Genomic DNA, 57,671 nt, shown 5'->3' on the forward strand with positions numbered 1-57,671 from the left:
ACGATATCGACCGGCGTAAGGTCATGGCTGTCATCGACCATCCGCGCGACACAGTCCTTTGGCGCGCCGATCCCGGTAATATCGACGACGATGTCGGCGGGGCCGGTCTTGAAGGCGGCGATGAGCAGCGCGGTCTTGCCGTCGGCAGTCCGGCCGGCGAGGGCAGTGGCTTCGCGGCGGTCAGAGCTGGTTTTGAGGCGATCGCCGCAGAGGGCGATTTCGCCGAAAGCCTTCATGCCGTAGTACGACTTGGTAGGGATGGCGCTGCGGGTCTTGAAAAGCCCCCAGGCGCTAGCGGTGGCCGTGTAGTAGCAGCCGAGGTCCAGCGGGGTGTCCTGCCAAAGTGTCTGCACCGCACAAATGAACGCAGCCGAGTCAATACCCTTCATTTCCTCGTAAACGCGGTCCTTGTACTCCGGATCCGAGCGCAGGCGTTTCCATTCGCCGGGGAAATAATGCCATTCATTCAGGTGGATTTCAGCCTTGGTATAGCCGGCGTCATCCAGCGCCTGGCGCGCCTGCGCCGGCGACTCAACGATCCAGTGGAAAGGATCGGCCGAGTAGCAGTGATACGAGTAGAAGTCCAAGGGCGCCTGATGCGCAGCGCAGTGGCTAATGAAGTCCTTGCTGAGCTGGCCAAAGCCGCAGTGCGCCGGCCCGCCGATCATCAGATGCGGAAAACGCCGCTTCAGCTCAGTCGCCACCTTGACGTAGAAGTCATTGTACTCGGCGACCGTGCCGCCCCACATCAGGTGCAACCCATCGGAGTCCTGGCATTCCGGCTCATTCCAGATTTCCCAGTACTTGATGGCGAAATGGAAGCCATCGGCCCACCCCTCGGTATAATGGCGGATGATATTGCTGCAGATGTCTATCCATTTGTCCACATCAGACGGCGGGTCGATGAAGTACTTGTTGAAGCCGTGCTCAATACTTGGGCCGAGGCGGTAAACAATACCCGTACCGCCGTCAACGCAGGTCTTGATGTAGTCGTCGGTCTGCCGGAAGTAGTAGTTACGGGGATCGGCCGCATCGTCATGGAAGTTGGCAAAAATCAGCGGCACGTCCACCAGCCGCGTACCAGGATTTTCCAGCGGGCTGTCATGGAGCCGCGTCACCGGCATCTGCAAGGCCGCAAAGGCCGCGCGGATGTCCAAACCAGCCTTCGTATTGCTGATCGGCGGCGCCAGATTGCCGCCGTTGAGACGCTTGATAGACCCAATCAACGCGTCGCCGTCAAGGGTGATGTGAATGTCATTGGCCATGGCTACAATTCCTTCTTCTGATGGGGTGTTCAATGCTGGCTGCAAGTGGGCAAGGGACGAGAATAATGCCTTGTCGCGGTGCTGACAATACATACTTCGCGGGGTACTTTACTGGCCAATATCCGCAACGCCCCACGCATCAACTGGAAATTATTGCGATTCTATGAACATCGACCAGATATGCAGCGTCAGCGCCCACTGCGGCATTGGCCCGCGCATCGGCATCGCCGGCACTGCCGGCCTACTGCTGGCGCTCGTGCCCAGCTGGCTGTGGCCGGAGCGCTGCGCCATGCCATTGCCGGCGGCCTTGTCGCGTGTGCTGGGCCTGCTGCTACTCGTTCTTGGCAGCGGGCTCTACGCATGGAGCCTGGTGCTGCTGCGACGCGCCTGGTCGCAGAACCACCTGGCCACAACGGGCCCTTTCGCGACCATGCGCCACCCCGTTTACGCCGCGTGGATATGGGGCTTCTTCCCCGCCATCGCCTTGCTGGCGCATTCATGGCCGTACCTGCTGGCACCAGCACTCGCGCTGTGGGCCTTCGCACGTCACCGCGACCGCGAAGAGCGCGACACCCGCCAGCGCTTCGGCGCGGCCTACGACGACTACGCCCGCGCCGTTCCCGGCCGCATTCTGCCCCGCAGACACCACCCACCACCCCAGCCTCGCAAGCAGGAGATAAACCGTGAGTTCCCTACGAAAAATTGACCAGGCCGTCGACTTCCACTCCCGTGCGCAAGCAGATGTCATCCCCTCTGGAGCAACGCTTGCAGGACCTCGCGCAAGAATTCGTAGCCGATGCGTTCCTGTTCCAGGCGGAGCTGCTCGCCCCAGGTGTTATCGCGCAGCTGTGCGTAGAGGCGCGCTTCGTCAGGCGTAAGACGTTGCAGATCGCCCCGCTCGGGCAGTTCTTCGCGTCCCCACAGCGCCCGATGCGCCAAAAAAGTCTGGGTGTCCATCAGGAAGGACACCGCCGCCGGGAAGTGCTCCCGCAGCTGGTTGAGAATGGCGAAGCCATGCGTGTCGATGTCCCCCCAATAATAGAGTGCGCGCTGCCCCAGCCAGGCCGCCGGCGCCAGATTCTCAAAGCCGTAGCCCGCACCAAAAATGACCAACGACGACGGCAGCGCCGGAAAGGCCAGAAAGTTGACCTCGTTCTCGGTGATGAACACCCGCGTCGCCGACAACTGCAGACTCGCAAAGGCCTCCTGCGTCACTGTGATGTCCTGATCGCCAGCCGCCGCAAAAAGCCGCAGCTGCGGATCAAGCACGCGAAAGCGCACCCGCAAGGGCTTGTCCAAAAAGCCATAGCGCGGACAGAAGCCGCGGCCGCCGCGAAAACGGTCGTCAATGGCATCGGCAGGCAGCACGCTGTCCAGCAATTCCAACAGGACGCCGCGATGCCGTTCAATGAGTTTGCTGTGTACGCCGGGCAAGTCGATCTGCCGGAGGTAAATGCTCGGCCGCGGATGGCCTGCGAGCCAGTTGACGATGGCGAGCAGCCGTGGCCAGTCGTCTGCCAGCGCCAGTGCCGCCAGCGGCTTCCGGCGTAGCCACGGCAGCAACGCGGGCAGGCGTTCCCGCGTCAAACGGGACAGTTCCAGGAGCTGCTGCGCGTCCTTCTTTTTGCCGATGAGCGCCAGCGCCTGGTCGAGGCGATCGACCCAGATGGCGCTAAGCACGTCGTTCTCGCCCAGCTGCCGCAGCCGCACCCGCCGGAATTCCAGCCGGTAGTGCTGCGCTGACGCGCTCAGCCGCGCCAACCAGTCGCGCACATCGCCAAAGTGCTCGCTCAACTCGGCGCTGCTGGGGGCCTTGAGCGTCAGCCGCAGGGGAAATTGATAGCCAATCGCACCCGTGCCAGCCTCACCGGCACTGACGTCGGACTCCGCAACGCCCATCACGTCCTGCTTGCCACCTGCCCCCTCGCCGTCACCGTCGCCTTCCCTGAGCACGGCCTGCGGCAGCACGCCGCGTTCCCAGAGGCGAAGGAGCTGTCGGCGGATATCGTCAGGCGTCGTCCAATTCATTCCCGCGCCTCATGTTTTTCGGCCCGATATTGCTCAATGCTGAGATTGCGCAGCACCGAGGTCCGGCCGTCGGTGTTTTTCACAAAACCGAGGGCGGCCACGAAGGGCTCGATGATGTGGATCTTCTGCAGGGGCGTCACCACCAACACCTGCAGATTGAGCCGGGAAAACAGCTGCAGGCCGTACTGAGCAGATTCGTCAGAACCGCGCCCGAAGGCCTCGTCAATGACGACAAAGCGGAAAGAACGCGAGCGCGTGGCGCCCCATTCCAGACCGAACTGGTAGGCCAGGCTCGCCGCCAACACCGTGTAGGCCAGCTTCTCTTTTTGGCCGCCGGATTTGCCACCGGAATCCGCGTAATGCTCGAATTCGCGATCGTCTTCACGCCAGCGTTCGCTGGCCGCAAATTCGAACCAGTTGCGGACGTCAGTCACCTTCGCCGTCCACTTGCGGTCCAGTTCGGAAAAAGCCTCGCGACCGCGGAAGCGCTCGATGATGCTCTTGACCTGCATGAATTTGGCCTCGGAGTACTGCGTGTCATCCGACCCAGTGAGGGTGCCTTCCGTGCAAGTCCGCAGCTGCTTCTGGAAGTCGATGATCTCGCGGTCGTTGCTTTTGATGCGCACCAGCCGGATATAACGGCCGGGGCTGTAGTCGATCTGCGTCAACGAGTGGTTGATGTGGGCAATGCGCTCCTCAACGATGTCGCTCTCGCGGTTCAGTTGCGACTGAAAATTGACCACCTCGCGGATGATGTTTTCGTTGAGCAGCTCCTTGAAGCGCTGCTCAAAACGCGGCAGGTCGTCGGCCCGCAAGCGGTCATGCATGGCCTTGAATTCATCGGCGGCAGCCACATTGGCATCAACCTCGCGAGTCTCCAGGGGCCACTCGTGCTTGAAGTTGTTCATGGCCTCGGCAATTTTTTCCCGCAGGCGGCCGAGACGCTTGTCCTCATTGTCCAGCCGCCGTTGGATTTCATCACGCATATCGCGCTCGCGATTGTCGCAAGTCTCGACCGTAATGGCCTGCGCGCCGAGGATTTCCGCGCGCAATGTGGCCAGCGCCGGATAGCAGTCACTAACGCCCGCCGGCAACGCGGCCAGCAGCTCTTCGGTGGCGGCAAGCTGCTCACGGGCGGTGGCGAGCTTGTCGTCACCGATGGCGTGTTTCTTCTTGGCCTCATCGAGTTTTGCCTCGGTTTTGCGGAGCGCCTCTTGGAGTTCGACGAGCTGTTGCCGCAGGACCTTGAGTTTGTCCGACGCGGCTTCCAAGCTGCGCCGTTCGGCTTCCAGGCGGGCGATCTGCTCAACCAGCGGCCGCCAGTCGATTTCCCGGAAGTCGGCGAATTCGTCCAGCCGGGCGAGATTGTTCAGGCGGCTGTTGGCGCGTTCAAGGCCGGCAGCGAGTTCGGCGACGGCCTTTTCCTGGGTGGCCAACGCCGCCTTGCGCTCACGGGCTTCCCGTTCCAACGCGGCGATTTTCTCGGCGTTGCTCCAGCCGAGGACGGCGTAGCGCGGATCACCGAGCGGGAAGCTGTCGTCCTTCTCGTGGAACTCGCCGTTGAGCTTGAACTGGCCGGTCAAATTCAGCGCCTGGGCTTCCCGGCGGAACTGCTCGCGGTCCTGGCAACAGGCCACGTTGTAACGGCGGGCCAACTCGCGGTCCAGCCACGCATAAAAGGGCGACTCCGGCTTGATCTCCACTTTGTGCACTACGGATGTCGCCGGCGCAGCTGGCGACGACGTCGGCGCGCCGTCACGCACGCGGTAGTAAAGGAGCTGGCCGCGCAAAAAGTTACTGTCGGCCCATTCGGCCACCTGCTGGTAGTATCGATCCGGCACCAGCAAGGACAGCCCGAAGTCGTGGAGCAGACGCTCAATCGGCCCCGCCCAATCGCGCTCGGCCTCGCGCACCCGCAGCAGCTCGCCCGCAAAAGGCAACTCGCTCTCGGCAATGCCCAAGGCCGAGCAGAGCTTGTCCCGCAGGGCAATGTGTTTTTCGTCGATGTTGCTGACGCGGACCTTCAGGCCGGTAATTTCCTGACGCAGCTGTTCGTACTCACGCTGCTTGAGGGTCAGGTCCGCCCGAGCATCGGAGAGCTCATTCTGCAGACGCTGGCGTTCTTCTTCGCCGCGCTGCTTCCAGACGCTGATATCGGCGCGCTGCCGCTGGAAGTCCTCCAGGGTCGTGGCAGCGCCGCCACCACCAAGCAGGCCCAGCAGCTCTTCATAGCGACCGGCTTTGGCGCTGCGGCGCTGGCGCTCCTCGGCGCAACGCGCGATTTCCGCGGCGATTCGCTCCAGGCGATCGCCGCCATTTTCGGCGATATTGCGGCGGAGTTCGTGTTCGCTGAGTTGCTCGCCGCGCCGTTTTTCTTCGAGCCGGGCGATGGCCTCGGCGGCGCGGGCGAGGTCCTGCACCAGACTGGCGATGCGCTCCCTGAGCAGTTCGGCTTTGCGGGTGCTGAACCACGGCCGCAGGGCGTCGCGGCAGGCACGGAGTTGTTCGAGCTGCTGCGACAATTCGCGGTACAGCCCGCAGTCAGCCACCAACGGCGTCAAAATTTCCAGCTGCCGTTTTGCCTTGAGGATCGCGTTGTGGGCGGCGTTGAGATCCTCGAAATGATGGATCAGCTCGCCGCGGAGTTTTTCCACATCCAGCGGCCGCAGCATGTGCGTACGCACGAAGTCGGTCAGGTTACCGACGGATTTGAGGGACACCGCCTGATAGAACAGCTCCATCGCCTGGTCGTTGTTGATACCGAAACGACGCCGGAACCACGCGCCATACTGAGCATAGCCGTCAAATAGCTCCACGTTTTTGAGTCGCAGGCGCTTGCGCAGGGCATTGATATCCGACCCGAAATCACTGAAGTCGTGGGCGATAGACAGGTCGCGGTCGCAGGCCGCATAGATCCGCGCGGGCTGCGCCTGCTTGTCTTTCAGCCAGAAGACCTGCGCCAGCGTGGCTGTCTGCTGGTAGCCCTCGTTGTGAAACACCGCCAGCAGAACCGAGTAGCTGGACTGATCGCGCAGATACACCGGCTTGGTGCCGTCCTGCGTATCCTGCCGCTCCGACTTGTACTGGCCCAGCACGTAGGACGCCAAGGTGCGTTCGTTCCGGCTGGCCCCCGCCGCCTTGTTGTAGGTGATGTCGCGACTGGGAATCAGCAGCGTGGTCAAGGCGTCAACCAAGGTCGATTTGCCCGACCCGATATCGCCCGTCAGCAGGCAGTTGCGGCCGTCCAGCCGCAAGGTCCACACGTTCTCCGTGAAAGTGCCCCAGTTGAGGACCTCCAGACGCTGCAGGCGAAAACCCGCCAGGCGATCGTCGCTCATGAATTCGAGTTCGAGCATCTCAGGCATCGCGGTCCTCCGCTGCGGCTGGCGCCGCAGTCGCGTCAGCGGCATCTTCATTGTCGCCATTGTCGTCATCGCCGTCTGCATCGTCCTCATTGTCGCCACCGCCGCGGTATTCCTCCAGGCGCTGGTCGAAATCGGCAAGCCACTGCGCGTCAATGAAGGCCTTGATAATGCGCCGGACTTCAATCATCTCGCCATTGCCGCGCAGGCGCCGCACAAAGCCCATGTCGGCAATCTTGTTGATGGCGCTGTCCACCTGGTCAACCACGCGGGCCTCGTTCGACCCGCGCGCAAAAAATATCCGCAGCATCTCGACAATGTCTTCCCGTGCCAAGATCAGCCGCGTTTCGCTGCCGACGGCGTCGAATTCGGCCAGTTTCTTGCGCAGTAGCGCCAGCAGCAAGCTGACCGGGTAGGACAGCTGCCGGCGCGTGATCAGCCGCGGCATAGCCGCGTCGTCGTCGCCGCCGTCCACGTCAGCCCGCGAGCGCAGGAACGCATAGCCTTCGGCCTCGTCAAGCATAAGCTCCAAGCCGATCACGGACACGTAGTCCTGCACCGCCGCCTGCTGGCGCAACAGCGCCGTCCACTGCTCGGGATTTTCATCCCGGTAGATCACGTTCTTCATCAGCTGGACCAGCACCAGCGACAACTCGCGGGACGCCTGGCCTGGCGTGTTTATGCTCTGCTCAGTAAGACTCATCGTCAATTCCTCAGAATGATGACCCGGGGCATGGTCGCCCGATAGTCGACGCCGTCTTCGCCGCGCCAAGCGACTTTCTCCTGCACGTCGTCCGACACGTCCACCCGCTTCCAGCGCGATGTCACTTCGAAATAAGCGACCAATTCCGACAGGCCGTAACGCAGGGGATGCGCCGCGATCACCTCCGACAAGCTCACCTGCTCGCGACTCTGCAGCTCGCGGCGGATATGCCCAGCCAGCTCGTCGCGATTGATGGCGATCTGCGTGTACAGGGCCGTCATATCCACCTCGACATCGCCCTCGACCACTGCCCGCGCATTCAGGCGGACATCGCGCGCCCGCTGGTACAAGGGCCGCTCTACCGGCAGGTGGATGCTCACACCGATGTCGTCCACCGCCATGAAATCACCCTGCGGCGGCGGCGTCTCGACCACGGCTAGTGCCTGCTGCTCAATGCTGTGCAGGATGTCCATGATCCGGCGATTCTCCAGCCAGGCCTGGTCGTCCAAGAAGCGTCGCAGCTGCTGGGACAGCCGGGCAATCGTGCGCTGGGTATGGCCGCCAGCCTCCAGCCATTCGCGGTTGACGTACTTGATGCGGGCATCGGGATTCATGTCCACAATCGCCGGCAAAGCCAGGACCCGTTCCAGCGCCGCCTTCAGTTCGTCCTGTTTGCTCTGGGACATCAAAAAGTCCCAGAAGGCTCGGAAACTCTTGCCCTGATCCGAAGCGCTGATGGCATCGCGCTCGCCCATGACCTCTTCCAGCAGTCCGCCCTTACCGCCCTGCCAGGTCGCGATGCGTTCGCGGACACGACGGTCCAGCGCACGGAAATTGTCTTCCACTTCGCGGAAATCCGCCAAGAGTTCGCGGGCCATCTGCAAAAACTGCTGAAAGCGGTCCTTGATAGCCGTGTCGTCCAACAGGGGGAGGTGGCCGGCCTCGATGCGCGCGATTTCGGCGTCGATATCGTCCCGCTTCCGCCGCAGTTCGGCGATGCGTATCGCCGGGTCGGTCTGGCTACCCTCGTTCATCTGGCGCAGCAGCTCAAAGAGGGTCAGCAGCCGCGATTCGGTGCCCACGAAGCTCCGCTGCTGCAGGCTTTCCAGCCAACTCAGGGCCTTCTCGGTCGCCGGCGTCAAATCGTAGTAGGGCTCGTCTTCGCCCGTCTGGTAGAATTTGCGTAGCCAGCCCTTGTCGTTCTCCGCCCAGTCATTGAGGTAGCTCAAGGCAGTCCCAGGCAACGCGTCGGGCCCCAGGCGCTCCCGCAGCGCGTAGAGCTCGTCTTCCAGAGCCTCGACCATGTCCGCCTGCGGGATATTGCGCGCATTCGGCACCACGAACAAGCGATGCAGAAAACTCGCCACCAACGGCGCGTAATGCGCGCACAACAGGCGCCACGCCGGGTGGTTCTGACGCATCAGTTCGAGGGTATCAAAATCAAGTCCCATGTCGTTGTTCCGCTAGTCGTACCAAGACTGCCAAGCCAGCCAGAGCCTGACGGCACCCGCCGCCAGGCGCACCAACGCCCGCCATGACACGCCATTCGCAAACGTCAGGTCGCCATGCGCTCTTCATACGCGCATATCGCCCTCGTCGCATCAATCGCGCCGGCTGAGGACGTCCCGCTCGTACTGCCGGATAGGCTCGAGGACGGCGTCATCCGGCGGCACATTGCGGGTCGCGCAGTAGTAATTCCACACCGCACCCCAGGGGAGGCTGCGTTGCGCTTCCAGGCCCGCCAGACAGCTGGTGAAATCACCGGCGGTTTCGGCTTCGGCCAGGCCTGCGGCGGGCTCCAACAGCGAGACCAGCAGCGCTTTCTGCCAATTACGAGCGCCGACCACCCACGCGGCAATGCGGTTGATGCTGGCGTCAAAGAAGTCCAGCGTGAAATAGAGATTGTGGCCGTTGTCATTGCGAACCGCCTCGCGGCCGAGGTCGAGCAACGCGTCGTCAAGCAGCGGTACGTGATCGCTGTCCCAATGGACACCACGGCTGATGTGGAGCAGGATGCGGCCCTGCTGGCAGCAGATCGCCGAGAGTTTGTCGGCGATGGACTCCGTCGGGTGGAAATGGCCGGTGTCGTAGCAGATGAGTTTGTGGCGGGTGGCCGCGTAGGGCAGATAGAAGTCGTTGGACCCAACGGTGTAAGACTCTACACCAATGCCAAAGAGCTTGGACTCGACGGCGTCGAGCAGCTCGGTCTCGGGGAAATTCTCCGCGAAGGTCTCGTCCAACGCTTCCAGGAGGCGCTCGCGCGGCGCGCGGCGATCCACCGGCCGGTCCTTGTAGCCGTCGGGCACCCACACATTGCACACTGCCGGGCTGCCGAGACGACGACCAAATGCCGCGCCTATGCGGCGGATGGCCTTGCCGTGATCAATCCAAAAACGCCGGATGTCCGGGTCGGGATTGGACAACGACAGTCCGTTGACCAGCTTGGGATGGGAATAATACGCCGGCGCAATGTCCATGCCGAGACGGCGCTCCGCCGCCCAGTCCAGCCAGCCAGTGAAATTTTCCAGGGTGAAGGCGTCGCGGTCGCGGCCGGGCGTCATGCGGTCGACTTCGTGGCCCTGCAGGCAGACGCGGAAGGCCTTGCCGGGGAGGAGCGCGAGGGCCTTGTCCAGGTCCTGCCGGAGTTCATCGGCGTCTCGGGCGCGACCGGGGTAATTGCCGGTGACTTGGCAGCCGCCGGTAAGGGCATGGCCGGTGCTTTCGAAGCCGGTGACGTCATCGCCCTGCCAGGCATTGATGCTCAGCGGCATCTGGTCCAGCCGTTTCATCGCCACATCGACATTCACGCCGTGCTCAGCGTAGATTTCAGCAGCGACCCGGTAAAGCTTCTCGGTCAGATTCATGGTCCGGTCCTTTCTACTTGTCCCCCATTGGAACATCATACGCTACGACGCCCGTTGTCAGCGACGCGACAAGATAGCCGTCGCCGCGCTGGCTGCCTAGCGGCCAGGGGCTTTATGAGCGAAAATTGAGCACTTTGCCAATAGGCCAGTCGGTCATAAAGGCCACCGCATAGGACAGGGTCAGATGGAACAAGGACGTGTTCCACTTGCTTTCCTTACCCCAGCCCTCAAAGGTGGTCGTCGCACCCTCGCGCAACATGCGCAGCCACGCGTCGTCGTCAGTCAGCAAATCGTGCATGAGGGCCTCTTCGCCGTCCTGCAGCAACCCGGAAAAAAGCGGGAAAGTCACAAACAACATACTCTGCGACAAGCGCTTCTGCCGAATCATGGCGATGATCGCCTGCCGGCTCGCTTCGCATGGGTACAGCCCGAAAAACCACGCGTACACATTGCCGGCCATGCTGATATGCGTGGACTCGACACTGTCCCGGAAGAGTTTCGTCGCCGGATCATAAAAGGCCGCCACAAACGCGGCGCTCAGCGCGTCCTCGCCGGGGACCTCGGGCACTGCCAGGCGTCGTGCAGTCTGGTTGTAGCATTTGATGGCGCCGACATACCACGCGTTGATGGCGTTGTGCATGACCGTGCAGACTTTGCCCTCGGTGATGTCGGCGTCATAGCCGTCGCGCATAGTCTGCGGCCATTCGACCACGCACCACTTGTCGAGATTGGACAGCAGGCCATTGCCCTGCGCATACTGGTCGCGATAGAAATCCAGTATGCGCCGGAATGCCGGCAGACGCTCTTTCACGAAGTCGTCATTGTCCCCGCGATCCAGCAGCACCGGCAGCAGCAGGAACATCATTAGCGGATACTCGGCGATCTCTTGCATGAACGAGCAGTTCGCGCAGGTCATCAGGCCGCCATTGATGAACTCGGTGCGCAAGAAGTCGTCAATGAATTTGCGCATGGGCCGGAAATCGCCAGCGAGGAGGCACCAGCAGAGCATGGTGTAGCAGCCGTCACCGAGGTAGTAGCCTTTTTCCCGCTCCATGCAGTCCTGTATCTGCTCCTGCGCGCCGTACTGCAGCGTGCGCACGCAGAGGTCCCAGATGCGCCGCGCCTTGTCGTCCGCAAAACGACAGCGCGCTTGCAGCTCAAAGGGCATATGCCGCGCAATGAGCCGCACAGACGCAAGATCGACATCAGCGTCGCCATCTGCCGGCAGCAGCAGCTCGGCATAGCGGAATGACTTGTAGTCGTATTGCCGCAGACGATCGCCTGGACGGCCCGACAGTAGCATGAACTCGCTGTAGTTGCAGTTGGCGCGAAGCCGATAGCGCACGGTGCCGTCGCCATTAAGCTCCTGCCCATGGCGGACCTCAAGCGCATCGCCGCGACGCCCCGTCGCCCGAAACCCCAGCGTGCCCACGTACATCGCACCAAAATCAATGAAGAGCCGGCCATCCGCACGACGCTCAATGGTCTGCGGACGGATGTCCTCGTACACCAGCGGCGACAGCGAGTAGGGGAACAGCGCGTAATCCGGCTTGGGCACCGCGCGCGCCTGCCCCCACTGCGAGTCGTCGAAATCCACCTGCTCAAAATCGGCTTCGGCGGCCCCGGCGTCGTAGCGTTCGAGAAATTGCGTGTCGTAGCCGGCCGTGCCCACGTCGCTGTAGCCGCTGTGTGGCTGACAGCGGAACTGCTCGTCGCTGGCACAAAGCACCCGGCCGTCAATGACGACATCGCAGAGAAAGCCATGGCGGTTGTCGCCACTGACCCACACGCGATTAATTAGGCCCTGGTAGTAGCTGTGCACGGCCAGTACATTCCGCCCGGGCCGCACATACGGCGCGATGTCAATCGCGTGATACAAATAGTGACTCGGATAACCCGGCGCCGGCCCCTGCCCAACAAACTGGCCATTGACATACACTTTCGCATAGTCGTCCGCACTGAAAAACAACACCGCCGTGCTCGGCTGCCCCGCCAACGCAAAGTCGCGCCGAAAAAGGATGTGCCGGTTGCGAACGCGATTCTCAATACGCGCCCGCGCCGCGCGGTCCAACTGGCGGTGGTAGACGTCCTGCCGCGGCAAGGGCAGAAATTCACCGGCGGTGATCCACGTGCCCGTAAAACTATGTTCGGGAGCGCCTTGCATAAACGACGGCGGCGGACAATGCTGCTCTATCATGGCTGTCTTGCACATTCCTGGGAAAAAAATGACTATTAGTTGGCTGAAATTCGTCAAGGACGAAGCGAAAAGCTACCCCGGAGAGATGACTTTTGCAACCCTCACAGTTAAATTGCCTGCGAGAATGCCACGCGCTCCCTCTTTCGCAACTCTGCCCCTCCCCCGCCTCAGCGGTAAGGTCTACTGTTCGATGACGAGCCCCTGGTCGCGCAGGGGTATGATCATCTTGCCATGGCGGAAGACGACCCGTTCGGGATTGAACAGCGGCGCGGCGAAGCTGCGTTCGGGGATAAAACGCGCGTGCGCTTCGTCGCTGACATCGAACGTCTTGACCTCGCCGCTTTTGCGGTCGGCAAAGACGACCGTGTGGTCGCCATCGAAGGTCGGAATGCCGGTGACGGCCATGCCGTCACTGCGGCCGGTGCTGACCGTCAGGGTGACGGGATCGAAGAGCTGGTATTCGCAGTCCTGTTTGCCGACGGCGATGAAATGCTGCTTGAGGGCCTCGGCGCCGCCGAGCTGGTAAAGGAAGAGCTCGAAACCGCGGCGCACTTCCGGCGGTTCTTGGTTGAGGTCGAGCAAGCTCGCGCCCAGCCAGTAGCGATCGATGAGCATCATGCCGTTGAGATCGCGGTTCGGCAGGGAATCCGAGTAAAACAGCGGGCCCGCTGTCGTGTGGACTCGTCGCGGCGAGGTCGGTTCCGACACGTCATAGACATCCAAACAGCCGTGACCGCCCGACATGAACAACAGGCGACCATTGGCGACCACATGCAGGCATTTGACAATCCGCGGAAAGTCCGTCGTGATCGCCGCAACGGGCGTCAAGGCGCCGCCAGCGCCAATGCGATAGATGCGGCAGCAGTTATAGCGCTCAGCCGCATACAGCAGATCGCCATGCACGGCGACGTCGTAACAGCCAGGCCCCGGAAATCTGCGCGCAACCTTTGCGCCGCCATCAGCCGTGAATTCGATATAGGCGATGCCCTGGTCGTCAGCGGCGACAAAGGCGCCGTCGCCGCTAAGCGCCACGCGGAAAGCCTTGTCGATGTCCGCCGCCACGAAACCCGCCGGCGCGACTCGCGGCGCAGAAACACTGACCACGCGATGTCTTTCCGGCGTAGGCACATAACGCGCTTCCGGAATCGCCACGGTGTAAAGCCCCTGTTCGTTGGCAGCGATGTACACCAGGCCGTCGGCAAAAGCCAGCGCGGACACGCAGCCGGGAATGTCCCCCGTCGGCAGCGTCGGCAGCAGCAATTGCGCGACACAGCGCGGCTGGCGCTTGTCCGCCACATCGACGACGAAGAGCCCGTTGTGCGTATCCGCAGCGAAGACCGTGTCGCCAATGACGTACGGCGTCCAATAGTCGTCACGTAGCGTGGTGCAGCGCGGGAACTGTACTCGCGACAGCACGACCGGCTGCCGCGGGTCGCTGATGTCCAGGATTTCCAAGCCGTGGCCCCAGCCGCGATCGTCCTCTGGCGGCCGCAGCCACTCTTCACGCGGATCGCTGCCCAGGCGATGATGGCCCGTGGACGCATAGCAAGTCTGGCCAACCACCGCCACACCGTCGCCATAGCCACGCAAGAGCGTTTCCGACAGAAGCCGCGGCGTCAGCGGATCAGCAGTGTCCACCAGCGCGACGGAACCATAATACCAGTCGCCCACCGCAAGCAGTCGATCCCCAAACGCACAGCAGGACTGGGATTCCCGCGAGCGGAACAGCGAGAGATGCCGCGGATTGGCCGGGTCGCTGATGTCAATAAGCTGAACGCCATAGGTCCGCAGACTGACATACAGCAGGTCGCCATCGACGGCAATGCCCGTGGCCAGCTCAAGTGTGGTGTAGTTCTTAACCAATACCGGCTGCAACGGATCAGATACGTCGACTATGTATAGTCCGTAGTAGCGTGCGGTGATGAAGAGCACCTGGCGGTGCAGCAGCATCTGTCGGCCAAAATTGATGCCGCGCAACTGACAAAGCAGCCGGGGGCGGGCCGGCTCGCTGGCAATATCATACACGCTCAGGACATCGCGTCCGCAGGTGAACAGATGCGTCGCGCTGCGACAGATCGCCGTCGCCGGCGACGCGCCCGCCACCGCCTGCGGCTCAAGCACGCGCGGCCACGCCGCGCGATCGTCGCCGGACACGCATGGTGAAAAGGTCTGCAATTCTCCTGGTCCCTGCCCCGCTTGTCCTGGTAACATATGGTCAATCCTTACTCAAAAGCTATCAATACCCGCTACACCAGCAGCCTGCTGTTGGTCATGCGCGGCTGAATCAGGCGACAGGAAAAACGAATGGCGGCCGCCGGCGCCGGCAGCACAGCGCCAAACACCTATCGCGCTGCAGCGGTCTCGGCCGGCCAGGGCAGGCCCATGGCCATATTGCGCCAGGGCGACTGCCCACAGCGCAAACCAAGCTTATGCGGTATCCGCCGCGCATAGCGCGCGCAGACGTCGTCAGCAACACCGGCATCCCGCAGCAACGCCAGCATTTTCTCCCGATGCGGCCGCATCATGGCCAGCGTCGCCTCACGAATATCGGTCGCCGGCGGCGCCTGCGCGGCCCATTGCCGCACCGCCGCCGCCACGGCCGACGGTTCGGCGGCGACCTGCGCCACCGCGAAATCCGGCATGACCAGATCCCGCCCGCCGATGTTGGCCGTATTCACCACGGGCAGCCCGCACAGCAAATACTCCGCGCTGACGAACATTGCGCCCTCTTCCGCCGACAGGCACATGCCGCAGTGCGCCCGATTGATCGGCAGCATGATCAGCCGCGACGTGTACTTCCGCGACCACCGCGCGCGCGGCAAACCGCGCAGCGTCGCCTCGGCGTAGTCGTGCTCTTTTTCAGAATAATCGCCGATGAGGTACAAGCTCTCCACCTCACTCAGCAGCACATGGCGTTTAAACGGCGTGATGCGCGCGATATAAATAGCGTCGTAGCGTTTCCCCAAAAAGGGCAGAATCGGGTAGCGCCGTTCGTCCAAAAACGCGTTCTGATGGCAGAGCACGACCTCCATGCCATGCGCGGACAAGGCGGCGACTTCCTCTGGCTCGTTGGCCAAAATCAATACCCGACTGATCTGCGGCAGGCGTTCACGGGCCGCGCGAAATTCCTGCGCGAGCTTCGCAGCGGCAGCGGCCTTGCGGCGCTGCCACCCCAGCTGGATGAACAGCGTCACGGGTTGATCCCGTGGCAAGGCCCGCTCGTAGGCATCCACGTGGTTCAGAAAATCGCGCTCATACGCCGCCAGCACATAGGGCCGACGCGATAATATGGAACAGGGCAAAAAACGCCCCATGCCTAAGGCTGGCATGTTTGGCATCGTTGGTCTCCACTACAGCAGTTCGCCCCGCACGTCCCACCGCAGCGTTGCGGTGGCATTAGGATACTGCCGCCATGCCTGGTTACAAGCAACCCTTCCGACCGATCAGACCGATCAGACCGATCAGACCGATCAGACCGATCAAATCGACGATCCGTCCGATCCGTCCGATCCGTCCGATCCGTCCGATCCGTCCGATCCGTCCGATCCGTCCGCGATACAAGACCGTCGATCCGAGTGCGCTACAAAGTCTGGTCCCGTTCATTCGCGGTTCAGCGGGTGCTTTCGGTCCTCCAGGGGCAGCGCCACTGGGCGGCCGGCCAGATGGGCCGCGTAGACGCCGACGATCATTTCCAGCGACGTGAGTACATTGGCCGCGCTGGAGATGGGCTCGCTATCGTCGTCGATCGACTGCAGAAGGTCCCAGGCGGCGAGGCGGTTGTTGTCGGCGTAATACTGGTGGCTGTAGTTGCCGGCAGCCAGTCCCATGGCGGCGTAATCCAGGGGCACCGCGCCTGGAATATTACGCGTTTCGGTCAATGGCACGTCCTCAAAGACCGCCTGATCTTCGAAGGGCAAGGTCGCCGAGCGGTTGATGCGCAACGGCCGTTTGCCGTCGTAACGGACCGCAAGCGAGCCCTTGGTACCCACGACGACCAGCCCCATGCGCTGGCATGGGCCGCGCCCGACCAGCCCGCGGCGACTCTCGAAGATGCCGTTGACACCACCGGGGAAGCGATAGAACGCCAGCACTTCGTCGCCGACACAGGGCCCGATGGGCTCTTCCGTCTTGCAGCGGTCCTGCGCGGTGGTGGGCCGGCCGTCGAGCTGGCGGACGTCTGCCCAGACCTGCTCCGGCGCGCCGAACAGGTACACGCCGAGATCGAGGATGTGCGAGCCCAAGACCATCATGTCTTCGCCGCCACCGCGGGAGTCTTCCTTGCCGCGACCGTAGAAGGTCAGTACCCGGCCGATCTCACCGGCCTCAATCATCTGCTTCATAGTGCGGAAAACCAATGCGTAACGACCCAGATGGGCGACGACGATTTTCAGGCGCCGCTGCGCCGCCAGCGCAATCAGCTCGTCGGCTTCGTCCAGCTCGGCGACAAAGGGCTTCTCGCATATGACATGGCAACCGTGCTCGAGCGCGAACTTGATCTGCTCGTAATGCTCGTCCGGCGAACGCGAGCAGTCGGCGACGATATCGGGTTTTTCGACCTCGATCATCTCGCGGTAATTCGTGTAACGCCGTTTGGCGCCGGTCAGGCGCAAACGGTCGTCGATGCCCTCGTCATTGGCATCGCAGAGCGCCGCGATGTCGACGCCGGGTAGCCCCGTGAAAGACAAGTGGGTGTAGTGCCCGCCGAGGCGGCCACCGCCCGTATGATAGATGATGCAGACTTTTTTCATGGCGTGTGTCGTTGTCACTCTTGTTGTTGTTAGATTTTGCCGGCTTTGGGGCCGAGGGTGCGGCCACCATCAACGATGTAGTTGCTGCCGGTAATAAAGGACGCCTCCTCGGATGCCAAAAAGGCGACCATCGACGCCAGTTCGGAAGGCCGCCCCTGGCGCTTCACGTAGGTGCCCTCGCTCGTCGGCATCACCTCGGGCTCCTCGCCCACCGCATAGCGCGCCACCAGCCCCGGCGACACGCAATTGACATTGATGTTCTTCGGGCCCACTTCAATGGCCAGCGCCTTGGTAAAGCCGATAATACCCGCCTTCGCCGCCGAATAATCCGCACGCTGCTCAATACCGACTTCGGCGGCAATGGACGCGATGTTGATGATCTTGCCATACTCCCGGCTGAGCATACCCGGCAACACCGCCTGCGTGCAACGCATCGTGCCGCCGAGGTTAAGGTCGAGCACCCACTGCCAGATGTCCTCCTGCGCGTCCTTGAACTCGGTCAGGGCCTTGCGCAACGCGGCGCTGCCACCGGCGTTGTTGACCAGGATGTCAATCCGACCGAAGCGTTCCTCCACGGCGCTGGTCATCGCCCGCACTGACGCCGTCTCAAGCACGTCAGCCACAAACGCGGCCGCGCGACCGCCGGCCTTTTCGATAACCAGCACGGTCTTCTCCGCTTGTTCCAACGTGCGGTCCGTCACGGCGACGACCGCGCCTTCCTGCGCAAGGCGCAGGCAGATCGCCCCGCCGATCGCGCCACCACCGCCGGTGACGACGGCGACTTTGTCTTTGAGCTTCATTCTTGCGTCCTTAGGTTGTAGTGAAGGTGCGAGCCTACTTATCTGCGCTCGCGTCATATTTGCCGGTCCAGAAATAGCCATTGTAGCCCGCCAGAACTCGCGCTTTTACTGCACCTGTCTCAAAGCTATTGGTGACGACGATATTGGCAAGACTACTTCACAATAAAAAATTGAAAATATCACGGTAAAACTTGAGCCATTTACAAGAAAAACACGAAAACGTGCAAAAACAACGAATGAATAACGTCTCACCGCGCCAGCGATAGGCATGCCGTGCATCCATTATCAATGACTCCTCCTATGAAACACGCTGCCGCAAAGGTCGGCGGAAGTCAAGGTCGAATGGCTGGGCGGCGACTGGCCGTGGGTTTCCTGCAAATTGTCCCAGCGAAGCGCCGGGGTGTACACTGACCGATTACCCGCCGCCGTAGTTATTTTTTATCATTGCATTGTTTTGCCCTGCGACCGGGGTATACTTGAGAGCAAGTTAGGGAAAGGTCTTCAGCCATGACAACACCAGCATCACAGTTTTCACCGGCGTGGACGGTTCTTCCGGCTGGTGACGGCACCGTCGCCATGGCGCACGCGCTCCAGGGCCGCATCTTCTGCGAGCTCGACGGTGAAATTGTCCACCGCTATGACGCCGCGCTGGCGTCGGCACCAGCGCCTGACGCCTTCAACAACCTCGGCGGCAACTCGCTGTGGCCGGGGCCGGAAGGCGGCCCCTACGCATTCAATTACCCGCCGGGCGACGGCGGCTGGTACGTCCAGCCGGCAATCAACAGCCAGCCGACCATCGCCGAGGAGTCGACGACGACGCGCCTTGCCGGCGGCAAGGTCGTCAGTCTGCAGAATCGCCGGGGCGTGACACGCCTTTTTGACTACCGCCGCAGCGTAAGCATCCTGGCACCGCAGGATATGAGCGGCCCGTACGGCATCAAGGGCGTCGCCTACAGCTGCACCGATGAATTGCGCGCGCAGGATCCACCCCCGACCGACGATATGCTCTTCTGCGCCTGGTCGCTGGAGCAATTCCCCGGTGGCGACGGCGTCGTCGCCTTTGGAATAACCACCGATGACGCGGCGACGGCCATCAACTGCGATTACTATGGCCATCCCGGCGACCGTCTGCGCTGCGATGGCCAGCTGTTCCGCCTCGCCCTTGGCGGCAAGGACCGTTTCCAGATCGGCATTGCCCACCACAGCCAGCCCAAACTCATCGGCGCCTATGACCCACGCCGCAATCTGCTGATCATCCGCCGCATCAGCAAAATCACCGACAATGGTCTCTATTTCAATATCGCTGACAACGACCAGCCGCGCGGGGCCTTCTCCGCCGCCGATTCCTACAGCATCTTCAATGGCGGCGAAATGGGCTTTTTCGAGCTGGAGACCATCGCGCCGCTACACTGCGACGCGGCTGGCCGCGGCACCCACAGTACGCTCTGCACTGAAACGCTGATCTTCAAAGGCGCGCCAGACCGGCTCGGGCACTGCCTGGAAGATTGCTTCGGCGTTCCGGCCACTTTCATCGGAGGACTGCAGGCATGAACAACATCAAGGTCGTCATCGGTATCGACACCGAAACGGACATCGGCAGCTGGACGCCCTGGTACGAAGGCCTGGTCAATGGCACACCCATTGTCCTCGATCTCTTCCGCAAACACCAGGTCACCGGCACCTTCTACTTCACGGGCGACGCCGCGCGCAAAAATCCCGGCACGGTGCAGGCCGTCAAGGCCGCCGGCCACGAAATCGGCTGCCACACGCTCTTCCACGAAACCATCGGCGATGCGCTCTTCGACATCCCCGGCATGATGCCCATTCTGCCCGAAGAAGTGCCCCTGCGCCTCAAGCTGGCGACGGAGTGGGTCGAGGAGGTCGCCGGCGTCCGCCCGCTGTCCTTCCGCTGTCCGCGGCTCTTCGGCTCGACGGCCGTGGTCAACGCCCTCGACGCGCTCGGCTACCGCACGGACGCCAGCTACCCGATGTATTTCTACCGGGAACGACTGACGCCATACCACCCCGCCGCCGACGACTGGACCAAAGAAGGATCACTGCGACTAGTCGAGCTGCCCAATTTCGCCGACATGGCCATGGAATCCCAAGACAAGTTCGGGCGCGACCGCGATCAGTGGCCGCTCTTCCGCACCGCCGGCGCTGACGAGCTCATGCGCCACATCGACAGCTATGTCGAGTTTTGCACCCACAGAAAAGTCGAGCCCTTCCTCTGCTTCTACTTCCATCCCTGGGAATTCTGGCCCATGCGCCAAGGGCTGATCCACTACGGCGAGGGCTCCGTCCTCCCCGACCCGTTCCTCATCGAAAACTGCGGACCATACGCCGTTGCCCAATTCGACCTGCTCCTGTCGCGCCTCAAAGCGGCCGGAGCGGTATTCCACCAGGCGAAAGACATCACTGCATAGGAGATTCGACATGTACGCCATTCCGAAAAACGAGTACGCCGAGCGCATCGCCAAATTCCAGGCCAATCTCCAGGCCGCCGGCCTCGACGCCGCGCTGGTGCACGGCAACGAAGCCGACTTCGCCAACGTGCGCTATCTCTCCGAATACTGGCCAACTTTCGAGGCCGCCGCGGTGTTCGTGCCCGCCAAAGGCAAACCCGTGCTCGTCATCGGCCCCGAAAGCGAAAAATACGCCCGCGGCCGCAGTGTCATCCCCGACATCTGCCTGATGCTTGAATACCGCGAGTCAGCCGAGCCGAACTACCCCGGCATCGCCGTCGCCCACTATCCGGACGTCGTCGCGCTGTCGGGCTGCGGGCCGCTGCGCAAGCTGGGCATTGTCAGCTACAGCATCACGCCGCTGCCAGTGCTCGACGCGCTCAAACGCGATCTCCCCGGCGTGGAACTGATCAAAGCCGACCACCTCTTCCTGCCCCTGCGCTTCATCAAGAGCGATAACGAGCTGGCCTGCATGCGCCGCGCCTTCGCCATCAGCGAAATCGCTGTCGACGCCATTCTCAACGAGCTCAAGCCCGGCATGACCGAATTCCAGGTCATTGGCATCGCCCAGCGCGAAATCTACCAGCACGGCGGCGAGTACGAAGGCCACGCGCTCTACTGCTTCAGCGGTCCGCGCACCAACAACGCCATTTGCCGGCCGACGCACAAGACCATCCAGGCCAACGAGATCATCCAGCTCAACATCGGCGCCCGCGTCGCCGGCTACTCGTCCAGCGTCGGCCTGCCCCTGTCCATCGGCAAACTGCCCGCGCCGCAAAAACGCCTGGCCGAATTCGGCCTGCAGGCGCACTTCAAGACCATCGAACTCATGCAGGCCGGCAAAGCCGCCGCCGCCGTGGTCAAAGAGTACGAAGAATGGGTCAAAGCACAAGGCTTCGGACAGTACATGCTCTATGGGCCCTGCCACGCCATCGGCATGATGGAAGTCGAACAGCCTTGGATGGAATCAACGTCCACCTTCGACCTCGCCGAAAACATGACCTTCCAGGTCGATACGTTCTTTTCTGCCGACGACTTCGGCCTCCGCTGGGAAAATGGCGTCGCCGTCCAAAAACACGGCGTCGAAAAAATGTCATCCAAATTCATGCGCCTGATCGAACTGTAACCAGCCCGCGCTGCACAGCCCACAAACAACACCCCAATCGCCCGGCACGGCCACCAACCGCCCGGGCGAGCGGGCCTTATGGCCGTGCGGCTCCCGACGATTCTTCTTTCCCCCTGCGCCTATCTGGTTTATGTCGGCGACGACGTCGTTGCCACCAGCGCCGTGAGCTATTTTCAGCTCAAGCCGACCTACCACAACCACAATGGTCTTTACCGTCGCTTCGCACCCAATCATCACCACGACCAGAAAAGCAATGCCATGAGCAAGCCCGCACAGTCCGATGTCTTCAGCCAAGAAGAACAGTTTCACGATGACTGGGCCAAGACCATCCACAGTGATGACATTGACGTGGATACCTTCTTCACCTGCCCGTCCTGCGTTGAAAACAAACTCATCGCTGACTGGCTCGGCGATGTCCACGGCAAAAAAATCCTCGAGCTCGGCTGCGGCGCCGGCGAGGCGTCGGTCTTTCTAGCCAAACGCGGCGGCGACGTGACGGCGACAGATATCTCTGGCGAGATGCTCAAAGTCGCCGACGAGCTGGCCCGCAACAATGGCGTGACTATCGCAACCAGCAAATGCCTGTCGCACGCGCTAAGCTTCCCCGACGCGTCCTTCGATGTCGTCTACTGCGCCAATCTCCTCCACCATGTCGATATCGACGCAACGCTCGCCGAGGTCCGGCGAGTGCTGAAGACCGGCGGCATCTTTGTCGCCTGGGAACCCCTGGCGCACAATCCAGTCATCAATGTCTACCGCCGCATGGCTGACAAAGTCCGTACCGCCGACGAACACCCCCTCACCATGGCCCAAATCAAGACGCTGTCGCGCTACTTCAGCTCCATTCAGACGCAAATGACCTGGTTCTTCACCCTCGCCGTCTTCCTCAAATTCTACTTCGTCGATCATGTCCATCCCAACGACGAACGCTACTGGAAGAAAATCGTCTACGACTTTCCGCGCTTTGCCGGCCTCTACCTCTTCCTCGAAAAGGCCGACCGCATTTTTCTGCGCTGCCTGCCCTTCATGCGACGCTACTGCTGGAACGTCGTCCTCCTCTGCAAAAAATAACGGCGCTGCCGTCGTGCCACTACCCCCCCCTGCCCGAAGTGCGACCGCACCGACGGTTGCAGCCAATCGCGGCGAGTGTACATTCAGCTCGACGGCTGATTTTCCGGCACATACGCAAACAGGAACGGACCACAACACGGAGTTTTACAGCATGAAATCCTTGCTTCTAGTGAGTATGGCAGTCATGATGGCGACCGGCGCCCGGGCCGCCGAAAAAGTCATCGCCTCGGCCTTCGGTTTCAACGCCGAAAATGCCACCGCGTGCCTGCAGGAGGCCATCGCCAGCGGCGCCAAAACGGTGGTCGTGGACAACACCGGCCACGACTGGATCGTCAGCCCCATCGCCCTGCGTTCCGACCTGGAGCTGGTCTTCGCCGACGGCGTGGTCGTCCGCGCTCTGCCGGGCGCCTTCCACGCGCTAAACGACGCCCTCTTTGCGGCCCAAAACTGCCAAGACGTCACCCTGCGCGGCGAGGGCTTGGCGCGTCTCGTCATGAACAAGCAGGACTACCAGGACGCCGCCGTCTACAAGCGCTCTGAATGGCGGCATCTCATCAATATCCGCGGCTGCGAAAATGTCCGCATCGAACATCTGACGCTGGAAAGCAGCGGCGGCGACGGCATCTACATCGGCTCCACCCGCGACATGCCAGGATGCAAAAATGTCCTCATTAACGCCATTACCGCCCGTGACCAACACCGACAGGGCATCAGCGTCATCAGCGCGGAAAAGCTGCGCATCAGCAACAGCAGCTTCAATGGCACCAAAGGTACCGCCCCCGCCGCCGGCATCGACTTCGAACCCAACCACGCCCGCGAATGGCTCGATGACTGCGTCGTCGAAAACTGCGAGTTCAACGACAACGCCGGAGCCGGCATGACGCTCTACCTGAACAAGCTGACGGCCGAATCGCGGCCCATCTCGGTGCTCTTCAAGAACTGCCGCATGGCCGGCAACTCGCGAAATTTCAGCATCGGCGCCGCCGATGTCTCGCCCGTCAAGGGCAGTCTGCGCCTCGAAAACTGCCATCTCAGCGGCGCCCGCCACGCCGAGATGGTCATCGCCAACCAGCAGGAAGGTGGGCTGGACTTCAGCATCGCCGACTGTGTCCTGGACTGCCGCAGCAGCAACTCGCGCGGGCTGACCATCAGCAGCCGCAGCCTCACCGACGTCAGCGGCATCCGCTTCGCCAATCTGAGCATCCTGCCCGGAGAGCAGCCGCCACTGTCATTCCAAAGCGGCACCGGCAGCGGCATCAAGGACCTCCAGGGCACGATCAGCATCGCCGGACAGCCCTTCGACCTCGCGGCCTTCGTCGCCGCCAACAAACCCGATGAGGACCTGAAGCAGTTCAGCGGCGCGCCCCTGGACCTCAAGAAGCTGCGCCCCATTGGCAACAGCGCGCGCAATGCCCTACCCCACTGCCGATTCCGCCACCGCATTAAATTCCTGCAGTACATCGAGGGCGGCCGCGACCTGCCACTGGTCTTCACCGCCAGCCAGGTCAATAATGCGCCCCTGAACATCAAACTGGCGGTACGCGACAGCAATGACACCATCATTGACGACGTCGTCATCACCACGTCGCCATTCACTTACGTCGCCGAAGCCGCCGCCAACGACGTCTGGTCTTTCGAATTCGATACCGGCACCAACACCATCAGCATCGACTACGCCGCGCCGGGCCAGGCAATCTGCACCGACAGCCCCGTCGGCATCTTCCGCAGCGCCGACCACAGCTTCTTCTTCATGGTCCCCGCCGGCGTCAAGGACATCGCCATCAAGATCGCCCCCGATCCCAACGAGCCGGTCAGCGCCGCGCTCATTGACCCGGCCGGCAAGACCGTCCACGCCATCGCCGACGCCACCAACGCCTTCATCCTCAAACACCACCGCGAAGACGCCGCCAAAGATGAAATCTGGAGCCTGGCCTTCCCCTCCGCCCTCGAAGACTACAGCTTCCGCCTCGGCGCGCCACTGCCCCCGCTGGTCGCCACCGCCCCCGAAAACCTCCTCATCGTCAATCCTTGAATTCCCCACCGCGCCAGCAGCACGCGCCATGCTCACAGGGCGGCCATGGCCGCTGGCGCGCCCAGTGCCTGGCAAGTATTGGCAAAGGCGCGTTCGCTAATCGCCATGGCGGCGCTGAACTGCGTAAATTCTGACGACATTGAGGGAATGGCAAATGGCAGTGTGCCGAGGTCACCGCCGTAGCCATTGAGAGTGCCTTCCCGGGTAGCATGGGCATCGCTCTCTTGGGTCGGGAAGGCAAAATAGCCGTGCCCGGCACTGGTCACGTGCAAGTAGGCGATCATCTGGAAGCGATCTTCGCGGGATATTCCATTCTGATCCATACGCTTGTATTTCGCGTCGATCACCACGTCGTCCTTGTGGAAATCGGGGTAGATCACGCCGCGATGATCCTGATACAGATAAAGCCGCCCGCGGCCCGTTTTGTTCTCGGGGTGACGGTAGCCGCAGTCGCGGAGAATGGTCGCCAGGTATTCTTCCCACAGCCAAGCACCGTCAAAGACCATGCCATGCACGGAACGTTCGTCCTGGCCGTAGTTGATCTTTTCATGCTGGAGTATCTGCAGGCATAAGGTCTGCAACGCCGCGTACTCGGTGAAATAGGGATGCCGAACGGGCCGGAGGTTTGTGGCAATGACCCGGCTGCGATCTTGCCGGCAATACGCCGGCGTGGCCATGCGCACCGCCGCCACGGCGGCTCGCATGGACTCGGTGCAGCCCAACAGCCTGGAGTACAAGGCACTGTGAGCGATGTATTCAACCGTGTGCCTGACCAGCTGCATCAGGGCATTGTCCGCCGTTCGCTCACGGGTACTGTAGGCGATGCGACCGGCAAATGGCTGATTACGCTGCACCTGCCGGGCAACGTTTATCGTGCCACGCAGAGCGCTGTCGTTGTAGTCGCGGCGCTGATAGGCACGGAAGAGCCCCTGGCCCAGCGCCCGCTGCAGGCAATGGGGGAACATATACACCAGCAAGTCCCACTGCCAGGCAGGCGCTGCACCAACCGGCAAGTCGAGTATGGTGATGCCCATGACCCGCTGAAGCATATAGTGCAGGAAGTACTGCGCGCCTGACTGGTCAAAACGCGAATGGATGAACAGCTGCACGCCATCAATTCCGATATAGCCGAGGACATTGCCCGTCTGCAGCTGCCCGCCGTGGAACTCAAAAATGCTCTGGCGCTCAATGCCATCGCGATGAACGCCGAGACTGTGGGGATAAATCAGCAGCCGGCGCTCTTTCTGCAGCTCGTCGAACGACAATCCCGCCAGCGGGCTGAGTGCCTGCAGGACATCAGCCGGCAAGGGCTCCGCACTGCGGCTATTGTCACACATGACCAGCGATTGGATCATTGCTCAGTCCTCGGCAAGTTGGCCGAAATATGCTTTTTCGAATTCCACCAGCCGCTCAGATTGCTCAGGCGTCCCACGCAAATACTCCTTCAGAAGCGGCGCGAGGTCACACCGCCACAGTTTGCTGAAGTCGCCCTGGTAATGATTGAGCTTGAGAAAATAAGCAGGGCCAATGTGATAGGCGCTGCCTAAAACCTCGTAGTCCCCGATAGCTTTATTCAACCGCAGCAGATAATCCCTCGCTGCGTCTTTGTATGCCGGCATGCTCTGATCCCACATCGCCAAATTTTCGTCCGCGCCAATGTCCACCCAAGTGAAACGCCGACGGATGGCAAAGTCCATGCTTTCGACTCCGCGGTCAATGTCATTCATGGTGCCGATGATATACACGTTCTCCGGCACGTAAAAGCCATCGGCAAAAATATCACCGCTGTTCTTCAGCAAATTCGCGTACTGCGTCTGGACGCGTCCCGATGGGCCACGATAGCCTGGATCAATCGCAAAGAACAGCTCGCCGAAGACCTTCGAAATATCACCGCGGTTGATCTCGTCAATGATAAAAACGAATTTCTGCTTGGAGTCCCCAGGTGCCTTGTCTTCTTTCAGGCCCCAGAGGGTATTGAGCACTGCCCAGTAGGCCGAGCTGTTGCAACCGCCGATCACCTGTACAATGCCGTCGTTGATGTTGCTGATGGCCTGCAGCGCCGCTCGATCCGGATAGGCCTTCGCCAACTTCTCCAAGCGCCGATAGGACACGGTGTAGGTCGCCTCCGAATTTTCACCAAGAGCTTGGACGATGATGTTGTTATTCGGCGTTAGCTCCACAACTTGGATGCTACCTCCTCTTTTCTGGGTAAACGAATCCACTTCGCCGCTTTGGATTTTCTGCAGCAGCTGCGCGAAAAGCTCCGGCAGGGTCACTGCCGGCTTGACGCTGGCGGCCTTCTTGCAAAAGTCCTTGAACAGCCCGTCCTGTCGCACGAAGCCGATGGCGCCGTTCTCGTCGGGTGCCGTGGGCCGCAGCCCTTCCACGAAATCGGTGTAGTCAAAAGACGGGTGAAACTGACAGAGACAAACATGTGGCGAATCCTTGTCGTTATCACCCGTGATCGCGTAGGCCAGCTGGCGGGCTAAATAGGTCTTGCCCGTGCCGGGGGCGCCGGTCAAGATGATCTGGTGCGTCGCCAACAGCAAATCCAGCAAATCCTGGCGAACCGGCACTACCGTAGCAGCCAGGGCCCGCTTTAGCTCCGGCTTGAACTCCCAGGCGAAGTGCTTATCGGCAGCCGATTCACCCAAAAAGACCACCTTCCACCAGATCGGCTTGTCTTCACCATCCATTTCTATGGGACACTGGTACGCCTCAAGGATGCGCTTAACCCAGCCCACGACCACGCCGACGTAAACCGTGGGATGCTCATGATAGCGAGTGGCGACCTCGTAACAGGTCGCCTTACCGCCAAAGCTCTGCCATTTTTTCAGTAAGTCCTGTGCCATCGGCGTGGTGATGTCCGGCGAAGCCAGTATTTCCCGCCATTGCGCCTCACTCAGATCGGTGGCTTCCGTCGCGCCATTATCGTGCCAGGATATGAAGATGAAATCCTGCACGTCGAGCATACACAGAAAATCCCCCTGCTGAATGGCGGCGAAATCCCGTTCGACGTCCATCGCCCGGAGTTTCTCCGCAGATGTCACTGGCCGCCCCAGTTTCTGCGCCAGCAGCGGCAGAAGCACCTCCTGCGCCAGCTCGAACCAGCGCATCAAGCTCATGCCACCCAGCCCCAGGTCTTTCGCCGCCAGACGAAACACCTCGGTGGGATACGGCATATAACGCAAGGGATCGCGCAGGAATAGAAACGCGGCGATGTCGCGGTCGGATATCGTCCGCTTGCACATGCTCTTGTTCGTCCACTGGAACAATGGATGCGCCTTGATGGCGTCGAGATTATCGCTGCTGTCAAAAAGAGCCAGTGCCGCCCGCAGTTCATCGTCGGTACCTTTGGTTCCCTTGAGAATATCGTCGTACCAACTACCATAGCTGCGCGTGGATAGCAGGTTGTTCTCCTTGTCCATAAGCCAGGCATTCAGTGTCTCACGGTCATGAACGGCCTGGCCATGCCACTGTTGCAGCAAGCGCCACTTGTACAGCTCGTCCTTGAACAGTTCGGAATCCCGGCGCCGCTCAAGATAGACAGCCATTTTCGCCTGCATGCGTTCCCAGGACGCGGCGACCGCCGCGTCGTCCTGCCCCTGCAAATACTGCCCATAGCGCGCACGCATCTCATCCATCGTCGTCATCTCCATCTCCATCTCATTCGCTAACCACAACACGCCATACAGCCAGGCATGCCTTGCTGCCGTCGAACATAGAGCACACGCCCATTACCGCCAGCTCACAAACCATCAGTAAAGTACAAAGCCGACAAATTACAGGGGTCACAGTATATGAAATATTCATTCCCCTGCTTGCGTATGCGTAGCTTTTCACCACAACCTGGGCATTTGTAGTTAATTGAAAAATTCTTACCACAGGCTTGGCAATGCCAATAGTAGTTTTTGTATTTCGCCCCCCACAGAATGCTCACTTTGCCACGACATTCTGGGCAGCAGCTCAGCGAATCAATCGCGCCATCGTTTTCCGTCGCCGACGACGATCCTGACGATTGCGGCGGCCGATCAGAAGCAGCCGGGACTGACGTGGCTGACATGGTGGTAGGTGTGGGTGCAGATGCTTGTGAACGCGCTGCCGTTGGTTGACGCGCTGCATCTGGCCCGTGAGTTATTGGCGCCTTCCCTGCGGACTGCTTTTTTGCTGGCTGCTGCTCGTGAATCTGCAGGAGAAAGGCCACCGTCTTTTGCACATCTTCCATCGGCATGGACCACGACGGGTCGGATTTTCCAAACAACGTATCGGCTTTTTTGTAGTCACCGTACAATTCGACAATTCGGTCGGTCACCAAGTCAGCTTTCATCACAACACCAGCATGAATGTCGTTGCCAGCAGGAGGGATAACTCGGCCAGCATCAGAAATAGCAACAATGGTATGTATCGGCAACCCCATGAATCCACCCTGCGCCAGTCCGAAGAGAACCTTCCGGCGCAGCTGCTCCCGATTGGCCTGCATTATTTCGCGCAAGGCACATTCCTGATTTTTTGCCTGCTGCACAGGGCTGGGCATCCCCGTGTAGTGATTATCCCAAAGTCGCAGCCACTGCCCGGTGGCATCATATTTCACCACCGATGTCACACTTTTACTCTCGATGATGAACGCGGCGTATTGCGAGACAACCAAATGGTCAATCTGCGTATAGGTGCCATCAAGAGCACGAAACCTCAGGCCATTGATGATATAAAAATTCTCGTCGCTATGGAAACGCCGTTTCAGGTAAAACGCTATCTGCTCTTCTGCTTTCCGTCCATTTTTCTCCCACGAATTCGTGACTTCAATCTCATCAAGTTCCTTGCTGATCATTGCTCCAACCTTGTTTTTGGGACTCGGCCCTACTCAAAGACGTTGCCACCTTCCCCAAGTGCCCCAGTCTACTGGACACCCATATGGGTAGGAAAGGCCGTCTATCATCTCACCAGTTCCCCACATTAAGCGACTACACTACGGCTTCAGACCGATCATGCTCGCCCACGCACGACAGTGACTTGCCAATATAAGCACGATAATCGCGGGCCGCTCAACCTCACCCAAGAAATAGTTAATGTGCGAAATCTTGTGATGAACACTTGTAGTTGCCAACCAATGATTCCAGGTATAAATAAGAACTATTCTCTTCTTATGGAGAAAACTTTTTACACTAACCTGCTCCCATGAAACCGATGCTCTTCACTTTACGGTATCCATGGCACTTGTTCAGCCAGGCAGCCTTTTCTCGTCGCGCATTTCCGCCGCGAAGCGGCAGAAGCGCTGAAAGCGCGACGCATACCAGCCCAGGGCAAGCGGCGCCGAAGGCGCGCGCCGCCCTGGGTGGCGCGCCATATTGGTCCGTGTTCCATTGCCTCTTTGGCCCCAGTCGGCGCAGCTGACTGGGGCCAAAGAGGCAATGGAACTCATTGATTGCTGCGGCGGGCACGTTTGCGTGTGACTGTTTGGAGGTCGGGTAAGGTCATGATCCCAGGCGACGGTGCGGGCGGGACGCCCGCACCACGGCCGGGAGACGGGCGCGCGACGCATACCAGCCCAGGGATAGAGCCCACGACGCAGACAAAGGGTTCGAAACTACTGTGTCAAGTCTCTCTTTCTATCACAAGATTTCGCACATTACCAAGAAATAACATTTTTACCATAATGCCCCACTCGCTGACACTGGCGGTTACCGTGGTTTGTGCCGGCGCGCCCCCCCAAAAAACGCCTGTGTTGCCTGGCAAGACGCAGTGGCCGGTCCTATCTTAGCGCACGAGGTTATAGTGGGCGTGTCGGCAACGCCATTCCGCACGCTGCGGCGGAGCGCCGCGACGGTACGCCGGCTGGTCGCCGGCTTACGCCTGTCCTGCATGTTCCACCACGAACACATCAGCAACACCCGAGCCAATAATACCTTCACCGCGCCCACCCCACCCGGGGCTTATTTACCACGCGGCAAACCGGAAAGGGCCTTGTCATGACGCGACGTGATTTTCTCAGCACCGGCGCGCTGCTTGGCGCGAGTCTCAGCGTGCTGCCCGGACGGGCGTTGGCCAAGGACGACGTCGTCAGCACCACTGCCGCCGCCAGCGAAGTGCGCTTCAGCGCGTTTGCGGACATCCATTACTACCCGCGTGTCTTTCCCCACGACAGCCGCGAATGGCTTGAGCGGATTCTCGACCGCGCCACCCGCGAGAAGGTCGATTTCGTCATTCATGCGGGCGATTTCACCCACAAGCCTAAGGAGTTCAGCGACTACGTCAACTGGTACAACGACTATTCGCTACCGACCTACCACTGCATCGGCAATCACGACGATGACGGCAACAGCCACGATGTCACCCTCGAGTGCTATCGCCTGCAATGCGGGCATTACTTTTTTGACCGCAAGGGCTTCCGCTTCATCGTCGCCGATCCGAACTACTTCTTGCAGGACGGCATCTACACCCACTATTCGGCGAGCAACTACTACAAGATCGGCACGTCGTACGTCCCGCCGGAACAGCTTGAATGGCTCAAAGACGCCATCGGCAACTCGCCCTATCCCTGCGTAATCTTCAGCCATCAGAGCTTCGAACGCGAAATCGGCGGCTGCAAAAACTACGCCGAGGTCCGCAAAATCTTCAATGACGCCAATGCGGCCCACCCCGGCCGCGTCCGCCTGGTCATCAATGGCCATCACCACCGCGATAATCTGCGACTCATCGATGGCGTGCTCTACTTCGACCTCAATTCCGCCAACTACGAGTGGGTCGCCAAGGCGCACGACAAGTACCCGCCCGACGTCCTCGCCAGGCACAGCCTCGCCAAAAACACCGTCATGTACAACGACCCCATCAACGCCATCATCACCATGAACAGCGACGGCCGCATCAAAATCGACGGCATGGAAAGCTCGCTCTTCATGGGCATTACCCGCGAAATGACCGGCAATCCCCGCTACGACGCCCACGGCCGCGAAACCACCGCCCGCGTCCAATCATTGGACATCACCCTGAATTAACCGTGACCTGCCGACCCGTCCGATCAGACCGATCAGACCGATCGGCAATCCGATCCGCCCGATCCGCCCGATCCGTCAGCGAAAAACAGTTACCGAGACCACAAAGCCGTCGGGTCCGCAGAGACGCCGATTATCGCAGATTATTCCCAAAAAGAAATCTGCGTTCATCTGCGGATATATATTCAGCAGACACTCCCGCCGCGACAGCCACGGCCGCGAAACCACCGCCCGCGTTCCAGCAAACACGTATATCCACCCAGCATTGCCAACTATGCACAAGGACAAAGCATCATGACCTCTCGTTTTGTCAACGGTGAACTCCTGGTAAATGACCAGCCCTACCGCATTCTTTCCGGAGAAATGCACTATTTTCGCATCCCACGCGCATACTGGCGGGATCGCCTGTTGAAGCTGCGCGCATGCGGTCTCAACACCGTCGCGACCTACATGCCTTGGAATCTCCACGAGCGCCAGCGCGGCCAATTCAACTTCAGCGGCATTCTTGACATCCGGCACTTTATTGAGCTGGCCGACGAACTCGGCCTCAATATGATCCTCCGTCCCGGCCCTTATATCTGCTCAGAGTGGGATTTCGGCGGTTTTCCGGCATGGCTACTGAAAGATCACGACATGCGACTGCGCTGTTCAAATCAACACTACCTCGACGCCGTCAAAAGCTATTTCGAGGCGGTCTTCTGCCAAGTCAGGGACTTCTATGACAAAAATATCATCATCATGCAAATCGAAAACGGCTACGCGTCGTACGGCAATGACCAAGTCTATTACGACTTCCTCAAAAAACTCGTTGACGACAGCGGCTTCGCCGGCATCGTCATCGCTGCTGATGGCGACAGCGACACCCGAATAGCTGCCAAAGTCCCAGATGGCGTCTGGCAGACGCTGATGTGTGGCCGCGAAGACTGCATCCCGCAGCTGGAGTTGATGCGCAAAAAACAACCAGACAAGCCACAAATGATTGTCGAATACTGGAACGGCCAGTCCATGAAGACCGGCCAGCCGCTCTTCATGCGCGACCCGGACCTCATCGCTGAGAACCTTGACCGCGCACTGGCGTGGGGCGCGCATATCAACCTATATATGTTCCACGGCGGCACGAATTTCGGTTTTATGAACGGCGCCATGCGAGCCCCAAACGGCAACTACGTACAGCTGCTCAGCAGCTATGACGCATGCGCACCACTGAGCGAATGTGGCGACCCCACCAGCCTGTATCACAAGCTGCGTGCCGTCATCAGCAGGTACAACCCGACCTTTGACGAAAGCACCACGCCCGTTCCGGCAAAGCTCCCCAAAAAAGCTTACGGCGAAGTTGCGCTCACCGCTGTAGCCGGCATAGCCGATGCCCTCGATGCCCTCGCCGGCAATACCGTCCAGTCGCCTACCACGTTGTCCATGGAGGATATCGGCGGCGACGGCGGCTTCGTCCGCTACACCACCGAGCTGCTTCCGCAGTCTTTCCCACTGCCCATCACGCTCTACCAGTACCAAGACCGCGGCTGGGCTTTCTTCAACGGTAAAAAAATCGCCTCGTTTGGCCGCAGCGGCGCCTCTTTCGTCGTCAACGCTCCAGACGGCGGCCGTCTCGACATCGTCATCGAAAACATGGGGCGAACTAATTTCTTCTGCAATATCGAAGACAACCGTAAGGGCATTTCCGGCGGCGTGATCCTTAACAACCAGCAATTCCAGCACGGCTGGACCATCTCCACTATGCCTATGGAAGACCTCAGCCGCGTCGAATACCGGCCACTTGCCCAAGACGAAAGCGTCCAAACACCAGCATTCTTCCGAGGCACGTTCCTCATCGACGGCGCCCCCTGCGATAGCTTTCTGCAAATCCCCAACGGCATATGCGGATTCTGCCGCATCAACGGCACGACCCTCGGCCGTTATGACCGAAATGGCCCCGCCTACACCCTATTCGTACCGGCAAACTGGCTCCACCAGGGTGAGAATGTCCTCGAAGTCTGTGAATGCGGCGTTATGTACAAGCCCACGGCCAAATTCCTCGATCGACCACTCTTCAGCGCTCACTTCGACTGATCGCCCGCATGGCCAGAAAAAACAAGGGGTCAGACCGATCAGACCGATCGGTAATCTGATCCGTCCGATCCGTCCGATCCGTCCGATCCGTCCGAAAAAAAACAGTTGCCGGGACCACAAAGCCGTCGGATTCGCGGATGACGCCGCTAATCGCAGATTATTCCCGAAAAGAAATCTGCGTTCAACGGCGACTTCTGCGGATAGCTAGAGGTCATCCGAAAAGCCCTCGTGCGCGCGCATAATGCGCGCACGCGCGAGACAAATCAAAAAAAAGTGCCACATTATGCTGAACGCGATCGAATTCCGCGAAGAAAGGTCGCACAAACATAATGGGGCACGCCATGGAATGTATTTTTCTCTTTCCAAATTACCAGTTGTTTTCGACCACTCCCGACAGCGACTTGGCTGATTTCGCTGCGGAGATGCTGGCTTTCATCGACCGCCATGGCGAGTTGCTGCCGCTGATTGACGCCGACCTGGATGCCTACGGTTTGCGGAAGAAGGCCCAGCGTGCGCGCCAGCGGCAAGCGGCACGGGCAGTCTTGCCAGCCCTGCCGGCCTTGCTGAGTAACATCCCCGAGGCGGAGCCCAGCGTCGCCCCCCGTACCCTTGAGACTGGTCGCCCCAGAATGCCGGCATTGGTCGTCTTTCTCTTTCTGCTCATGCGCGGCCGCTACGGTTCGGTCAGCGACCAGGACGCCTGCGAGCGCTTCTGCGAGTACAAGACGATCGAGGCTGTGCTGTCGCCTCGCGGTCTTCGCCTGCCATCGCGTCAGGCGCTGGTCGACAACCTCAACGCCGTGACCAACGCGACGCGGCAGGCCATACTGGATGCCCAGCTCCAGGACTGCCTGACCGAGGAGCTTGACGACTTCAAGGAAATCTGCGTTGACAGCACGGCGGTGTGCGCCAACTCGGCGTTTCCCAATGACGCCAGTCTGGCCGCTCGCAGCCTGCAGCGAGCCTTCATCGAGCTTTGGACCTTGCGGGAGCAGGGAGTGGTCACGTTCACCGATGGCTGGATGCCAAGCTGGAAAAACACGATTGTCTGCCTGGCGCGTGACATCAACATGGCCCGCGGCAAGAAGGCTCCGAGCAAAAGACGGAAGTTGTATCGCAAGATGCTTGACACGATGGACAAGGCCATGGCACCCATGAAAGAGCTCTACAAGACCTTGTTCGCAGAAGACGCGGCCCGGCTGGCTCCGCAGCTTCAGGCCAAGCGGGAGCGACACCTGCTCGATGGCGTACAGGCCCTCGTCAACGCCTGGAAGGCCGGCAATCAAATCCGGCGCCGGGTGTTCAATCACGAGGCCGTGCCCATGGACGAGAAGTTGCTCAGCCTGGCCGACGCCGACGCGGCCCTGATCATCAAAGGCGACCGCGAAACCGTACTTGGCTACCGTCCCGGTCTGGCCCGCAGCCGCGCGGGCTTCATCGTCGACCTGGCGCTGGACAAGGGCAATACCGCCGACAGCGGCGTGCTGGTCAAGACGATCGAAGCCGTCACCGGCCGCGTGGGCGACGTGCCGGAAAAGGTCACCACGGACGATGGCTACGCCTCGCAGAAAAACCGCGAGGCAGCGCTCAAACTGGGCGTCAAGCTGATCACCTTCTCCGGCGCCAAGGGCAAGAAGATCACCCCGGCCGGGGAATGGGACAGCGCCGAGGCCATTGAGCAACGCGCGCGACGCTCCGCCGTGGAGTCCCTCATGGCGGTCATGAAGGATGGCTACTTCTTCGCCAGAATGCGGCGCTGCGGGCTGGAAAACGTCAGAGCGGAAATGCTGGAGAAGATCATCGCCTACAACGTCGACCGCATCCTGATGGTCCGCGCCAGAAAGGCCAAGGAAGCTCAGGAGCAGGAAGAGAAGATGAGGAACACGGCATGAATAGACAAAACATGACATAAACAGACAGAAATAATAAACCTAACGGGTGAAATGCGCCGCGTGCGTTTAAAAGATCAAAGAATCCTTCCTAACTACAAATCTTTCTGAATGAAATAGCCGGGTCGCCGCCGCCCGGGCAGTTGGCGTCCGCCCCGACAGCCGCCATGGCACTCAAACAAGACTCTCGCCAGGGCTTTTCGGACGGGCTCTAGCTATTCGGAATCATGGCTGCAGGCTGTCTCGTTGTGTGCCTATCATACCAAGAGTAAATTCTGACCGCACGTACAAAATGGCATCAAACTCATGTGCGGCTGCAACAGCCAGCATATCCTTAAGCTGATAAAAACGGGGATCAAGAATAATCATTTGCTGCACAAACAAAGACAAGTAGCCCGAGAAGGAGCGCCCAAAGGAATCTTGTATGACTAAAACTGCACCGTCAGGTACCGAGTCATTGACAAGACTAATCTTGGGATAGTCGCTGCCGCTGAAAAAAGATGCGCGGTAATTGCTCCTGTCACAATGGCTAATCACGCTTGCAAAGTCTCCGCATTCCGCGCTTACTGCCCCATTGGCACGCCACAACTCCAACCGATAGTTGGGCGAATGCCGTGGCGCCCCATATATCTCCCGATCCAGCACCGACCAGTAACGCCCCAGCCGTAAGCCCTGCACGCCCATCATATCGGCCGCCGACTCCGCCCAGACAAAATCATCACTGACAGAAAAATCGGCAGGGTGCCAGCCCGAAACACTCGTCTGCCGCAGTAAAGTCAGCGTGGCATGCACCGCATTCAGCGCGCCGTAGGGAGTCCAATGATGGTCCGTACGGTAAAAAAGAGACTCGCGAGGAACCCCGAGCCCACGAAAAATCGCAGCGCAATTAACGCGCGGAACCCCATATCGCGCCGTGTCATGCAAAAATGCGGCGTAATTTTCATCACAGGCCAAATCAATGAAGTTACCAACAACGGCCTTCTCATTGAGCTGTTTGGTCGGGATGACAACTTGGAGCATCGGTACGCCCCGCTTCTGCGCCAAGCTATGTACGGCAGAAAAAAGAGCGGCCTCATCCTGGGGGTTTTTAGCAAAGCCATTGAGATAATACAAAAAATCATCGGGACCCCGCACCACGACTTTTGCCGCCGTATCCGCAGGAATAACACGACGCCCCGTAGCTATCAAATACCCCGTGTAGAGGTGATGCACCGCCGTGCTGATAAAATTGAGCTTGGGAACAACAACATCCTTAAGCTCGTATTCATAGCGGTGAAAGTGCTGTGCCGTTCTAGCAGCAGCACGCCAGGCGGTCCATACGCCGGCTTGCTCACGGGCGCGACAATACTCGCGCTCGGCGGCGACGCCCACACGTAATGCCATTAACAGCGAGCCGACAGCCATCAAAGCCAAAAAGGCCAGGCCGAATACGCGCGATTCGTAGTCATGTAGAGTCATGTACTGCCACTGCCGCTAAAAATTAAAGTAAATAAACGGATTGAAGCTCGACACATCCAAGGCACCAAGAGCCAAAACAATGATGAAGAGTACCCACACGTGCTTGATGATCTGAATAACCAGCCAAGACGGCAACCTACTCTGTAAATACGGCGCAAGCGGCGTCGATGCCAGTCCAGCAACAAGAAATTCCGGCAGATATTCGACCAGGTGCTGCAAAAAAAACCGATCGACAGTCCAAGCATCTATGCTGATCATGCGCCAAGCATACGCCGCTGCGTGTGTCAGTGAATTGGCCCGAAAAAGCACCCAGCCAAACATGACCAAAAGGAAGACCACAGGCCATTGCAATGCCTGAAATAACTTCGGCCAAGCTATTTTTTTGCAGGCCCGCTCGGTTACGAGCAGAACAAAAAAGTACAAGCCCCAAACAAGAAATGTCCAATTCGCGCCATGCCAAAGGCCAGTTAGCGCCCATACGGCCAGCAAATTCCATATCAGGCGCCGAGACGAGCTAACTCGGCTGCCCCCGAGGGGAAAATAGACGTAGTCGCGAAAAAAACTCCCCATTGAAATATGCCAACGACGCCAAAATTCCGCTATGGAACGCGATATATACGGGTAGCGAAAATTGGCGGGAAAGTCAAACCCGAACATACGCGCCAACCCGATGGCCATATCTGAGTAGCCGGAAAAATCAAAATAGATTTGGAAGGTGTATGCCAACGTGCCCAGCCAGGCAAGCGGCGCAGTCAATGCCGCTGGTGACATATCAAAACTCAGATCCGCAACCCGGGCCAGTGCATTCGCAACGAGGATCTTCTTCGCAAAACCAATCCCAAACAGCTCAATACCACTGATAAAACCGTCGATACTCTCACGCCGAGTCAGCAACTGGCTCGAAAAATTGTCGAAGCGAATGATGGGACCGGCAATAAGCTGTGGGAAAAAAGCAATGTACAGACCCGTGTCCATAAAGTGCCGGAAGGGCCGCGCTTTGCCTTGGTAAATATCAATGATGTACGACAATTCCTGGAAAGTGAAAAACGATATGCCAATGGGCAGGACAATGGCAAAGTCCGAAGAGCCGCCGAAAAGCTCTGCGGAAGTACGCACGACAAAGCCGAGATACTTGAAGACAAAGAGCAAAGCGACATTGAAGGCCACCGCCAGCCAAAAATACCGGCGAGTACACTGATCATCCCCGCAACTCCGCTCGCAATGGCGTCCAAGAAACCAGTTAACTGCGATGGAGAACAACATGACCAGCACGAAATACGGCTCGCCCCAGGCGTAAAAAAACAAACTGGAGAAAAAAAGTAGGACATTCCGCTTGTGGACGTCCCGCAGCACTACGAAATAGAAAAACAACACTGCGGGTAAAAAGAAGAACAAAAATGGCTGACTCGAAAATAACATCGTAGCCCTGTTATCTTAGTGTCGGGACGCTGTGGCAATCACACTGACTGATATGATGATCAAAAACTCGCCTTGCCCCACTCATGCCGCGATATAAGAAAATCCGACCGATCGGTCCGCGTAGGGGCGGACCTATGTGTCCGCCCTAGCCAGATCCGTCCGATCCGTCCGATCCGTCCGAAAAAAAACAGTTGCCGAGACCACAAAGCCGTCGGGTCCGCAGATGACGCCGATTATCGCAGATTATTCCCAAAAAGAAATCTGCGTTCATCGGCGACATCTGCGGATAAATTCGTCTGTTCAAATGGGGGCGACGTCTCCCCAGTAGTCTTTGAGGTAGGGCTTTTCGAGTTCCAGGAGTTGGTTGAAGCAGGTCTTAATGGTCGCCGGCGTGGCGCTGGCGGCGGTACAGCTGTCGATGACGCAGGCCAGGTAAGCCTTGTGGAGGTCTTTTTCCAGGAAGGCGTCGCTGCCGAGCGTCTGCATATTGGCCATGTTGCTGCAGAGCGCCGCCAGCTCGATGGGCATGCTGCCGTAGCGCAGCGGGTGCAGACCCATGCGATCGACGATGCTCTCGACTTCCACGCAGGTCTCGCGGGAGAAATTATCGATGAGCTGCTCGTTCATGACATTGATGTGCATGCGATAAACCGTGTCGGTCTCGTGAGCGTGGATGATGTGCGCACCGTACTCGAAGGACCGCTTGAGGTTAAGCGGCACCTCGCCGCGCAGCTCCTTCACCAGTGGCGCGTCGGGATTCCAGCGCGGCTGCGTCGGCGGCGCGACGCGCTCCGGGTTGCGTGCATCCTTGAAGAACTGCAGGCGGTCCCGTTCCCGCGGCAGGAAATACGGCAGGTACTCGGCCAGGTGACCCGACGACTCAGTCGTGAAGTAACCAAAACTCTTGAGTAGTTCAAATTGCACCGGCCGTTTCTGGTAGATCGCCGGGTCTTCGATCGCCTTGAGCAAATCGCCGTAGGCGCTGCGGCCGTCGAGGTATTCCAGGCGTAGGAACCAATCCATGTGATTGATGCCGGCGCACTCGTAGCGCAGGCTCTTGTAGGGCACCTTCAGCCAGTTGGCGAGGTCACGAATGCCATACTGGATATTGTGGCACAGGCCCAACATGGTGATGCCGGGGCAGGCCTTGCAGATAATCCGCGTCAACATCGACATGGGATTGACGTAGTTCAACAGCCACGCGCCCGGACAGCGTTTCTCCATGTCCTGCGCAATCGCCAGCAACTCCGGCGCCGTCCGCATGACTCGGAATACCCCGCCGATGCCAACCGTGTCAGCCACCCGCTGCTCAATGCCATGTTCGCGCGGCACGTTGATTTCGTAGTAATACGGCACGCCGTTGTAGCCCGGGCCGCCCTGGGAAAAGGCCGTGATGACATAGTCCGCGCCTTCCAGCACGCCATCGCGCCAGCCCAGCTCGCCACGGATCTTCGCGCTGTCGGCGCCGACGGCCACCGCGACTTTCTGCGCGTACTCCAAGACCGGCCGCAGGTGGTCCGGATTGATATCCACCAACACCAGTTCGCAGTCCCGCAACTCCGGGAAACTCATCAAATCAACCACCGTGCGCGCACCAAAGCCGCTGCCGGCACCAATGAATACTACCTTCATCTGCTTCACTCCTTGCTTGTGTGAAAGCTGCAAGCTACCAAAGCAGCCGGCGCGCCCAGGCTAAAACAAAAAGCAGCCCAGCAGCGCCGGCAGCGACAAACTATCAGTTGTATCGCAAAACCAGACCAGCCAATATACCAACGCCACGACCATTGCCAAAGTTCCCCGCCCGTTTAGGCCTGATTCAGCGTATTTTCCGCCAGTCGAAGACGATGCCCAGCGGCGGATTCTTGCATTCGACCAAGCGCGCATAGACAGCGTGGGCGTTCTCCGGGGAGACAATCTCCGAAATCAGCGGCCGCGTCTGCAGTTTTCCGGCGGCAATCAGCTTAAGAATGGCTGCGTAGTCGTCAAATTCCGTCCATTCGCCGGGCCGCGACTCCGTCTTTGGCCGCGTGTTGGTATGGCAGCCGATGAGCTTCACGCCGCGACAATGAACGAACTTATAGAAATCGATGGCCGCATCCGATACGCGTGTGCAGCCCAGCAGCGAGATGCGGCCCATGTAGGCGACGTACTCAAGCGCCTGCTGCAGAGCGACTGCCACGCCGGTCACTTCCACGACGCCATCGACGCCGCGGCCGCCCGTCGCCGCCAGCACCCGGTCCTTGAAATCCTTGGCGCTGGGATCGAATGCCGCCGTGGCGCCCAGCTTCAGCGCGAGGTCGCGCCGCACGGGATCGAGGTCGGCCACCAGCACCGGTATCGCCCCGGAAAGCAGCGCGAACTGCAGCGCAAAGACGCCGAGAATGCCCATGCCCGCCACCATCACCGACTCGCCCAACTCGACCCGCAGTTTGCGCACGCCCAGGCAGGGGAAGGACGCAATGTGCGCAAAAGATGCGTCCAACAGGTCAATGGCATCATCCTCAATTTTGAACAGCGCCGAGGCCTTTTTCACATTGTGCGATCGATGGCCGCCCCAGGGATTGACGACCCGGTCACCGACTTTCAGGCTGCTCACCTGCGCGCCCACCGCCAACACCCGCCCCGCCGCGCTATAACCCGGGCAGTACGGATAGGTCGGATGCGCGTTGTTCATATCCATCAGCCACGCGCGCTCCGTGCCCGCACTGATCACGCTGAAGTCATTCTCCACCAATACCTCGTCCGCGCCCAACTTCGCCGGGTCGTACTCGGAACTTTTCAGCTCGACATAACACGGGCGCTCGGCACTCACATGGTACATTTTCATCGCACTCTCCAGATTACTTTTGAGCCATAGGGTTCTAGGAGGTAAACGCCGCGAGAGTCGTCCACCTACCTGACGATCGCTACCAGAATTCACGCCTACACAATAACCGCAGTTTCGCCGTTGGCCCCCACCCCAAAACATATTTTCTTCCGACGGTCTGCCCAGTAACGCGCTCGGACAGCTGGCGGCTCGCGCCAGCACAAGGGCGGACACATAGGGCCGCCCCTACGGCAATCGAATGCAATCGACGATTATTGCCCATATTCGTCCCATTCGTCCCATGCGTCCCATTCGTCCCATTCGTCCCATTCGTCCCATGCGTCCCATGCGTCCCATGCTCTTCACATAAGCGTCCACATCGAAAAAGCACGCTGGAAGCGTGCCACATAGCAAACAAGTAAGTGAGTTCCATTGCCTCTTTGGCCCCAGTCAGCTGCGCCGACTGGGGCCAAAGAGGCCGAGGAACACGAACACAAATGACGTGCTACCCAGGGCGGCGCACGCTTTCAGCGTGCTTGCCCTGGGCTGGTATGTTTCGCGCTTTCAGCGCTTCTGCCGCTTCGCGGCTTGGGAGACCGGTGGCGCGCTAGACTCCGCCTGCTGGCCTCTTGCGACGGCGCGGGCTAGACGCCCGCACCACGCCTGGGAGACCGGTGGCGCACTAGACTCCGCCTGTTACTCTACGGTTCAATTACCAATGGCTGCCCGTCTACCGTTTTATGTTGAGGAATATGGCGTAGGCGATCCATGGCAAGATGGCGATGGCGCTGATGGCGAGCATCTTGGTGCTGCCAATGGCGAAAGCAAGGGGCAGCGCGAGAGACGTCCAGAGGCCACCGCCCATGATGGGCTCGTGGAGGAGCTGTTTGTAGCCGAAGGCCTCGGCGGCAACGGTGTCATTCTGGGGATCGACAGTACGCAGAAGCAGCAGCCCGGTTGCGGTAACGCCGCAAGATTGGCCGAATTCGGCGATGGCGCGCTCGAACCATGCGTCGCGGAAAATGCGCGGGGCGACAAACACCACACAGAAGACACTCCAGGCGGTGCCGACACCAACGAGCAGCAAGAGCGGCAGCCAGTTGGCACTGACGACCTGCAGGTTGATGGTCGCCAGCGCGGAGATGACCAGGAAGTCGAGCGCGGAGCCGGAGATGCGCGCCATCTGCTCATGGCTGATGAGCAGCGACAGCCGCAGTCGCTCGAGAATTTTCTGAAGGATGAGCCCACCAAACATACAGAGGGGAAAGAGCGGGAAGCTGTCGAGCAGGCCGCAGCTTTGCCAGCTTGCGGGCAAGAACTGCTGACAGCTGGCAAGGCCCTGTTTCATGATCCAGCCGAGGAAGATGGCGATGCCCAGGAGGGCGACATGCCAGGCCAATGAGTCGATGGAATCGCAAGCGACGGTCTGTTTACCGGCGGGGGGCTGGCGGCGAAAATGGTAGATGCCCCGTTGTTCGTAACTGTTTTGGTCGTCGAAACCGCGCAGGTTGTTGACGTGGCCTTTGCGGGCCGCCCAGTTGATCAGCATCATACCGAGAACAATGCCGATGATCATGCCGATGGTGGCGACCGTCAGGCCGAGATCGACGCCGGCCGACCAACCGAGTTTGTTGAATGACTCGGTCATGCCGCCGACGGTACCATGGCCGCCCTCAAAACCGATTTCGAGGAGATTGCCAAAGGCCGCCGGGACCTTGAACAGCGGCATGAGCACAAAGGCCGTGAGGGCGAAGCCAATGACGTACTGGCCCCAGGCCAGCAACTGGCCGAAGCACAGCTGCGGCGCGGCGGCATTCCAGATGCGCCCCAGGCCCGGCGTACGCCGGCCAAGAAACAACGCCGCGAAGACGACGTTGATCAGGAAACCCGGAAGGCGTCCCCAGCCGGCATGCCACTCCGGCGCAATCCAGTCGCCACCGACGTTGATCAGCAACAGCCCCAGCAGACCGCCGATGATCGACGACGGCAGATACAGGCGTTGAAAGATCGGCAAAAGACTGCGTAATATCTTACCAATGACCAGCAAGATGCAAAGGGCGCAAAACGATTGAACGATGAGCATCGGGGACGGTCCTCCAAAGTTGCAGCGCCGACCACACAAGCACAGAGCAAGGCGGCACGCCAAAGATAAAAAAGACGCAAAGTGCGTAAAATAAGTCCGTAAGCATAGCGGCGGCACCGCACGTTGGCTTTTTACCTACAGACCAGATAATCGGTCAGCCATTGATACTTGTTGTCCCTGCGCCTTTTTGACCGCCCTGTCGCAAACCATCATCCCGTTGGCATTTAAGCGCTGAAAGCGCGATCTATGATAGCCCAGGGCAAGCGACGCCGAAGGCGGAGCGACGCCCTGGGTAGAGCGCCATTTTTTCTCCTGTTCCTCGGCCTCTTTGGCCCCAGTCGGCGAAGCTGACTGGGGCCAAAGAGGCAATGGAACCCGATATAACGTCTTCCCCATCTTGTGCTTTTCGACCTCCGTAGTGTCGTTTTAGGTCGCCCTTACTGGGCTCATTTCGGGTGGGGCCTCTACCCAGGGCGACGCGCCCTGCGGGCGCTTGCCCTGGGCTTTCTTAGACCGCGCCGTTGGCGCTAAAAACAAAAGGCCGCAGGAAAGCCGGGCATCGATGGCTGACCGTGTGCATGCCGTGAGGCGACAAACCGGCCGTGAGGTTACCAAACGCGGGAAATGGCATTATGGTTATGCTTTTGCCGCGGCCCGGCGTGCTTGTCACGGGGGCCATTTTCCCCACCCCAGCACTAATTTATTGACCACATGATATCCTTTCGGCGCAGCAGCGACATCTTCAAGCCCGATTCGGGGGCGACGGCATTTTTCGTCAGCATATTGGTCTGGGGCATTGGCGTTGGCTGTTTTGCGGCGACGATGAACAACTTCCTGTCGGAAATCCACGACCTCAACGCGGTTGAGCGCGGCTGGCTGGAATTTTTCCGCGAGATGCCTGGTTTGGCGCTGGTGTTCATTCTGGCGTTGTTGTATCGGGTAAGCGACTGGCGGATCATGCGTCTGGGCACGATCGTGAGCATCATCGGCGTGAGCCTGCTGATGTTGCCGGCGGGCAAGTTCGCCGTGATTGGCATCATCATGATCTGGAGTCTTGGCGAGCACCTGGTCATGCCGGTGCGCAACGCCATTGCCATGCAGGTAGCGCGGCCGGAAAACGCCGGGCAATCGCTGGGCACCCTCAGCGGCGCCATGCATTTCGGGCATGTCCTGGGCAGCATGATGGTCGCCGGCGTCTTCTGGGGCAGCACGCGGCTGCTGAACATCACCGATCGCGTGGTCATTTACGACAGCGTGTGGGTGATGATCTTCATCATGCTCGCCATCAGCCTGGTCTGCACCTTCGCGCCCAATGCGCCGACGCAGGCGTCACGGCGTTCGCGGCTGTACTTCCGCCGGAAGTTCTGGAAGTTCTACGCGCTGGAGCTGTTTTACGGCGCCCGCAAGCAGATCTTCATGACCTTCGCGCCATACGTACTGATCCGCGTGTACGGTTTCGACACCGCCACCATGGCCTTGCTGCTCGGCGTCTGCGCGACGGTGAATATCTTCATGGCGCCGCTCGTTGGCCGCCTGACGGACCGCATTGGCTATCGCCGGGTGATGATCTACGACACCGTCATCCTCTTCTTCGTCTGCCTGCTCTACGGCTTCGCCGGCGAGCTCTTCGCGCCAGCGCTGGTGGTGGCCGTCCTCTGCGCAAATTTCCTGCTGGACTCGGTCATCAGCACCAGCGCGCTGGCGACCAATCTGTATGCGAAGATCATCTCGGACAATCAGAGCGAGCTGACTTCGACCCTCTCCACCGGCATATCAATCAACCACCTCATCTCGGTACTGGCCGCGCCATTGGGCGGCTGGGTATGGAGCCACTATGGCGTCGGGGTGCTCTTTGCCAGCGCGGCGGTCATGGCCGTGTTCAACTCACTGTTTGCCATGACCATCCCCAAGACAGACGCAGGCGCTCAGGGCAATTCCAGCAAATAATGCCTGAGAATGCCGTAGTCGCTGCCGACGTTAACGCACATGAAACCCGGAACGAGCTCACCAATCATACGGTAATGCGTATGGCCGCAGATCAGGCCGTTCTTCTTACCCGACGCAAAGGGCAACTCGCTGGGCAAATCGCGCATACCGCCGTAGAAATTGTAGTGGTTGGGCGGAAAACCGCCCAGGAAGGCCTGATGCGGCACGTGGTGCGTACACAGCACCGTCGCCATATCTGAAATCATGGCGCGCTTTATGTGCTCCACGAAATACTGGTTGATCTCGCGATAGCGCCGCACCAGATCAACGACAAAGTGGTCATTCCAGCCATTCCATGGCGTAATCGCCTGCGATTGCCGATAGCGCAGCGAGCCGTCATAAAAAAGCGTCCCGCCAACAAAATTGTAGCCACCGTAGAGGAAACTCCCGCAAATGTCAAGGAAGTGCACATTGTCTGCCGGCAAGAGCTGGTCGTGGAGCGCTTCAAGAGTCTCTTCAAAACGCCGCCCCCAGAATTCGTGATTACCGAGGGTCACCAGTACCGGCAGGGACGCCGGAAAAAGCAGGCTGCACAGCGCCGACAACGAGCGCAACGCCATGGGGTGCAGGGTGTCACCCGTCAGTACAATGAGGTCGGGACGGGTTTCCAGCACCACCTTGCGGACGTCCAGCGCCAGCATCGGCAGCCGTTTGGCGGCAATGTCGCGATCCAGCACCTTGAAATGCAGGTCTGACAGACATAAAACGCGCATGGCACAGCCCCCTTTCGCTAGACGTCCTGTCTTCCCTTGACAAACGCCCTCGTCTCGCCGCCGACACGCCAGCAGAACGTCGCCGAAGCGCCAGGCGTCGCCACCAGCAGGCATCATGCTGCCGCTGGCATCACTCTCGCCGCGTGGGCGTGCCGTCAGGAAAGTCGATTAATATGGCCCATAGTGGGCAAAAAACCAGCATCGCTGGCGGCGCGGCGCCTTCGTCCGAGTGAAATCATGATACATTAGCCCCTTGCGTTGACGAGTTTTTCGTTCTGCCGCACCCGGCAGCTGAGCAAGTGATGAGAGAAAGGAGAAAACGTATGGGCAAGACCTACCTCGGCCCCCTTGGGGGCGTGATTGTGCTCGCACTGTTGCTGGCGCCGGTTTTTGTGTGGTTTTTCTGCCGTATCGAGCCCCGCAACGGCCAGCTTGCGGTCATGATCAAGAAGACTGGCAAGCAGCTGCCGAGCGAACAGATCCTTGCGCCGGGACCGGAATACAAAGGCATACAGCTCGACGTCCTTGGCGAGGGGCGTTATTTCCGCAATCCCTACGTCTGGGAGTGGGAAATCACGGCCATCACCGACATCCCGGCGGGGCATTTTGGCGTGCTGGTGCGAAAATACGGCAAAGACCTCCCCGAGGGCGAGATCATCGCGCCGTCGGCGGAGTACAAGGGAATTGTCGAGGACGTTCTCGGCACCGGCAAGCACCGTATCAATCCCTACGCCTACGATGTGGAAGTCTATGAAGACCTGCGCATCATGCCCGGCACCGTCGGCGTCGTCGTCAATGTCTGCGGGGCAGACGTCTTTGCCGGCATCGCCAACGACATCACCAACAGCAAGGGTTTTCTGGTGGACAGCAACCGCAAAGGCGTGCTCGCAGAGGTCCTCAAGGAAGGCACGCACCGCATCAATCCCTTCCTGCAGAGCGTGTCCATTGTCAACATTCAAAGCCAGCGCTATGAGTTCAGCGGCGACGACGCCATCGTCTTCATCACCATGGACGGCTTCAATATCTCACTGGAAGGCACCGTCGAATTCAACATCTCGGCCGAATCCGCGCCATGCCTCTCCCACGAAGTCGGCGACATGGAGGACATCCTCAAGAAGCTGATCTTGCCGTCAGTCAGCGGTTTTGCCCGTATCGAAGGCAGCAAGAAGACCGCGACCGAATTCATCGTCGGCGAAAGCCGCCAGCTCTTCCAGAATGAGCTGGAAAAATTTCTGCAGGCGAACTGCCAGACCTGGGGCATTTCGATCAACTCCGTGCTGATCCGCGACATCATTCCGCCGCAGGAGATCGCGGAGATCATCCGCAACCGCGAGTTGGCCCAGCAGGAGGCGAAGAAATACAAGCAGCAGATTGAGCAGGCCAAATCCGCGACGGTGTTGGAAGAACAGCGCACGCTGGCCTTGCAGCGCAAGGCGATCGTCGCCGCCGAGACGCAGAAACTCACCAGCGAAATAGCCGCCAAGCAGAGCCAGGTCGAGAAGGTGATTGACGCCCAGACCAAACTAAACGCCGCGAGCATTGAGTACTAGCGTGCCGAGGCCGATGCCAAGGCCATGCTCACCATCGCCGAAGCCGAGCGCAACGTCATTTCCGCCCGCAACACCATGGAGCGGGACGTGCTCAAGTTGAACATCGAGGCCTTTGGCGGCGCGGAAGCCTACGTTGCCGGCCTGCTCTACGAGCGCATCGCGCCGCAAATCCAGAGCGTCTTGAGCCAGGCCGGCTCCGGGCCCTTTGGGCTGCCGGTGGGTCTCCAGCCCAAAGCAACGACGAAAGGAGGGACCCAGCCATGAAGACACGCGCAGCAGCAGCAATCGTCCTGTTCGTCCTCGCGCTCGCCGCCGTGGCGGGTATTTACCAGTGGTTCTTCTGCCGTTTCTACGTGCCGCCGGAGCACATGGCCATCGTCACGGCCAAAAACGGCACGCCGCGCAACGATGGCAGCATCCTGGTCGAGCGCGGCGAAAAAGGCATTTGGCGGGAAGTGTTGCCCGAAGGGCGATATTTCCTCAACCCGATCTTTTTCGATATACGCATCACGCCGGCGCTGGACATTCCCATCGGCAAAGTCGGCATCGTGACCTCGAAAGTCGGTGCGGCACTACCGCCCGGGGACATCATCGCCGCCGACAAGGACAGCCAGGGCATCTGGCGCAACGTGCTGGGCCCGGGCCTACACCGACTGAATCCCGAAGGCTACCAGGTCGACATCGTTGATGCGATCAACATTCCCATCGGCTACGTGGGCGTGGTGACGTCCCAGACCGGTCCGGCGGCGCCCGTGGGGCAGTTTGCCTCCATCGGCGAAAAAGGGGTGATCAAGGACATTCTGCAGCCCGGCCTCTACTACGTCAATCCCCGCGCCTACCAGGTCAATGTCATCGAGATCGGCATGAATCAGGTGAGCATGACCGGCAAACAGGGCAGCCTGATCGAAGTGAAAAACCAGATCGCTTCGACCAATGTGGCCGTGCAGGAAATGCAGGCGCAGACCCTCAGCGTCCAGCAACAGCGCCGGGAAGACTACCGAAAGAAGTCAACGCCGCAGCGCCCCGCCGCCGCCCGGGAGGACGAGACCGTCATCTTCGGCATCAGCAACTACGTCGAATTTCCCTCGCGCGACGGCTTCAAGATCATGATGGACATGACGGTGGAATTCGAATTGCTGCCGGCGGACCTGTCGCGCATCTACCTGGTCTTCGGCGATCTGCCGAAAGTGGTGGAGAAAATCCTGCTGCCGCAGATTCTGTCCATTTCGCGGATCAAGGGCTCCAGCTACAAGGCGCAGGACTTCATCGTCGGCGATGGGCGGGAGACCTTCCAGAACAATCTGCGTAGCGACCTGGTGGAGGCGATGAAGGAAAAGAACATCATCATCCACAACGCGATCATCCGCAATGTGGCCATACCGGAGAACATCCTCAAACCGATCCAGGAAGCCAGCATCGCCGTCGAACAGAACCTCACCAACGAGTCCCTGCAGGAAGCGGCCAAGATGGAAGGCGAACTCAATACGCAAACGGCACTGATCGAACAAAAACGCCGCGAGGTCGAACAGCAGACCAAACTGCAGGTGGCCGAAATCGCCGCCAATGAACGCCAGGCCGTGCGCATGGTCGAGGTCAATACCGAACTCGAAGTGGCCAACATCGAGCTCGAATCCGCCCAGATCATCGCCAAAAGCAACCAGCTGCGCGGCGAAACCGAAGTCAAAGCGCAATTCCTGCGCGAAAACGAAACCGCGCTGGGCACGCAGATGAAAGCGGAATCGCTCGGCGCAATGGGCATGATGGCCGATCTCATGCTGGTAGAAAATCTCAACCCGCAGCTGAGCATCAATATCATTCACGCCGGCGATGGCACGCTCTGGACCGACCTGAAGAATGCCGCGCTGACTATCAGCCCAAACACCGGCGGCAAGGCGCCGACCAAAGCCGCCGCGCCACGGGCGGGGACGCCCCAGGCCACGCCGCGACGCGTGGGAGCCACACCGGTAGTCCCGCCGTCGCCAGCACCAGCCGTCCCGCCGGTCGGCAACCAGCCATGACTTCGCGCCGCCGGCAGCACCAGATGACCGCCGGCGGCCAATCAAGCCGCCGCCGGGAACGTTAACCATTAGCGCCCGAGTTCTTCCGCCGGCCACAGCGCCGGGCGGCATAAGTCTTTCTGCGTCAGCACCCACCGAGGAGATAAAGCCATGCGATTCCGTACTGCCACCACCATCATCGCCCTCGCGGCATCAGCTGCGTTCGCCCAGGACAGCTCGTGGAAACTCGTCTGGGCAGACGAATTTGACCAGGGCACAGCGCCCGCCGCCGCTGCGTGGAACTACGAGCACGGCTTCGTCCGCAATCGCGAACTGCAGTACTACACGAAAGAGCGGCCGGAAAATGTCCGCCTCGAAAATGGCCTGCTCATCCTCGAAGGACGCAAGGAGCGCTTCCCGAACGCCAAACATCAGGCCGAGGCGACCGATTGGCAGCGCGCGCCGGAGTTCGCCGAATACACGTCCGGAAGCATCAACACCGCCGGCAAGATCGCCTGGCAGTACGGCCGCATCGAAGTGCGCGCGAAACTCCCCGCCGGCAAAGGCACCTGGCCGGCTATTTGGATGATGGGCGACAAAAAAGCCAATCCGGCCGTTCGCGGCTGGCCCTTCTGTGGCGAAATCGACATCATGGAGCACGTCGGCAAAACCCCGACCAATATCCACGCCACCTGCCATTGGGGCGTCGATGGCACAGACCGCAAACACCGTTCCAAAGGCGGCCACACCCTCAATCACGACCCCAAAAACACCTACGACGAATTCCACGTCTACGCCATCGAATGGGACAAGGACAAAATCGACTTCTTCTACGACGATCTCAAGTACTTCTCCTTCGACATTGCCCAAGCCGACATGCCCGACGGCAGCAACCCGTTCCGCCAGAAACACTACCTGTTGCTCAATCTTGCCCTCGGCGGCTCCTGGGGCGGCGACATGGACGACAGCGCCCTACCCGCCCGCTATGAAATCGACTACGTCCGCGTCTTTGAACACAAATAGGCACCCAAAACAAGCGCCGCCATTTTTACCCGCTGAATAACTTGGTCCTTCTTTTTCGCGGACGAATCGGACGGATCCGACGGATCGGACCGATCAGTATTCTGATCAGTCGGATCAGTCCGATCAGTCCGATCAGTCCGATCAGTCCGATCGAACTTTCCTCTCTCCCCCGCCCGCAACGAAATCGACTACGTACGGGTCTACGAGGGTACATAAGCACCGGCAACGGTGGACATTGTCATGAATTATTTATATCTGATCCGAATTACTGCAAATTAAACCCAACAGCAGAAAAGGAATGAAATCATGAGAACAAGTCGGTTTTTCCGCGGGATCTTCGCCTTCACCCTGATTGAGCTCCTGGTCGTCATCGCCATCATCGCCATTCTGGCGGCGATGCTGCTACCGGCCTTATCCAAGGCGCGGGACAAGGCCCGCACCATCAACTGTGCCAGCAACCAGAAGCAAATCAGCACGTATCTGCTGATGTACACCGACGAAAACAACGAAACCACGCCGGCAGTCAATGGCAATTTCAACGGGCTCTATTCCGGCAAATGGCTTGACGCGTTGACGCAGTTCAGCCATCCGGGCATATCCCGCACCGACTGGTGCCACACCATCGCCGTGCCTGGCGGCCGCCGTCCGCGCGATCCCTACGCATGCCCGACGGGTGAACCCGCCATGGATGTCACCAAAGACTCCCGGCACTACGGCATCAATGTCACCGGCTACCACAAACGCGCCATTAGCACGCTCACGGCGCCATCCATGCTCATGGCCTTTATGGATATTGACAAAACCGACGGCAGCTGGCCGGACCCGAGCTGCTCCGTTCGCGATAACGTCATCGCAGGCAGCCGCGGCTACTACCGCCATGCCAGCGGCTCCGGCGCCAACGCCGCCTACGCCGACGGCCATGTCGCTTTCATCGGCAGAAATAACATTCCCTTCAACAAAGACGCCACCGACGGTCAATTCTGGATCAGCAAATAAAGGCTGACGGCAAGGCGAACCACGCGCGTACCTTTTTGGGACCGACCGGGGCAACCCAGGCGGTCCTTTTTATTCGCGGACGAATCGGACGGATCCGACGGATCGGACCGATCAGTATTCTGATCAGTCGGATCAGTCCGATCAGTCCGATCGAACTTCCCTCTCTCCCCCGCCGCCTCACTCGCGCGGGAAGATGCCTAACAAAATAATCGGCGTTAATCTGCGCAATCTGCGGAAAAGAATCTGCAGAACATTTGCTCATTCGCTGATGCGTTCGACGACGATATTGCGGAAGGCGACTTGGCCGGTGCCATTGCCTTCCATGCCACAGAGGAGCAGCGCGCGGCCACCGGAGCCAAAGGGCATGGTCGTTGTAAAGGACACCTCGCGCCAAGGAAAAGTGCCCGCGCCGACCGCCGCCGCCGGCCATTGGGTTTTAGCGCCCGCCACCGGTATCATCAGGCCGAATTTAATGTTGCTGATGTTCTTGACGTTGTCGCTTTTGACCTGAGCACGGAAGCGGTATTTGCCGCCCTCGGCCAAGTCCAGCCACTGCTTCCACACCGTATGCTGCTGCTTCTCGTCGTCGTTTTCCAGCAGCAGATCGGCGTCCTGGTAGAATTCGTGCACTGCCGTGTAGGTCACGGTCATTGCCGGCAGGCCCTGTTTCAGGCCGGCGACGCGATCGGCAGTTTCCTGCAACACAGCGGCCTTTTCGGCGAGTTCCTGAGCGCGGCGGCGCAGCTCGTCGTGTGTTTTTTGTTCTTGGGCCAACTCAGCTTTGAGGGCGCGATTGGTGGCCAGTTCGTCGCCGCGAATCAGCAGCGACCCCGTCATAATGGCTATCAGTACGCTTTTATGCATCAGTCGGCACTCCCCATTTGCAGATGAACAAGGTGATCGAAGCCCGGCTTGGCGGCGGCAGCGCCGCGCGCCGGGAGGACCAGCGCGCGCGTTTCCCCGTCGGTGGCGGCGCTGAATTGGTACCGCCCGGCCCGCGGGAACTGAAACCACGCGCGGCCTTCTGCGTCGGCGGGAACGCCGTAGCGCTCGCCGCGCTCGGACGTACTCCAAACCACCGCGCCAGGCGCGGCGTGGACGACGCACTCGGCGTCCCGCGCCGGCACCAGTGGCGGCTGCGGCAGCAGCGAATCGCGGTAGGCGTCATTGACGGCGTTGCGGACGTGGCTCGGGCGGCTCGCGTCAAACCAATTGAAGGCCGTGCTGCCATAGCTGGTGGCGACGATGTTCGTGCACAGCGGCTTGTAACCCTTGCCGGACAGCGCTGGCCACGGCAAGCGGTAGTAGGGGAATTGGTCCGCAGCCAGTCCCGGCGGCAAGGTACCATTGGCCTTATGGTCCTTGATCATGGTGGCGGTGACGCCCCAGGGATTGCCCTGGCCGCTGTCGTCGAGGCCCACGAAGCCATCGAGGCCGAGGCCCATGTAGATTTGCCCGGGTATGCCCAGTTCGCGGTACAGACCAGCAATTTCGCGGACGCGCGCGGCCTTTTTGGCCACCTGGCTGGGGATAGGCCCGATCCAGTTGTCCCAGGCACCATAGGAGCAGTACAGCGTTTCGCCGAAGATCACCGGCCGGTACTCGTAGACCTTCTGCCAGTTAACCACCCAGTCCCGCACATTGAAATCGGGATAGTGGTAGTTGGCGGTGTCGCAGGGCGGGTCTTCGAACCAGCGGCCGCGCCGCGTCTGCGTGCCGATATCGCCATTGCGGGTCATGACCAGCGTCGGTTCGAGACTCTTGACGAACTGGCCGTACATGGCGCCAATTTTGTCGTTGCGCACATTGAAATCGGCCTTTTCGGCGGTGTCCCATGCCTGGGTGAGAATCTCATTGTCTGTCGACCAAACAACCACGCTGGGGTTGTTGCGCAGCATGCGGAACCAGCGCCGGTAGTTGTCGAGGTTGTACTGGTGGGTGGCGGTGGCCGGCCAGTCGGGCAGCGGAACATAGTTTTTCGGGTCGTTGCTGCGTTTACTGGGGTCGTCATGCAACCTCGGGTACGACTGCGCGTAGATGAGCATGCCGTAGCGGTCGGCCTGCCGGGCGATTTCCGGCGCCCAATAGTCGGAGTCGTGGAGGCGCAGAATGTTGATGCCGTCCAGCCGATACAGCGGCCAGAAGACATCGCCGAGCTTGCTGATGCCCCAGGGCGCGTGGCCGACATCGCCCTGCAAGATGATGCGCCGACCATTGAGGTAAAAATCCGTCGCGTGTATCCAAAACTCGCGAAAACCGAAGGTCTGGCTATGGCGGTCGACGACCTCACCAGCCACGACGAGTTCGCTGACCAGCTCATACACCTGCGGCGTGCCGTAGTCGCCGCCAATCCCCCAGCAGACGGGATCAGCCCACAGTGTCGCGTTGCTCACCGTAATCATACCGCCCGCAGGCAGCGCCACGGCCTGTTCGGGCAGCCGCAGGCGCAGCCGTTGGCCATCAGCCACGACTTGCCGCAGCGTGCCGGCGACGGCATCGCGGCCACTATTGGCGAGCTCGGTCTGCACGCTCAACTCGGCATTGCGCCAGCTGGTCTTGATCCAGCTGTCCTGCACCCGCGCCGGCGCCGTGAAGTCGATGAAGATGTCGCCGCGCAGGCCATAGAAGCGCGTCACAAAGTACGAATCGAAGTCCAGTTCAATGAGGTTCTCGCCCGCGCGGACATTCTTCAGCGGTATTTCGACGATGCCGATGCTTCCCAAATACTCGCCGCAATACTCGCCATTGACATAGACCTTGACCTGCCCGTCGATATTTTCGCAGACGAAAGTCGCCTGGCTGGCGCCGTCCGCGACAAAATGCCGGCGGTACCACGCTTTCCGCTGAAAGCGCAGCATGTTGATGTCCAAATCATCCCAACCCGGCAGTGGCTCGACCTTGCCATAGCGGTTCTTGGGATCGAGCTGGCGAACGGGATACTGCCCGACGCGGAAATACAGGTCGCACATCGCCTGCGGTAGCAGGAAGGACGACCACTCCTGGCGGTCGGCGCTGATCTCCCACTCGCCATTCAGGCAAAGCCGTGAACGACGGGTCAGTGGCGGCAATGGCTCGTCAATGCTGCGTGGCGCTCGCGCCACCGCCTGCCGCCGTTGCGCGGCGTAGGCATCCTCGCGACGCGTGTATTCGGCGGTGAGACGCTCCTGCGCCTGGATGACCGCCGCCTCGAGCCCGTCCTGCTGCTGTCGTAGCCGCTCATTGGTTTCGCGAAGCTCGCGCAGGCGCTGCGGCAACTCGGCATTTTCGCGCAGGATGTCCTCGCGCGAATACGCCGTCAAGAGCTGCTGCAATAGCGCGCACTGCTTGCCGTCAGCATACACAGCCATCGTGAGCAGCTGTTCGCCGGCGGCAACAGCCACCGCCATATCCCATTGTTCGCCGCTGACCAATTCCCGCTGCTGGCCCTGCAATTCCACACGATAGCGCACAGGCGCAGCAGCAGCGACGCCGTCTTCGCCCCCCTGCCCCTGCCCCGCCGCCGCTGCCGGCTCCGGCGCCCAGAATTGCACGCGCAGATCCTGCTGGCCGGCGAAGAGCGGCCCATCGCCAAAGGCGAAGCGCGCCATGAAGCCGGCGTCATAGGCTTCCGCCTGGCGCTCGCGGCCGGGGTGATCCGTGAAAACGCGGATGTCGCGCAACGGCTGGTCGGCCAGGTCCGACAATGCCGCACAAAAGCCGCAACCGTGCGTGCGATCGACAATTTTGAGCAGCAGGCGGTTAATGCCGCGCCGCAGCCGCGCCGGGTAAATGAAATTATCGGGCACGACGGCCTGCGAGCTGTTGGCGCGACCGAGGAGGCGGCCATTCAGCCACGCCTTGTGGTCGTCGTCGCTGCCCATGCGCACGTTGATGTCCTGATCCCGCGGCGATTCGATGTAGCAGGCCGCGTAGGCCGCGAAGTAATCATCAATGGGCATGAACATCTTGTCTAGGCTGATAATACCACGATCGAAATGCCGCGCAGTCCACGTGATGGGAAAACGCCTGGTCTCCGTGAAGCCCCATTCGTTGGTCGACCCGATGCCGGCAATCAGCTTGCCCTTGTCGGCAACAAATTCCGCCTCGTCGCTCATGCCGGGATATGGCCGGCATTCGGCCTCGCTTGCAAGAAAATCCGTGTCGAGGCCGCGGCCACGGCCGTCCACCTGGTAGCTCGGATAGGGCCCGGCCAGCAGCCAGTCGCGAATGAAGCCATCGTCAGCCAACACCTGCGCAAATACCGGCAGGGTCGCTATCATCACCGTGAAACCCACGCGTTGCAACATCATCAGATCCCCATGTTCGTGCTTGTCATCGCCGGCGGCAAAGCCCCGCCCGCACCCGCAATGTAATGCCACAGACATTTTTTCCGCAGTCATGCCTTGGACGTTCACACTCATTGGTAATCGGTCAGTGTACACCCCGGCGCTTCGCTGGGACAATTTGCAGGAAACCCACGGCCCGCCGCCGCCCAACCATCCGACCTTGATTTCCGCCGACCTTTGCGGCAGCGTGTTTCATAGGAGTGATTGATAACCAAAACTGTGGTGCCTCTACGAGGCACTGTCTGTTGGCAGGCTGCTTCCCCAGGCTAAAGCCTGGGGTTAAGCATGATTAAGCGCCTACGGCGCAAAAACATGGCACTCGAGTGATGGTGGTTTTTGGCCCAGATCGGACAAAGCAAGTCATCATATCGGCCAAGTAACATGGTCACAGCGCGTGGTAATGCAGCACGGTGGCGCCGCGCGGCGGCAGGGCGAAAGCCAAGCCGTCTTTGCTGAGGCGCCGGCCGCTGGCGGAATGCTGTCGGCCATCACGGAAATCGCTAAGGACGTAGTCGCGGTCGGGGTCCAGTCCGCGCAGGCGAAGCTGGAATGACGCATCGGACGCGTGTTCATTGCGCAGGAGAATAACTGCGCCAGCCTGCCGCGCGGAATCATGGAACTGCCGGGCCAGCCAGCGGTCGTCGCCAAAGAGTTCCTCGCTGAGCAGGTAGTAGTCGCCGTCGACGAAAAAGGGCCGCAGTTGCGACCAGCGCTCGGCGATGGCCAGCATGCTGTCGGTGGCGAAGCCCTCGGGGAAGCACAATGGCAGCAGAGTCATGGGCGCCATGCTCGCCGTGGCGGCGAAGTCGTCAACGGCGCGATCCTTGTCCTGCAGGCAGAATTTCTGCGCATCTTTGAAATACATCAGCCACTGATAGAGCACGTGGTGGTAGCGCTGTTTATCCACGTAGAGTTCATAGCCGTAGTCGCTGTAATGGAGTGGTACGGCGCGGCGCATGGTTTCGAGGTCATTGCGGCGACCGCCGGAGGAGCAGGAGTCAATCCACAGCCCGGGATTGGCGGCAAGGAGGGCGTCCCAGTAGGCCAGGTAGCCCTGGATGTAGAGATTCTCGCAGATGCCCTGGCGCTGCGGCCCCTGCGCGGCATCGGCCTGGCGCCAGTAGGGCAGCGGATCGAAATTGAAATCCTGGCGATAGACGCGAATGCCATTGTCGCGGATCTGCCGATTGATCTTATCCGTCAATGCCTGGCGGCAGTCGTTATTGCCGAGATTGAGCAGTGAATTGACATTACCGGGCAATTTGATCCACCAGTCATCGGGCATGCCGTCCGTGCCCAGACCGGCGAAAATACGTTCGGGTTCGAACCACAGCAGCAGTTCGGCGTTCTCGCTGGCGAGTTCGTCGGCGATGGGCTTGAGGCCCTGCGGGAAGCGCGCCGGATCGGGCCGCCAATCGCCCGTATAGACCCAATGCGTGGGCTTGTCGGCCATCCATGGCGACGCGGTGCGTTTTTCCGGCGGCAGCGTGCACGGGTACCAACCGGCGTCGATCCACCAGCTATGGAAGTGGAAGCCCTTGGCACGAGCCTCACGAATAAACGCGAGCTGAGTGTCGCAAGTCTCGCTGCAATGCTCGATGTCGGCGCTGCGGCGGGCGTAGCCGCAGAGCCGCGGCTGCAGGGGCTGACCATCGGCGGCACGCGGCAGAATATGCGCGCGGTACCACGCCCGCCAGCAGTTCACCGGA

39 protein-coding genes (2 of these 39 only partly in view) are annotated in these 57,671 nt (G+C 60.1%); 15 read left to right on the plus strand and 24 right to left on the minus strand.

Going from position 1 to position 57,671, the window contains the following annotated elements:
• Positions 1–1,265, minus strand: partial view of a GH39 family glycosyl hydrolase gene (locus J3R75_RS04770; RefSeq protein WP_307260214.1) — the 5' portion only. It extends 73 nt beyond the left edge of the window; the window shows 1,265 of its 1,338 coding nt (coding positions 1–1,265); the start codon lies at positions 1,263–1,265; its stop codon lies off the left edge, out of view.
• A gap of 163 nt (positions 1,266–1,428) precedes the next feature.
• Here J3R75_RS04770 and J3R75_RS04775 point away from each other — a divergent pair, with 163 nt between their 5' ends.
• Complete coding sequence (locus J3R75_RS04775) at positions 1,429–1,971, plus strand: methyltransferase family protein (protein ID WP_307260215.1); 543 nt, start codon at positions 1,429–1,431, stop codon at positions 1,969–1,971.
• Positions 1,972–2,009: 38 nt separating this feature from the next.
• On the opposite strand, the gene J3R75_RS04780 is transcribed toward J3R75_RS04775, so the two are convergent.
• The 11 genes from J3R75_RS04780 to J3R75_RS04830 form a co-directional block, all read right to left on the minus strand.
• Positions 2,010–3,293: a Wadjet anti-phage system protein JetD domain-containing protein gene (locus tag J3R75_RS04780; RefSeq protein WP_307260216.1), complete on the minus strand. Its 1,284-nt coding sequence runs from the start codon at positions 3,291–3,293 to the stop codon at positions 2,010–2,012.
• Positions 3,290–6,658 (minus strand): ATP-binding protein, encoded by a 3,369-nt coding sequence (locus J3R75_RS04785; protein ID WP_307260217.1) that lies wholly within the window; start codon positions 6,656–6,658, stop codon positions 3,290–3,292. The genes J3R75_RS04780 and J3R75_RS04785 overlap by 4 nt, the downstream gene beginning before the upstream one ends.
• Complete coding sequence (locus tag J3R75_RS04790) at positions 6,651–7,358, minus strand: DUF4194 domain-containing protein (protein WP_307260218.1); 708 nt, start codon at positions 7,356–7,358, stop codon at positions 6,651–6,653. Before J3R75_RS04790 ends, J3R75_RS04785 begins: the two co-directional genes overlap by 8 nt.
• Before the next feature lie 2 nt (positions 7,359–7,360).
• Complete coding sequence (locus J3R75_RS04795; RefSeq protein WP_307260219.1) at positions 7,361–8,809, minus strand: DUF3375 domain-containing protein; 1,449 nt, start codon at positions 8,807–8,809, stop codon at positions 7,361–7,363.
• A gap of 150 nt (positions 8,810–8,959) precedes the next feature.
• Positions 8,960–10,222 carry an L-rhamnose isomerase gene (locus J3R75_RS04800; RefSeq protein WP_307260220.1) on the minus strand — a complete coding sequence of 421 codons (1,263 nt, stop codon included), beginning with the start codon at positions 10,220–10,222 and terminating at the stop codon, positions 8,960–8,962.
• A 112-nt stretch (positions 10,223–10,334) separates the two neighbouring features.
• Positions 10,335–12,419, minus strand: coding sequence for a family 78 glycoside hydrolase catalytic domain (locus J3R75_RS04805; protein ID WP_307260221.1), 2,085 nt, complete (start codon positions 12,417–12,419; stop codon positions 10,335–10,337).
• 180 nt (positions 12,420–12,599) lie between these two features.
• On the minus strand, positions 12,600–14,630 hold the full coding sequence (locus J3R75_RS04810) for an LVIVD repeat-containing protein (protein ID WP_307260222.1): 2,031 nt from the start codon (positions 14,628–14,630) through the stop codon (positions 12,600–12,602).
• A gap of 131 nt (positions 14,631–14,761) precedes the next feature.
• Entirely contained in the window at positions 14,762–15,757 is a 996-nt protein-coding gene (locus J3R75_RS04815; protein ID WP_307260223.1) for a glycosyltransferase family protein, read from the minus strand.
• A gap of 261 nt (positions 15,758–16,018) precedes the next feature.
• Positions 16,019–17,167 carry a Gfo/Idh/MocA family protein gene (locus J3R75_RS04820; protein WP_307260224.1) on the minus strand — a complete coding sequence of 383 codons (1,149 nt, stop codon included), beginning with the start codon at positions 17,165–17,167 and terminating at the stop codon, positions 16,019–16,021.
• Between the two features lie 29 nt (positions 17,168–17,196).
• On the minus strand, positions 17,197–17,967 hold the full coding sequence (locus tag J3R75_RS04825) for an SDR family NAD(P)-dependent oxidoreductase (protein ID WP_307260225.1): 771 nt from the start codon (positions 17,965–17,967) through the stop codon (positions 17,197–17,199).
• Between the two features lie 285 nt (positions 17,968–18,252).
• On the minus strand, positions 18,253–18,375 hold the full coding sequence (locus tag J3R75_RS04830) for a hypothetical protein (RefSeq protein WP_307260226.1): 123 nt from the start codon (positions 18,373–18,375) through the stop codon (positions 18,253–18,255).
• Between the two features lie 99 nt (positions 18,376–18,474).
• Between J3R75_RS04830 and J3R75_RS04835 the strand changes: the two genes are divergently transcribed.
• The 5 genes from J3R75_RS04835 to J3R75_RS04855 all read left to right on the plus strand — a co-directional run bounded on the left by J3R75_RS04835 (position 18,475) and on the right by J3R75_RS04855 (position 24,661).
• Entirely contained in the window at positions 18,475–19,518 is a 1,044-nt protein-coding gene (locus J3R75_RS04835; RefSeq protein ID WP_307260227.1) for a DUF6786 family protein, read from the plus strand.
• A complete protein-coding gene (locus J3R75_RS04840) occupies positions 19,515–20,393 on the plus strand; it encodes a polysaccharide deacetylase family protein (RefSeq protein ID WP_307260228.1) in 879 nt (292 codons plus the stop codon). Before J3R75_RS04835 ends, J3R75_RS04840 begins: the two co-directional genes overlap by 4 nt.
• 10 nt (positions 20,394–20,403) lie before the next feature.
• A complete protein-coding gene (locus tag J3R75_RS04845) occupies positions 20,404–21,558 on the plus strand; it encodes a M24 family metallopeptidase (protein ID WP_307260229.1) in 1,155 nt (384 codons plus the stop codon).
• Between the two features lie 78 nt (positions 21,559–21,636).
• A complete protein-coding gene (locus J3R75_RS04850; RefSeq protein WP_307260230.1) occupies positions 21,637–22,629 on the plus strand; it encodes a class I SAM-dependent methyltransferase in 993 nt (330 codons plus the stop codon).
• Between the two features lie 151 nt (positions 22,630–22,780).
• The gene (locus J3R75_RS04855) at positions 22,781–24,661 is read left to right on the plus strand and encodes a right-handed parallel beta-helix repeat-containing protein (protein WP_307260231.1); all 1,881 of its coding nucleotides are present in this window, start codon (positions 22,781–22,783) and stop codon (positions 24,659–24,661) included.
• A gap of 32 nt (positions 24,662–24,693) precedes the next feature.
• Here J3R75_RS04855 and J3R75_RS04860 read toward each other — a convergent pair whose 3' ends face one another.
• From J3R75_RS04860 to J3R75_RS04870, 3 genes are all read right to left on the minus strand, one after another.
• The gene (locus tag J3R75_RS04860) at positions 24,694–26,016 is read right to left on the minus strand and encodes a 5-methylcytosine restriction system specificity protein McrC (protein WP_307260232.1); all 1,323 of its coding nucleotides are present in this window, start codon (positions 26,014–26,016) and stop codon (positions 24,694–24,696) included.
• 3 nt (positions 26,017–26,019) lie between these two features.
• Positions 26,020–28,314 (minus strand): AAA family ATPase, encoded by a 2,295-nt coding sequence (locus tag J3R75_RS04865; RefSeq protein ID WP_307260233.1) that lies wholly within the window; start codon positions 28,312–28,314, stop codon positions 26,020–26,022.
• Positions 28,315–28,409: 95 nt separating this feature from the next.
• Positions 28,410–29,489 carry an NERD domain-containing protein gene (locus J3R75_RS04870; RefSeq protein WP_307260234.1) on the minus strand — a complete coding sequence of 360 codons (1,080 nt, stop codon included), beginning with the start codon at positions 29,487–29,489 and terminating at the stop codon, positions 28,410–28,412.
• 1,138 nt (positions 29,490–30,627) lie between these two features.
• Here J3R75_RS04870 and J3R75_RS04875 point away from each other — a divergent pair.
• From J3R75_RS04875 to J3R75_RS04885, 3 genes are all read left to right on the plus strand, one after another.
• Positions 30,628–31,653, plus strand: a complete 1,026-nt coding sequence (locus J3R75_RS04875) for a metallophosphoesterase family protein (RefSeq protein WP_307260235.1) — start codon at positions 30,628–30,630, stop codon at positions 31,651–31,653.
• A 291-nt stretch (positions 31,654–31,944) separates the two neighbouring features.
• The gene (locus J3R75_RS04880) at positions 31,945–33,717 is read left to right on the plus strand and encodes a beta-galactosidase (RefSeq protein WP_307260236.1); all 1,773 of its coding nucleotides are present in this window, start codon (positions 31,945–31,947) and stop codon (positions 33,715–33,717) included.
• 341 nt (positions 33,718–34,058) lie between these two features.
• On the plus strand, positions 34,059–35,609 hold the full coding sequence (locus tag J3R75_RS04885) for a transposase (RefSeq protein ID WP_307260237.1): 1,551 nt from the start codon (positions 34,059–34,061) through the stop codon (positions 35,607–35,609).
• 222 nt (positions 35,610–35,831) lie between these two features.
• Here the strand turns inward: J3R75_RS04885 and J3R75_RS04890 are convergent, their stop codons facing one another.
• The 5 genes from J3R75_RS04890 to J3R75_RS04910 form a co-directional block, all read right to left on the minus strand.
• Positions 35,832–37,064 carry an alginate O-acetyltransferase AlgX-related protein gene (locus tag J3R75_RS04890; RefSeq protein ID WP_307260239.1) on the minus strand — a complete coding sequence of 411 codons (1,233 nt, stop codon included), beginning with the start codon at positions 37,062–37,064 and terminating at the stop codon, positions 35,832–35,834.
• A gap of 15 nt (positions 37,065–37,079) precedes the next feature.
• Entirely contained in the window at positions 37,080–38,483 is a 1,404-nt protein-coding gene (locus J3R75_RS04895; protein WP_307260240.1) for an MBOAT family O-acyltransferase, read from the minus strand.
• 300 nt (positions 38,484–38,783) lie between these two features.
• A complete protein-coding gene (locus J3R75_RS04900; protein WP_307260241.1) occupies positions 38,784–40,115 on the minus strand; it encodes a family 4 glycosyl hydrolase in 1,332 nt (443 codons plus the stop codon).
• Positions 40,116–40,299: 184 nt separating this feature from the next.
• Positions 40,300–41,310: a zinc-dependent alcohol dehydrogenase gene (locus J3R75_RS04905; protein WP_307260242.1), complete on the minus strand. Its 1,011-nt coding sequence runs from the start codon at positions 41,308–41,310 to the stop codon at positions 40,300–40,302.
• Between the two features lie 709 nt (positions 41,311–42,019).
• Positions 42,020–43,372 (minus strand): sodium/glutamate symporter, encoded by a 1,353-nt coding sequence (locus tag J3R75_RS04910; RefSeq protein ID WP_307260243.1) that lies wholly within the window; start codon positions 43,370–43,372, stop codon positions 42,020–42,022.
• A 711-nt stretch (positions 43,373–44,083) separates the two neighbouring features.
• Between J3R75_RS04910 and J3R75_RS04915 the strand changes: the two genes are divergently transcribed.
• Entirely contained in the window at positions 44,084–45,319 is a 1,236-nt protein-coding gene (locus J3R75_RS04915) for an MFS transporter (protein WP_307260245.1), read from the plus strand.
• On the opposite strand, the gene J3R75_RS04920 is transcribed toward J3R75_RS04915, so the two are convergent.
• The gene (locus J3R75_RS04920; protein ID WP_307260246.1) at positions 45,298–46,071 is read right to left on the minus strand and encodes a metallophosphoesterase family protein; all 774 of its coding nucleotides are present in this window, start codon (positions 46,069–46,071) and stop codon (positions 45,298–45,300) included. The two genes, J3R75_RS04915 and J3R75_RS04920, sit on opposite strands and share 22 nt — an antisense overlap.
• A 323-nt stretch (positions 46,072–46,394) precedes the next feature.
• On the opposite strand from J3R75_RS04920, the gene J3R75_RS04925 reads away from it, so the two are divergent.
• The 5 genes from J3R75_RS04925 to J3R75_RS04945 all read left to right on the plus strand — a co-directional run bounded on the left by J3R75_RS04925 (position 46,395) and on the right by J3R75_RS04945 (position 51,637).
• Positions 46,395–47,621, plus strand: a complete 1,227-nt coding sequence (locus J3R75_RS04925) for an SPFH domain-containing protein (RefSeq protein ID WP_307260247.1) — start codon at positions 46,395–46,397, stop codon at positions 47,619–47,621.
• 24 nt (positions 47,622–47,645) lie between these two features.
• Positions 47,646–47,885: a hypothetical protein gene (locus J3R75_RS04930; RefSeq protein ID WP_307260248.1), complete on the plus strand. Its 240-nt coding sequence runs from the start codon at positions 47,646–47,648 to the stop codon at positions 47,883–47,885.
• A complete protein-coding gene (locus J3R75_RS04935; RefSeq protein ID WP_307260249.1) occupies positions 47,882–49,639 on the plus strand; it encodes an SPFH domain-containing protein in 1,758 nt (585 codons plus the stop codon). The genes J3R75_RS04930 and J3R75_RS04935 overlap by 4 nt, the downstream gene beginning before the upstream one ends.
• A gap of 150 nt (positions 49,640–49,789) precedes the next feature.
• On the plus strand, positions 49,790–50,641 hold the full coding sequence (locus tag J3R75_RS04940) for a glycoside hydrolase family 16 protein (protein WP_307260251.1): 852 nt from the start codon (positions 49,790–49,792) through the stop codon (positions 50,639–50,641).
• A 306-nt stretch (positions 50,642–50,947) separates the two neighbouring features.
• Positions 50,948–51,637, plus strand: a complete 690-nt coding sequence (locus J3R75_RS04945) for a prepilin-type N-terminal cleavage/methylation domain-containing protein (RefSeq protein ID WP_307260253.1) — start codon at positions 50,948–50,950, stop codon at positions 51,635–51,637.
• A gap of 258 nt (positions 51,638–51,895) precedes the next feature.
• Here the strand turns inward: J3R75_RS04945 and J3R75_RS04950 are convergent, their stop codons facing one another.
• From J3R75_RS04950 to J3R75_RS04960, 3 genes are all read right to left on the minus strand, one after another.
• Complete coding sequence (locus J3R75_RS04950; RefSeq protein ID WP_307260255.1) at positions 51,896–52,501, minus strand: hypothetical protein; 606 nt, start codon at positions 52,499–52,501, stop codon at positions 51,896–51,898.
• Positions 52,501–55,926 carry a hypothetical protein gene (locus J3R75_RS04955; RefSeq protein ID WP_307260256.1) on the minus strand — a complete coding sequence of 1,142 codons (3,426 nt, stop codon included), beginning with the start codon at positions 55,924–55,926 and terminating at the stop codon, positions 52,501–52,503. Before J3R75_RS04955 ends, J3R75_RS04950 begins: the two co-directional genes overlap by 1 nt.
• Before the next feature lie 421 nt (positions 55,927–56,347).
• Positions 56,348–57,671: the 3' portion of an alpha-galactosidase gene (locus tag J3R75_RS04960; protein WP_307260257.1), read on the minus strand. It continues 680 nt past the right edge of the window; the window shows 1,324 of its 2,004 coding nt (coding positions 681–2,004); its start codon lies off the right edge, out of view; the stop codon is at positions 56,348–56,350.

Source organism: Oligosphaera ethanolica (assembly GCF_030814695.1).
GTDB lineage: Bacteria > Verrucomicrobiota > Lentisphaeria > Oligosphaerales > Oligosphaeraceae > Oligosphaera > Oligosphaera ethanolica.

Excerpts from the sequence above, each read along its gene's own strand:
- J3R75_RS04935 (WP_307260249.1), top strand. The coding sequence starts at position 47,882 with ATGAAGACACGCGCAGCAGCAGCAATCGTCCTGTTCGTCCTCGCGCTC.
- J3R75_RS04875 (WP_307260235.1), top strand. The coding sequence starts at position 30,628 with ATGACGCGACGTGATTTTCTCAGCACCGGCGCGCTGCTTGGCGCGAGT.
- J3R75_RS04845 (WP_307260229.1), top strand. The coding sequence starts at position 20,404 with ATGTACGCCATTCCGAAAAACGAGTACGCCGAGCGCATCGCCAAATTC.
- J3R75_RS04820 (WP_307260224.1), bottom strand. The coding sequence starts at position 17,167 with ATGAAAAAAGTCTGCATCATCTATCATACGGGCGGTGGCCGCCTCGGC.
- J3R75_RS04840 (WP_307260228.1), top strand. The coding sequence starts at position 19,515 with ATGAACAACATCAAGGTCGTCATCGGTATCGACACCGAAACGGACATC.
- J3R75_RS04910 (WP_307260243.1), bottom strand. The coding sequence starts at position 43,372 with ATGCTCATCGTTCAATCGTTTTGCGCCCTTTGCATCTTGCTGGTCATT.
- J3R75_RS04825 (WP_307260225.1), bottom strand. The coding sequence starts at position 17,967 with ATGAAGCTCAAAGACAAAGTCGCCGTCGTCACCGGCGGTGGTGGCGCG.
- J3R75_RS04785 (WP_307260217.1), bottom strand. The coding sequence starts at position 6,658 with ATGCCTGAGATGCTCGAACTCGAATTCATGAGCGACGATCGCCTGGCG.
- J3R75_RS04795 (WP_307260219.1), bottom strand. The coding sequence starts at position 8,809 with ATGGGACTTGATTTTGATACCCTCGAACTGATGCGTCAGAACCACCCG.
- J3R75_RS04920 (WP_307260246.1), bottom strand. The coding sequence starts at position 46,071 with ATGCGCGTTTTATGTCTGTCAGACCTGCATTTCAAGGTGCTGGATCGC.
- J3R75_RS04905 (WP_307260242.1), bottom strand. The coding sequence starts at position 41,310 with ATGAAAATGTACCATGTGAGTGCCGAGCGCCCGTGTTATGTCGAGCTG.
- J3R75_RS04945 (WP_307260253.1), top strand. The coding sequence starts at position 50,948 with ATGAGAACAAGTCGGTTTTTCCGCGGGATCTTCGCCTTCACCCTGATT.
- J3R75_RS04860 (WP_307260232.1), bottom strand. The coding sequence starts at position 26,016 with ATGATCCAATCGCTGGTCATGTGTGACAATAGCCGCAGTGCGGAGCCC.
- J3R75_RS04870 (WP_307260234.1), bottom strand. The coding sequence starts at position 29,489 with ATGATCAGCAAGGAACTTGATGAGATTGAAGTCACGAATTCGTGGGAG.
- J3R75_RS04800 (WP_307260220.1), bottom strand. The coding sequence starts at position 10,222 with ATGAATCTGACCGAGAAGCTTTACCGGGTCGCTGCTGAAATCTACGCT.
- J3R75_RS04855 (WP_307260231.1), top strand. The coding sequence starts at position 22,781 with ATGAAATCCTTGCTTCTAGTGAGTATGGCAGTCATGATGGCGACCGGC.
- J3R75_RS04890 (WP_307260239.1), bottom strand. The coding sequence starts at position 37,064 with ATGACTCTACATGACTACGAATCGCGCGTATTCGGCCTGGCCTTTTTG.
- J3R75_RS04915 (WP_307260245.1), top strand. The coding sequence starts at position 44,084 with ATGATATCCTTTCGGCGCAGCAGCGACATCTTCAAGCCCGATTCGGGG.
- J3R75_RS04895 (WP_307260240.1), bottom strand. The coding sequence starts at position 38,483 with ATGTTATTTTCGAGTCAGCCATTTTTGTTCTTCTTTTTACCCGCAGTG.
- J3R75_RS04775 (WP_307260215.1), top strand. The coding sequence starts at position 1,429 with ATGAACATCGACCAGATATGCAGCGTCAGCGCCCACTGCGGCATTGGC.
- J3R75_RS04805 (WP_307260221.1), bottom strand. The coding sequence starts at position 12,419 with ATGATAGAGCAGCATTGTCCGCCGCCGTCGTTTATGCAAGGCGCTCCC.
- J3R75_RS04955 (WP_307260256.1), bottom strand. The coding sequence starts at position 55,926 with ATGATGTTGCAACGCGTGGGTTTCACGGTGATGATAGCGACCCTGCCG.
- J3R75_RS04810 (WP_307260222.1), bottom strand. The coding sequence starts at position 14,630 with ATGTTACCAGGACAAGCGGGGCAGGGACCAGGAGAATTGCAGACCTTT.
- J3R75_RS04900 (WP_307260241.1), bottom strand. The coding sequence starts at position 40,115 with ATGAAGGTAGTATTCATTGGTGCCGGCAGCGGCTTTGGTGCGCGCACG.
- J3R75_RS04925 (WP_307260247.1), top strand. The coding sequence starts at position 46,395 with ATGGGCAAGACCTACCTCGGCCCCCTTGGGGGCGTGATTGTGCTCGCA.
- J3R75_RS04930 (WP_307260248.1), top strand. The coding sequence starts at position 47,646 with ATGCTCACCATCGCCGAAGCCGAGCGCAACGTCATTTCCGCCCGCAAC.
- J3R75_RS04815 (WP_307260223.1), bottom strand. The coding sequence starts at position 15,757 with ATGCCAAACATGCCAGCCTTAGGCATGGGGCGTTTTTTGCCCTGTTCC.
- J3R75_RS04865 (WP_307260233.1), bottom strand. The coding sequence starts at position 28,314 with ATGACGACGATGGATGAGATGCGTGCGCGCTATGGGCAGTATTTGCAG.
- J3R75_RS04950 (WP_307260255.1), bottom strand. The coding sequence starts at position 52,501 with ATGCATAAAAGCGTACTGATAGCCATTATGACGGGGTCGCTGCTGATT.
- J3R75_RS04940 (WP_307260251.1), top strand. The coding sequence starts at position 49,790 with ATGCGATTCCGTACTGCCACCACCATCATCGCCCTCGCGGCATCAGCT.
- J3R75_RS04790 (WP_307260218.1), bottom strand. The coding sequence starts at position 7,358 with ATGAGTCTTACTGAGCAGAGCATAAACACGCCAGGCCAGGCGTCCCGC.
- J3R75_RS04880 (WP_307260236.1), top strand. The coding sequence starts at position 31,945 with ATGACCTCTCGTTTTGTCAACGGTGAACTCCTGGTAAATGACCAGCCC.
- J3R75_RS04780 (WP_307260216.1), bottom strand. The coding sequence starts at position 3,293 with ATGAATTGGACGACGCCTGACGATATCCGCCGACAGCTCCTTCGCCTC.
- J3R75_RS04835 (WP_307260227.1), top strand. The coding sequence starts at position 18,475 with ATGACAACACCAGCATCACAGTTTTCACCGGCGTGGACGGTTCTTCCG.
- J3R75_RS04885 (WP_307260237.1), top strand. The coding sequence starts at position 34,059 with ATGGAATGTATTTTTCTCTTTCCAAATTACCAGTTGTTTTCGACCACT.
- J3R75_RS04850 (WP_307260230.1), top strand. The coding sequence starts at position 21,637 with ATGGCCGTGCGGCTCCCGACGATTCTTCTTTCCCCCTGCGCCTATCTG.